General features: G+C 72.5%; 36 protein-coding genes and 3 pseudogenes (1 of these 39 running past the window's edge). 18 read left to right on the forward strand and 21 right to left on the reverse strand.

Features of this window, described 5'->3' with window-relative positions; genetic code table 11:
- Nucleotides 1-1,362, reverse strand: partial view of an acyl-CoA dehydrogenase gene (locus tag ABT288_RS14615; RefSeq protein ID WP_351606886.1) — the 5' portion only. It extends 465 nt beyond the left edge of the window; the window shows 1,362 of its 1,827 coding nt (coding positions 1-1,362); its start codon is at nt 1,360-1,362; its stop codon lies beyond the left edge, outside the window.
- Nucleotides 1,363-1,576: 214 nt separating this feature from the next.
- Between ABT288_RS14615 and ABT288_RS14620 the strand changes: the two genes are divergently transcribed.
- Complete coding sequence (locus ABT288_RS14620) at nt 1,577-2,059, forward strand: SseB family protein (RefSeq protein WP_100827275.1); 483 nt, start codon at nt 1,577-1,579, stop codon at nt 2,057-2,059.
- A 145-nt stretch (nt 2,060-2,204) separates the two neighbouring features.
- Nucleotides 2,205-3,176 (forward strand): pirin family protein, encoded by a 972-nt coding sequence (locus tag ABT288_RS14625; protein WP_351606799.1) that lies wholly within the window; start codon nt 2,205-2,207, stop codon nt 3,174-3,176.
- Between the two features lie 91 nt (nt 3,177-3,267).
- Here the strand turns inward: ABT288_RS14625 and ABT288_RS14630 are convergent, their stop codons facing one another.
- Nucleotides 3,268-3,393, reverse strand: a complete 126-nt coding sequence (locus tag ABT288_RS14630) for a hypothetical protein (protein WP_351606802.1) — start codon at nt 3,391-3,393, stop codon at nt 3,268-3,270.
- Between the two features lie 207 nt (nt 3,394-3,600).
- Between ABT288_RS14630 and ABT288_RS14635 the strand changes: the two are divergent.
- Nucleotides 3,601-4,653, forward strand: a pseudogene (locus ABT288_RS14635) (AI-2E family transporter); the annotation flags it as partial.
- On the opposite strand, the gene ABT288_RS14640 reads toward ABT288_RS14635, so the two are convergent.
- Nucleotides 4,617-6,917 (reverse strand): SpoIIE family protein phosphatase, encoded by a 2,301-nt coding sequence (locus ABT288_RS14640; protein WP_351606805.1) that lies wholly within the window; start codon nt 6,915-6,917, stop codon nt 4,617-4,619. The pseudogene ABT288_RS14635 and the gene ABT288_RS14640 sit on opposite strands and share 37 nt — an antisense overlap.
- A 200-nt stretch (nt 6,918-7,117) precedes the next feature.
- On the opposite strand from ABT288_RS14640, the gene aspS reads away from it, so the two are divergent.
- Nucleotides 7,118-8,881 carry an aspartate--tRNA ligase gene (gene aspS, locus ABT288_RS14645; RefSeq protein ID WP_351606807.1) on the forward strand — a complete coding sequence of 588 codons (1,764 nt, stop codon included), beginning with the start codon at nt 7,118-7,120 and terminating at the stop codon, nt 8,879-8,881.
- A 62-nt stretch (nt 8,882-8,943) separates the two neighbouring features.
- Here the strand turns inward: aspS and ABT288_RS14650 are convergent, their stop codons facing one another.
- Nucleotides 8,944-9,627: a nucleotidyl transferase AbiEii/AbiGii toxin family protein gene (locus ABT288_RS14650; protein ID WP_351606810.1), complete on the reverse strand. Its 684-nt coding sequence runs from the start codon at nt 9,625-9,627 to the stop codon at nt 8,944-8,946.
- Between the two features lie 95 nt (nt 9,628-9,722).
- Here ABT288_RS14650 and ABT288_RS14655 point away from each other — a divergent pair, with 95 nt between their 5' ends.
- Nucleotides 9,723-10,070, forward strand: a complete 348-nt coding sequence (locus tag ABT288_RS14655; RefSeq protein ID WP_351606812.1) for a DoxX family protein — start codon at nt 9,723-9,725, stop codon at nt 10,068-10,070.
- Nucleotides 10,071-10,164: 94 nt separating this feature from the next.
- Nucleotides 10,165-10,534 (forward strand): annotated as a pseudogene (locus ABT288_RS14660) (pectate lyase family protein); the annotation flags it as partial.
- A gap of 18 nt (nt 10,535-10,552) precedes the next feature.
- On the opposite strand, the gene ABT288_RS14665 reads toward ABT288_RS14660, so the two are convergent.
- From ABT288_RS14665 to ABT288_RS14690, 6 genes are all read right to left on the reverse strand, one after another.
- Entirely contained in the window at nt 10,553-10,834 is a 282-nt protein-coding gene (locus ABT288_RS14665) for a hypothetical protein (protein ID WP_351606815.1), read from the reverse strand.
- A gap of 79 nt (nt 10,835-10,913) precedes the next feature.
- The gene (gene metG, locus ABT288_RS14670) at nt 10,914-12,530 is read right to left on the reverse strand and encodes a methionine--tRNA ligase (RefSeq protein ID WP_351606818.1); all 1,617 of its coding nucleotides are present in this window, start codon (nt 12,528-12,530) and stop codon (nt 10,914-10,916) included.
- Between the two features lie 90 nt (nt 12,531-12,620).
- Nucleotides 12,621-14,165 (reverse strand): VWA domain-containing protein, encoded by a 1,545-nt coding sequence (locus ABT288_RS14675; RefSeq protein WP_351606820.1) that lies wholly within the window; start codon nt 14,163-14,165, stop codon nt 12,621-12,623.
- A 73-nt stretch (nt 14,166-14,238) separates the two neighbouring features.
- Nucleotides 14,239-16,182: an FUSC family protein gene (locus tag ABT288_RS14680; RefSeq protein ID WP_351606822.1), complete on the reverse strand. Its 1,944-nt coding sequence runs from the start codon at nt 16,180-16,182 to the stop codon at nt 14,239-14,241.
- A gap of 126 nt (nt 16,183-16,308) precedes the next feature.
- Nucleotides 16,309-17,295: a hypothetical protein gene (locus tag ABT288_RS14685; RefSeq protein ID WP_351606824.1), complete on the reverse strand. Its 987-nt coding sequence runs from the start codon at nt 17,293-17,295 to the stop codon at nt 16,309-16,311.
- Nucleotides 17,296-17,571: 276 nt separating this feature from the next.
- Complete coding sequence (locus ABT288_RS14690; RefSeq protein WP_351606826.1) at nt 17,572-18,054, reverse strand: hypothetical protein; 483 nt, start codon at nt 18,052-18,054, stop codon at nt 17,572-17,574.
- Between the two features lie 162 nt (nt 18,055-18,216).
- On the opposite strand from ABT288_RS14690, the gene ABT288_RS14695 reads away from it, so the two are divergent.
- Both ABT288_RS14695 and ABT288_RS14700 read left to right on the forward strand, forming a co-directional pair.
- A complete protein-coding gene (locus tag ABT288_RS14695) occupies nt 18,217-19,371 on the forward strand; it encodes a PP2C family protein-serine/threonine phosphatase (RefSeq protein WP_351606888.1) in 1,155 nt (384 codons plus the stop codon).
- A 119-nt stretch (nt 19,372-19,490) separates the two neighbouring features.
- Nucleotides 19,491-20,600 (forward strand): hypothetical protein, encoded by a 1,110-nt coding sequence (locus ABT288_RS14700; protein ID WP_351606829.1) that lies wholly within the window; start codon nt 19,491-19,493, stop codon nt 20,598-20,600.
- 6 nt (nt 20,601-20,606) lie between these two features.
- Here the strand turns inward: ABT288_RS14700 and ABT288_RS14705 are convergent, their stop codons facing one another.
- Together ABT288_RS14705 and ABT288_RS14710 are read right to left on the reverse strand one after the other, a co-directional pair.
- On the reverse strand, nt 20,607-21,851 hold the full coding sequence (locus ABT288_RS14705) for an amidohydrolase (RefSeq protein ID WP_351606832.1): 1,245 nt from the start codon (nt 21,849-21,851) through the stop codon (nt 20,607-20,609).
- A 39-nt stretch (nt 21,852-21,890) separates the two neighbouring features.
- A complete protein-coding gene (locus ABT288_RS14710; protein WP_351606835.1) occupies nt 21,891-22,145 on the reverse strand; it encodes a hypothetical protein in 255 nt (84 codons plus the stop codon).
- Nucleotides 22,146-22,258: 113 nt separating this feature from the next.
- On the opposite strand from ABT288_RS14710, the gene ABT288_RS14715 reads away from it, so the two are divergent.
- Nucleotides 22,259-23,602 (forward strand): helix-turn-helix domain-containing protein, encoded by a 1,344-nt coding sequence (locus ABT288_RS14715; protein ID WP_351606891.1) that lies wholly within the window; start codon nt 22,259-22,261, stop codon nt 23,600-23,602.
- A gap of 10 nt (nt 23,603-23,612) precedes the next feature.
- Here ABT288_RS14715 and ABT288_RS14720 read toward each other — a convergent pair whose 3' ends face one another.
- A complete protein-coding gene (locus ABT288_RS14720; protein ID WP_351606838.1) occupies nt 23,613-24,404 on the reverse strand; it encodes a hypothetical protein in 792 nt (263 codons plus the stop codon).
- A 335-nt stretch (nt 24,405-24,739) separates the two neighbouring features.
- On the opposite strand from ABT288_RS14720, the gene thrS reads away from it, so the two are divergent.
- The 3 genes from thrS to ABT288_RS14735 all read left to right on the forward strand — a co-directional run bounded on the left by thrS (nt 24,740) and on the right by ABT288_RS14735 (nt 28,764).
- A complete protein-coding gene (thrS, locus tag ABT288_RS14725; RefSeq protein ID WP_351606840.1) occupies nt 24,740-25,981 on the forward strand; it encodes a threonine--tRNA ligase in 1,242 nt (413 codons plus the stop codon).
- Between the two features lie 57 nt (nt 25,982-26,038).
- A complete protein-coding gene (locus ABT288_RS14730) occupies nt 26,039-27,007 on the forward strand; it encodes a nucleoside hydrolase (RefSeq protein WP_351606842.1) in 969 nt (322 codons plus the stop codon).
- A gap of 101 nt (nt 27,008-27,108) precedes the next feature.
- A complete protein-coding gene (locus tag ABT288_RS14735; protein WP_351606845.1) occupies nt 27,109-28,764 on the forward strand; it encodes a glycoside hydrolase family 13 protein in 1,656 nt (551 codons plus the stop codon).
- Here the strand turns inward: ABT288_RS14735 and ABT288_RS14740 are convergent.
- Nucleotides 28,761-29,501, reverse strand: coding sequence for a DUF4142 domain-containing protein (locus ABT288_RS14740; protein WP_450858667.1), 741 nt, complete (start codon nt 29,499-29,501; stop codon nt 28,761-28,763). The two genes, ABT288_RS14735 and ABT288_RS14740, sit on opposite strands and share 4 nt — an antisense overlap.
- 237 nt (nt 29,502-29,738) lie before the next feature.
- Here ABT288_RS14740 and ABT288_RS14745 point away from each other — a divergent pair, with 237 nt between their 5' ends.
- Nucleotides 29,739-30,425, forward strand: coding sequence for a DUF6445 family protein (locus ABT288_RS14745; protein WP_351606847.1), 687 nt, complete (start codon nt 29,739-29,741; stop codon nt 30,423-30,425).
- A gap of 4 nt (nt 30,426-30,429) precedes the next feature.
- On the opposite strand, the gene ABT288_RS14750 is transcribed toward ABT288_RS14745, so the two are convergent.
- Entirely contained in the window at nt 30,430-30,774 is a 345-nt protein-coding gene (locus ABT288_RS14750; protein ID WP_351606850.1) for a cytochrome C oxidase subunit I, read from the reverse strand.
- On the reverse strand, nt 30,771-32,489 hold the full coding sequence (gene ctaD, locus ABT288_RS14755; protein ID WP_351606852.1) for an aa3-type cytochrome oxidase subunit I: 1,719 nt from the start codon (nt 32,487-32,489) through the stop codon (nt 30,771-30,773). The genes ABT288_RS14750 and ctaD overlap by 4 nt, the downstream gene beginning before the upstream one ends.
- Nucleotides 32,490-32,681: 192 nt before the next feature.
- Between ctaD and ABT288_RS14760 the strand changes: the two genes are divergently transcribed.
- The 3 genes from ABT288_RS14760 (at nt 32,682) to ABT288_RS14770 (ending at nt 35,157) form a co-directional block, all read left to right on the forward strand.
- Nucleotides 32,682-33,380, forward strand: a complete 699-nt coding sequence (locus tag ABT288_RS14760) for a DUF4328 domain-containing protein (protein WP_351606855.1) — start codon at nt 32,682-32,684, stop codon at nt 33,378-33,380.
- Nucleotides 33,381-33,419: 39 nt separating this feature from the next.
- Nucleotides 33,420-34,085, forward strand: a complete 666-nt coding sequence (locus ABT288_RS14765; RefSeq protein WP_351606858.1) for an SDR family NAD(P)-dependent oxidoreductase — start codon at nt 33,420-33,422, stop codon at nt 34,083-34,085.
- A 124-nt stretch (nt 34,086-34,209) separates the two neighbouring features.
- Entirely contained in the window at nt 34,210-35,157 is a 948-nt protein-coding gene (locus tag ABT288_RS14770) for an MIP/aquaporin family protein (RefSeq protein ID WP_351606861.1), read from the forward strand.
- 18 nt (nt 35,158-35,175) lie between these two features.
- Here ABT288_RS14770 and ABT288_RS14775 read toward each other — a convergent pair whose 3' ends face one another.
- From ABT288_RS14775 to ABT288_RS14785, 3 genes are all read right to left on the reverse strand, one after another.
- Nucleotides 35,176-35,532 carry a winged helix-turn-helix domain-containing protein gene (locus ABT288_RS14775; RefSeq protein WP_351606864.1) on the reverse strand — a complete coding sequence of 119 codons (357 nt, stop codon included), beginning with the start codon at nt 35,530-35,532 and terminating at the stop codon, nt 35,176-35,178.
- On the reverse strand, nt 35,529-35,993 hold the full coding sequence (locus tag ABT288_RS14780) for a hypothetical protein (RefSeq protein WP_351606866.1): 465 nt from the start codon (nt 35,991-35,993) through the stop codon (nt 35,529-35,531). The genes ABT288_RS14775 and ABT288_RS14780 overlap by 4 nt, the downstream gene beginning before the upstream one ends.
- A gap of 121 nt (nt 35,994-36,114) precedes the next feature.
- Nucleotides 36,115-37,206 carry a PucR family transcriptional regulator gene (locus ABT288_RS14785; protein WP_351606869.1) on the reverse strand — a complete coding sequence of 364 codons (1,092 nt, stop codon included), beginning with the start codon at nt 37,204-37,206 and terminating at the stop codon, nt 36,115-36,117.
- A gap of 287 nt (nt 37,207-37,493) precedes the next feature.
- On the opposite strand from ABT288_RS14785, the gene ABT288_RS14790 reads away from it, so the two are divergent.
- Together ABT288_RS14790 and ABT288_RS14795 are read left to right on the forward strand one after the other, a co-directional pair.
- A complete protein-coding gene (locus ABT288_RS14790; protein ID WP_351606871.1) occupies nt 37,494-39,683 on the forward strand; it encodes a flotillin family protein in 2,190 nt (729 codons plus the stop codon).
- 79 nt (nt 39,684-39,762) lie between these two features.
- The gene (locus tag ABT288_RS14795) at nt 39,763-44,556 is read left to right on the forward strand and encodes a DNA repair ATPase (protein WP_351606874.1); all 4,794 of its coding nucleotides are present in this window, start codon (nt 39,763-39,765) and stop codon (nt 44,554-44,556) included.
- Between the two features lie 34 nt (nt 44,557-44,590).
- Here ABT288_RS14795 and ABT288_RS14800 read toward each other — a convergent pair whose 3' ends face one another.
- Both ABT288_RS14800 and ABT288_RS14805 read right to left on the reverse strand, forming a co-directional pair.
- Nucleotides 44,591-44,956, reverse strand: coding sequence for a hypothetical protein (locus tag ABT288_RS14800; protein WP_351606877.1), 366 nt, complete (start codon nt 44,954-44,956; stop codon nt 44,591-44,593).
- Between the two features lie 66 nt (nt 44,957-45,022).
- Nucleotides 45,023-45,615, reverse strand: a pseudogene (locus ABT288_RS14805) (SCO2400 family protein); the annotation flags it as partial.

The following is a 45,615-nucleotide window of genomic DNA, read 5'->3' on the forward strand; positions in this document are numbered from 1 at the left end:
GTCCTGGCCCTGGATCGCCGTGGTGCCCTCGTACAGGGTGTCGATCTTGGAGTCCCGGATGTACTGCTCGATCGGGTACTCCTGCAGGAAGCCGGAGCCGCCGAAGGTCTGCAGCGACTGGGCGAGCTGCTCGTAGCCCTTCTCGGAGCCGTAGCCCTTGACGATCGGCAGCAGCAGGTCGTTCAGCGCGTGCTCGGCGGAGGCGTCCTCGCCGGCCGCCTCCTTGACCTGGATCGCGTCCTGGACGGAGGCGGTGTACAGCACCAGGGCGCGCATGCCCTCCGCGTACGCCTTCTGCGTGATCAGCGAGCGGCGCACGTCCGGGTGGTGGGTGATGGTGACCTTGGGCGCGGACTTGTCCATGAAGTTGGCCAGGTCCGGGCCCTGGACGCGCTCCTTGGCGTACTCCAGGGCGTTCAGGTAGCCGGTGGACAGCGTGGAGATCGCCTTCGTGCCGACCATCATGCGGGCGAACTCGATGATGCGGAACATCTGGCGGATGCCGTCGTGCTTGTCGCCGATGAGCCAGCCCTTGGCGGGGTGCCGGTCACCGAAGGTCATCTCGCAGGTGTTGGAGGCCTTCAGGCCCATCTTGTGCTCGACGTTGGTGGCGTAGACGCCGTTGCGCTCGCCCAGCTCGCCGGTCTCGAAGTCGAACTCGTACTTCGGGACGAGGAAGAGGGAGAGGCCCTTGGTGCCGGGGCCGGCACCCTCCGGCCGCGCGAGCACGTAGTGGAGGATGTTCTCGGACATGTCGTGCTCACCGGAGGTGATGAAGCGCTTCACGCCCTCGATGTGCCAGGAGCCGTCCTCCTGCTGGATCGCCCTGGTACGGCCGGCGCCCACGTCGGAGCCCGCGTCGGGCTCGGTGAGCACCATCGTGGAGCCCCACTGCTTCTCCACGGCGATCTTGGCGATGTGCTTCTGGACCTCGTTGCCCTCCTCGAAGAGGATGCCGGCGAACGCCGGGCCCGAGGAGTACATCCACACGGCCGGGTTGGCGCCCAGGATCAGCTCGGCGTAGGCCCAGATCAGGGAGCGCGGCGAGGTGGTGCCGCCGATCTCCTCGGGCAGGCCGAGCCGCCAGTACTCGGAGTCCATGAAGGCCTGGTAGCTCTTCTTGAAGGACGCCGGGACCGGCGCGGTGTTGGTCTCCGGGTCGAAGACCGGCGGGTTGCGGTCGGCGTCGGCGAAGGACTCGGCCAGCTCGTTCTCCGAGAGGCGGGTCAGCTCCTCCAGGACGCTCTTGGCGGTGTCGACGTCCATCTCCTCGAACGGGCCGGTGCCGTACACCTTGTCGCGCCCCAGTACTTCGAAGAGGTTGAACTCGATGTCGCGCAGATTCGACTTGTAGTGCCCCATGACGACGGCTCCGTAGAGGGATCGGCGAGGCACTGACTCCTCGCACCTAGTTCACGTACCAACAAGTAGCTACGATGATGCTACCCGCCGGTAATAAGAAGCAACCCCTGCCGGTGCAAGTGTGAGAAGGGTCTACTCCGGCGTGTCCTCCGCCCGCTCTCCATAAATACGTCCGGCACCCGCTCCGCCCCCGTCCCTCGGTAGTCTTGCGCCCATGTACGGATACGGCCAGCCCATGGACGGTGGCGCCGCCCAGCAGCAGTACGCCCCGCCGCAGCAGCAGATGCCGGGCGGTGTCGGCGGGTACGGCCAGCAGCCGCCGCTCTACCCGGAGCCGTCCCCGCCCTCGCTCGCGGACGCGGTGCGGGCCTTCACCACCGGGCAGATGTCCGCCGAGGACTTCCAGCAGATCTTCGCCACGTCGAAGGTGTACTGCCCGCGCGGCGACACCCCCGGCTTCCTCGCCCTGCACAACACCCAGCAGCCGGTGATCCCGATGTTCACCTCGCTCAAGGAGCTGCGCCGGTACGCGGGCAAGGAGTCCAAGTACTTCGTGATCACGGGCGCGGAGGTCATCGATCTGCTCCCGACCGGCTACGGCTTCGTCCTGGACATGGAGGGCGAGCACCGGATGGTCTTCGACGCGAAGGCGGTCGAGCAGATGGTCGACTTCGCGATGCGCCGTATGTACGGCTAGGTGCCGCCGCTGCGCGGACGGCGCCTGAGTCCCGCGCGCCTCGCACACCCCTGGGCCCGGAGGGAATTCCCTCCGGGCTCGTTCTGTTGGGGGTGGCAGAAAGTTCAACGCTCAACTAAAGTGAGCGCACAAGGAGGTCCGACCCATGCCTGCAGTGACCGTTGAGAACCCGTTGACGCTGCCCCGTGTGACCGCTCCCGCCGACGCCGTGGCGCGTCCGGTGCTGGCCGTCTCGACCGCTCCGAGCGGGTTCGAGGGCGAGGGCTTCCCGGTGCGCCGGGCGTTCGCCGGGATCAACTACCGCCATCTCGACCCGTTCATCATGATGGACCAGATGGGCGAGGTGGAGTACGCGCCGGGCGAGCCCAAGGGCACCCCGTGGCACCCGCACCGCGGCTTCGAGACCGTCACCTACATCATCGACGGCACCTTCGACCACCAGGACAGCCACGGCGGTGGCGGCACCATCACCAACGGCGACACCCAGTGGATGACGGCCGGCTCCGGCCTCCTGCACATCGAGGCGCCGCCGGAGTCGCTGGTCGTGTCCGGCGGTCTCTTCCACGGCCTGCAGCTGTGGGTGAACCTCCCGGCCAAGGACAAGATGATGGCTCCGCGGTACCAGGACATCCGGGGCGGCCAGGTCCAGCTGCTCACCACCCCCGACGGCGGCGCGCTGCTGCGCGTGATCGCCGGTGAGCTCGACGGCCACGAGGGTCCCGGCATCACGCACACCCCGATCACGATGATCCACGCGACCGTCGCCCCGGGCGCCGAGGTCACCCTGCCCTGGCGGGAGGACTTCAACGGCCTCGCCTACGTCCTCGCGGGCCGCGGCAGCGTCGGTGCCGAGCGCCGGCCGATCCACCTGGGCCAGACCGCCGTGTTCGGCGCCGGGTCCGCGCTGACCGTCCGGGCGGACGAGAAGCAGGACTCCCGCACCCCGGACCTGGAGGTCGTCGTGCTCGGCGGGCAGCCCATCCGGGAGCCCATGGCGCACTACGGTCCGTTCGTCATGAACACCAAGGAAGAGCTGATGCAGGCCTTCGAGGACTTCCAGAAGGGCCGACTGGGCACGATCCCCGCGGTGCACGGGATGTCCGCGGGCGGTATGTGACCTCTCCGGCCCATGAGAAGGGGGACAGGCCGTGGATCTGCGGATCCGACGGCCTGTCCCCTTTCACAAAGAGGTCACCCTCGCAAGCAGGTCACCAGCAGAGCGAGCTGATCGTATGGGTGTCGCAGACGTGGGACCCTCCCTCCCCGGCGGAAGCGGCGGGGGCCGCGAGAACCGTGAGGAGCGCGGCGGCGAAGAAGGCGGCAAAGTGTCGCATGTGAGTGATCCTTCCTGGGTCCTCCGGCAAGACGTGTGTCTTGGGGGAATGCCCTCAGGCTTGCCCAGATCGTCACAGCGCGCATCTCGAAGGAGCACGGACGGTGATCAGGCTCCTCCATCGCCCCGCAGGGCCGGGTGAGTCACCGTCACCCGGCCGGGCCGCCCACACAGGACAGCCCCGCCGGGGTCATGGTCCGCTGGACGCGTGCAGCTCCTGCCCGACCCCGTCCGACGTGTCGCCGCCTGGTGTGCCGTGCTTCTGCTCGTCGCCGGGGTGGGGTGGGTCGGGGTGCGGCTGTGCGGGGAGTTCCGTACCGCCGTCACTCCGGTGCTGCTCGCGCTGCTCGGCACCGCGCTGCTCGGGCCGCTGTACCGGCGGCTCGTGCGGACCGGGGTGCAGGCGTCGGTGGCGGCCGGGCTCACCTGTGTCGCCGTCGTGGCCGTCGTCGGCGGTGCCGTGTACATCGTCGTCGCCGCGCTGGTCGACACCGGCGACCAGATCATCGCCTCGCTGCGGGACGCCGCCAAGAGCGTCGCACAGCACTTCGGGGCGGTCGGCACCGGTCTCGACGACCTCGCCGCCAACTCCCGCAAGCTGCTGAGCAGGTTCGGGGGCACGGCCGCGGCCAACGTCATCAGCGGGGTCAGTGTCGTCGGCGAGTCCCTCGCGATGGCCGTGCTCGCCCTGCTGCTCGTCTTCTTCTTCCTGCGCGACTCCCACCGGGCCGTGGAGATCCTGCGGGCGGTCGCGCCCGGCGGCACCGCCGACACCGTGGAGGCCGTCGCCCGGCGTGCCTTCGAGGCGGTCGAGGGCTTCATGCGCGGTACGACCCTCATCGCGCTCATCGACGCCGTGTGCATCACGGTCGGCCTGCTGGTCCTCCAGGTGCCCGGCGCGGTGGGGCTCGGCGCGCTGGTCTTCGTCGGCGCCTACATCCCCTACCTCGGTGCCTTCCTCTCCGGCGCGGTGGCCGTCCTGGTCGCCCTCGCCGACCGCGGCTTCGTCATCGCGCTGTGGGTGGTCGGAGTCGTCGTCGCGGTGCAGGTGCTGGAGGGGCATGTGCTGCAGCCGGTCATCCAGAGCCGGACGGTGCAGATGCACCCGGCCGTGGTGATGGTCGCCATCACCGCCGGGGCGTCCGTCGCCGGCATCCTCGGGATGCTGCTCGCGGTCCCGCTGACCGCGGCCGCCTTCGGGGTCGTACAGGAACTGCGGACCCGTTACGCGGCGCCCTCCGAAGCACCGCCGTCCGGCTCCTCGCCCTCCTCTGCACCGCCTTCCGACCCCTCGCCGCCCGGTGCCTCCCCCGCCGGCGCCCCGCCTCCCGCCACGCGCCCCCCGGATACGCCGCCCTCCGCCACGCGCCCTTCTGACACGACGCCGCCCGCCACGCCCCCCACCGGTACGTCACCGTCCGCCACGCCCCCCGACTCATAGAGCTCGAACCAGATGCTCTTGCCCTCGCCTCGCGGGTCCACCCCCCAGGCGTCCGCGAGGAGTTCGATCAGCATCAGGCCGCGGCCGGAGGAGGCCAGTTCGCCGGGTCGGCGCCGGTGCGGCAGGTCGTCGCCCGCGTCGGTGACCTCCACCCGCAGCCCACGCGCGCCCGCCTCGCCGGTCACCTCGGCGAGCAGCAGCGCGTCGGCGTCGGTGTGGACGAGGACGTTGGTGACCATCTCGGAGACCAGCAGCACCGCCGAGTCGACCTGCTCGGGCGAGGCCCAGTCGTGGAGCAGTTCGCGCAGGTGCCGGCGGGTCTCGGAGATCCGGTCCGGCTCGTCCTGCGCCACCGACAGCAGGGTGCGCCGTACGGCGGGCCGGACGGCCCCGTCCAGCAGCCGGCACAGCAGCACCAGGGCGATGTCGTCCTCACGGCGGTCGGAGAGGGGACCGGTGGTGTGGTGCGAGGACGGGCCGTGCACACCCTGCACCAGCGCGTCGGCCAGCGACTCCAGGTCGGCCTCGTCGTTTTCCGGGTGGGCCTCCAGGATCGCGCGCAGCCGGCGCCAGCCGCTCTCCAGGTCGTGTCCGCCGGTCTCGATCAGGCCGTCCGTGCAGAGCATCAGCGTCTCGCCGGGCTCCAGGGTGAACCGGGTCGTCGGATAGTCCGCGTCCGGGTCCACGCCCAGCGGCAGCCCGCCCGCCGTCGGCCGCATCATCACCGTGCCGTCGGCCATCCGGATCGCCGGGTGCGGGTGCCCGGCACGGGCGATCTCCAGCATCCCGGTCGCCGGGTCGGCCTCCGCGTACACGCAGGTCGCGAAGCGGATGTCGGTCATCTGGTCGTCGTGGGTGATGCCGTGCAGGAACCGGGAGGCGCGGGAGAGCACGGCGTCCGGGCGGTGGCCCTCGGCGGCGTAGGCGCGCAGGGCGATGCGCAGCTGGCCCATGAGGCCCGCGGCGCGTACGTCATGGCCCTGGACGTCCCCCATGGCCAGCGCGAAGCGGCCGGAGGGCAGCGGGATCATGTCGTACCAGTCGCCGCCGACCTGGAGTCCGCCGCCGGTCGGGATGTAGCGGGCGGCCACCTGCATGCCGGGGATCTCCGGGCCGAGCGAGGGCAGCATGGAGCGCTGCAGGCCCTCGGTCAGCTCCCGCTCCGACTCGGCGGCCTCCGCCCGGGACAGCGCCTGGGCGAGCATCCGGGCCACGGTCGCCAGCACGGCCCGTTCGTCCGGTGTGAACGCCACCGGATAGGCGAAGGCCGCCATCCAGGCGCCCATCGTGCGGCCGCCCACCGTCAGCGGCAGGAAGGCCCACGAGCGGCGGCCGAAGCGCCGGGCGAGCGGCCAGGTCGCCGGGTAGCGGGCCTTGTACTCCGCCGGAGAGGACATGTACACCGCGCGGCCCGTGCGGACGACCTCGGCCGCCGGATAGTCGGTGGTCAGCGCCATGTGCGAGAAGGGGCCCATGTCGCCGGGCTGGTGCCCGTGCTGGCCGATGATCGTCAGCCGGTCGCCCTCCACCCCGAACACCACGAGCCCGTCGGGGGAGAAGCCGGGCATCGACAGGCCGCCGGCCACCCGCAGCACCTCGGCAGTGGACCGTGCCTCCGCCAGCGCCCGGCCCGCGTCCAGCAGGAACGCCTCCCTCGAGCGCCGCCAGTCGCCGGTGACCGCGCTGCGGGCCGCCCGGGTGCCCGGCGTCGGCTCGGTGACCTCCTGCAGGGTGCCGATCAGCTCGTACGCCCGCCGCTCGGGGTCGAAGGACGGTTTGGACCGGCTGCGGACGACCCGCAGGATGTTCCCCTGCTCGTCCATGATCCGGATGCGCACCTCGGCGAGCGTGCCCTCGTCGACGGCCAGCGGAACCACCCCGGTGATCTCGTTCCAGTCCTCCGGGTGCAGCCGGGCACGGGTCTGGACCTCCGTGAGGGTCGTCGCCTCCGGGGGCAGCCCGAGCAACCGCGCCGCCTCCGCGTCCACGGTGACCAGTCGGGCGGCCGTGTCCCAGTGCCACAACCCGGTCGCGAGGGCGGCGAGGACGTCCCCGACGGACGGAAGGGGCTCGCCTGTGCGCATTCGCCCACTTTAGGAATATCTGACCGATAGCTGCCACCGTAGGAACAGAGGATCCCGCGCCTTCCCCGCTCGGAGGATCCTCCAGTGCGGGGGCACGGGAAAAGGGTGGGGAGCCGAGCTGGGGGTGCCCGGTACCCTTGGGGTGGCCTAGGCCGTACCCGCCTGGCGACACCCGATCCGCAAAGACTGGATGAACGACGATGCATCGGTACAGGTCCCACACCTGCGGCCAGCTCCGCGCCTCTGACGTCGGCACCGACGTCCGGCTGAGCGGCTGGCTGCACAATCGGCGCGACCTGGGCGGCATCCTCTTCATCGATCTGCGCGACCACTACGGCATCACCCAGCTGGTCGCCCGCCCCGGCACGCCCGCGTACGAGGCCCTGGACACGATCTCCAAGGAGTCCACGGTCCGCGTCGACGGCCGCGTTGTTTCACGTGGAACCGAGAACATCAACCCCGACCTGCCCACCGGTGAGGTCGAGGTCGAGGTGGCCGAGGTCGAGCTGCTGGGCGCCGCCGCGCCGCTGCCGTTCACGATCAACACCGAGGACGGCGTCAACGAGGAACGCCGCCTGGAGTACCGCTTCCTGGACCTGCGCCGCGAGCGCATGCACCGCAACATCATGCTGCGCACCCAGGTCATCTCGGCGATCCGGCACAAGATGGCCGCGATGGGCTTCAACGAGATGGCGACCCCGATCCTGTCCGCCACCTCCCCCGAGGGCGCGCGCGACTTCGTGGTCCCCTCGCGCCTGCACCCCGGCAGGTTCTACGCGCTGCCGCAGGCCCCGCAGCAGTTCAAGCAGCTGCTGATGATCTCCGGCTTCGACCGCTACTTCCAGATCGCGCCCTGCTTCCGCGACGAGGACGCCCGCGCCGACCGCTCGCCCGGCGAGTTCTACCAGCTCGACGTCGAGATGAGCTTCGTCGAGCAGGAGGACGTCTTCCAGCCGATCGAGAAGCTCATGACCGAGCTGTTCGAGGAGTTCGGCGGCGGCCGGCATGTCACCTCCCCCTTCCCGCGGATCCCGTTCCGCGAGGCGATGCTGAAGTACGGCTCCGACAAGCCGGACCTGCGCGCCAAGCTCGAACTGGTCGACATCACCGACGTCTTCGAGGGCTCGGGGTTCAAGGCGTTCGCCGGCAAGCACGTGCGCGCGCTGGCCGTCCCGGCCGTCCAGGACCAGCCGCGCAAGTTCTTCGACCAGCTCGGCGACTTCGCCGTCTCGCTGGGCGCGAAGGGCCTGGCCTGGGTCCGCGTGGGCGAGGACGGTTCCCTCTCCGGCCCGATCGCGAAGTTCCTCACCGAGGACGACGTCGCCGAGCTGACCAAGCGCCTGTCGCTGGCCCCCGGCCACGCCGTCTTCTTCGGCGCGGGCGAGTTCGACGAGGTCTCCAAGATCATGGGCGCGGTCCGCGTCGAGGCCGCCAAGCGCGCCGGCCACTTCGAGGAGGGCGTCTTCCGCTTCTGCTGGATCGTCGACTTCCCGATGTACGAGAAGGACGAGGAGACCGGTGCCATCGACTTCTCGCACAACCCCTTCTCCATGCCGCAGGGCGGCCTGGAGGCCCTCCAGACCCAGGACCCGCTGGACATCCTGGGCTGGCAGTACGACATCGTCTGCAACGGCGTCGAGCTGTCCTCCGGTGCCATCCGAAACCACGAGCCGGAGATCATGCTCAAGGCCTTCGAGATCGCGGGCTACGACCGCGAGACCGTCGAGGAGAAGTTCGCGGGCATGCTCCGCGCGTTCCGCTTCGGCGCCCCGCCGCACGGCGGCATCGCCCCCGGCGTGGACCGCATCGTCATGCTCCTCGCGGACGAGCCCAACATCCGCGAGACGATCGCCTTCCCGCTCAACGGCAACGCCCAGGACCTGATGATGGGCGCCCCGACCGAGCTGGAGGAGGCCCGCCTGCGCGAGCTGCACCTGAACATCAGGAAGCCGCAGCCGAAGTAGTACGGCACAGGAGCCAAGGGCGAGGCCCGGAACCCGGCGTGGGGTTCCGGGCCTCGCCGTCGTCAGTCCCCGTCCTCCGCGTCGGGCGACGCGCCGTCCTCCAGCAGGCGCTCGGCGATGTCGTCGGACCACTGCTGGGCCCAGGCGCGCAGGGCGGTGACCTCGGCCTCCTGCAGGCCGTACCGGAGGAAGTCCACGTCGGCGTAGAAGTCGGTGCCCGTCAGCCGGGACTGCAGCGTGGGCAGGTCGAACGGGTCGTGGGCGTGCCGGCGGCCCAGCTCCTCCAGCTCGGGCAGGGAGAAGCGGCCGGCCGCGGCCCGCGCGTCGATCAGGTCGACGGCCGCGCCCCGGTCGTACAGCGCCCGGATCTTCGTGCCGACGGCGTCCTCCAGGGAGAGCGCCGGGCCGTAGGCGGTGAGGTCCGGCGGCTGCCAGAAGGCCTCCTTGTGCAGCGCGAGGGCGCACGGCTCACCGGTCGGCGGGTCGGTGACGGTCAGCTGCGCGGTGAGCGCGGAGACGGCACCGGCCCGCACCTGCCGGCCTCGGGCCTCCAGGGCGGCGCCGACCGCGGCGGCGATCCGGTCCATGCCCTCGGAACTCTCGGTGGCGAAGTCGAGGTTCGCGTGCGGACGCGCCACCAGACCGTGCGCCTCAAGGGCATATCCACCGGCGAGCACCAGCCCGTACGGACCGCCCGCGGTGACGGCGTCGGCGAGGAGCCGGTGGTGGGGTTCGGGGACGTTCAAGATTTTTTCCGGGTTCCTGTCACACGGGCGCGGGCTCAGGGTTCAGAGAGGTGACCGCACTTCTTCGATCGCTCGATGCTCGATGGGAGCCTCTCATGCGTACCGCTCAGATCGTCGTCACCCTGCTCGCCGCGCTGATGGCCGGTTTCTCCGGTGCCGTGCTGCTGCTGCGGGCCCAGTGGATCGTCAAGGCGCTCACCGACTACCGGGTGCCGCAGTCGTGGTGGACCCTGCTCGGCGTGGCCAAGGCCGCCGGGGCGGTGGGGCTGGTGGCCGGGCTGTTCGTGCCGGTGATCGGGGTGCTGGCCGGGATCGGGCTGGTCCTCTACTTCCTCGGCGCGGCCGTCACCGTGGCCCGCGCCCGCTGGTACTCCCACATCCCCTTCCCGCTCGTGTACGCCGCCCCCGTCGTCGGCGCGCTCGTCCTCGGGTACGCCTCCTGAGCCGGAGATTCTTAACCCGAGGCTCAACTTCCTTGCGGGCGGCGGCCGCTGAGGAGTCGTCAGGCATGTTCAGCACACCCTTGAGGACTCCTCCGTGGCTGCTCCCTCCCACCGCCGGTCTCTCCGCAGGCGGCGCACCCTCGCCGTGTCCGCCGCCGTCGTGGCCGCGGGCGTCGGTGCCGGGGGTGTTCGTGATGAACGCGAACGCGACCGCCCCCGACCTCTACCACCAGACGCTCCCCGCCAAGGACGGCTGGGCCGCCTCCGGCACCGGGACCACCGGCGGCTCGAAGGCCGACTCCGCGCACACCTTTACCGTCTCCACCCGCGCCCAGCTGGTGAAGGCCCTGGGCTCCGCCTCCGACACCACGCCCCGGATCATCAAGGTCAGGGGCACCATCGACGCCGACACCGACGACAGCGGCAGGAAGCTCACCTGCGCCGACTACGCGAAGGGCACGGGCTCATGATCGCACCGCGGGTCAGGCTTCGGCCCGGTCCGCGGTGGTCCCCGCGTCCTCGGCGAAGAGGTCGTCGACGCTCTCCGCGTGGGGCGTCCGGTCCAGCCAGCGGATGAGGAGGCCGGGGTCGGTGCAGCCTGCGATGCGGTCCCGGGCCTCCTTGGGGACGGAGATCCCCTGTGCTTCGAGGAAGCGAAGGATCGCCTTGGCCTCGCCCTTGGCCTGGCCTTCCAGATAGGTCTCCTCCAGTCGGGCCGGAGTGTCTCCCAGGCCGATCTCGGTGAGGAGCTCCGGGCTGTCCACGCCTTCTCGTTGGCGCTTGCGAACGCGCAGAGGCCCGGAAACCTGGCGTTTCCGAGCCTCTGCGCGTTGCGTGGGTGGGTTACGCGGTGGGCTTCTCCTCCAGGCGGGGGAAGAGGACCGCGCCCTTGGTGACGGTGGAGCCCGTCGGGAGCTTGCCCCACTCGCCGGCTTCCTGGACCTTCTGGTCCGCGAGGGCGCCCAGGGACGCCTCGGCGCCGAGGGAGTCCCAGAGCTTCTGCGAGGTCTCCGGCATGACCGGGTTGAGCAGGACGGCGACCGCGCGGAGGGACTCGGCGGCGGTGTAGAGGATGGTCGCGAGGCGGGCCTTGCCCTCCTCGGACTCGTCCTTGGCCACCTTCCACGGCTCCTGCTCCGTGATGTAGCCGTTGACCTGCTTGACGAAGTCGAAGACGGCCAGGATGCCGCCCTGGAAGTCCAGCTCCTCGCCGATCTTCCGGTCGGCCTCGGCGACCGCCTTCGCGAGCCCGTCGTGGACCGCCTTCTCGGCCTCGCCGTCCGCGGTCGCCTCGGGCAGCGTGCCGCCGAAGTACTTGCCGACCATGGCGGCCACGCGGGAGGCGAGGTTGCCGTAGTCGTTCGCCAGCTCGCTCGTGTAGCGGGCGGAGAAGTCCTCCCAGGAGAAGGAGCCGTCCTGGCCGAAGGCGATGGCGCGCAGGAAGTACCAGCGGTAGGCGTCCACGCCGAAGTGCGAGGTGAGGTCCTGCGGCTTGATGCCGGTCAGGTTCGACTTCGACATCTTCTCGCCGCCGACCATCAGCCAGCCGTTCGCGGCGACCTTGTGCGGCAGCGGCAGGCCCTGGGCCATCAGCATGGCCGGCCAGATCACAGCGTGGAAGCGGAGGATGTCCTTGCCGACCAGGTGGACGTCGGCCGGGAAGGTGGTCTCGAACTTCTCCGGGTTCTCGTTGTAGCCGACCGCTGTGGCGTAGTTCAGCAGCGCGTCGACCCACACGTAGATCACGTGCTTGTCGTCCCAGGGGATCGGGATGCCCCAGTCGAACGTCGAGCGGGAGATGGAGAGGTCCTGCAGGCCCTGGCGGACGAAGTTCACGACCTCGTTGCGCGCGGACTCCGGCTGGATGAAGCCGGGGTTCGCCTCGTAGTGGGCGAGGAGCTTGTCGCCGTACTCGCTCAGCCGGAAGAAGTAGTTCTCCTCGCTGAGGATCTCCACGGGCTTCTTGTGGATCGGGCACAGCTTCTGGCCTGCGAATTCACCCTCGCCGTCGAGCAGCTCGCCCGGGAGCTTGTACTCCTCGCAGCCGACGCAGTACGGGCCTTCGTAGCCGCCCTTGTAGATCTCGCCCCTGTCGTACAGGTCCTGCACGAACTCCTGGACGCGGTCGGTGTGCCGCTTCTGCGTGGTGCGGATGAAATCGTCGTTCGCGATCTCCAGGTGCTCCCAGAGAGGCTTCCAGGCCTCGGTGACGAGCTTGTCCGCCCACTGCTGGGGCGTCACCCCGTTCGCCTCGGCCGTGCGCATGATCTTCTGACCGTGCTCGTCCGTGCCGGTGAGGTACCACACCTTCTCACCACGCTGGCGGTGCCAGCGGGTGAGCACGTCGCCTGCGACGGTCGTATAGGCGTGGCCCAGGTGAGGAGCGTCGTTGACGTAGTAGATGGGCGTGGAGACGTAGAACGCCTTACCCGCCTGCTTCTCGGATCCAGTGGCCGCCATAAACCGGAATCCTACTGGGCTCGCGGTGATCGACTCACACGCGTTTCGGGGGGTGGACGGGGTGGCCCACCCCCCGGGGGGGTGCGGAGCCTACGGCCGCCAGGCGGCGAGTACGCCCTCGTACAGCTCGGTGTCCGTCAGCTCGCGGGGGGTGGGGCCCGCGTGGAAGAAGGACGCGTTGGCGGTCTTCAGCTTGCGGAGGTAGTCGAAGGCCTTGTTGTCGTGCTCTCCGAAGGCGACGAAGGAGAAGAAGACGGCGGGGTGGGTCTTCGCGGCTTCGGTGAGGGACTGGGTGGCGGGGGTCTTCGCGTCGGGTGCGCCGTCCGTCTGGAAGATCACCAGGGCGGGGGTGGTGTCCGTGGTCTTCTCGTAGTGGGTGAGTACGGCCTCCACGGCGGCGTGGTAGCTGGTACGGCCCATGCGGCCGAGGCCGGCGTGCGCGTCGTCGATCTTCGATTCGTGGTCCGGGGTGAGGGTGAGGTCGGTGGTGCCGTCGATCTCCGTGGAGAAGAAGACGGTGTGGACCGTGGCCTCGGGGTCCAGGTGGGCGGCGAGGGCGAGGGTCTGGTCGGCGAGAGCCTGGGCGGAGCCGTCCTTGTAGTACGGCCGCATGCTCGCGGAGCGGTCGAGGACGAGGTAGACCTTGGCGCGGGTGCCGGTGAGGTCCTTCGCCTTCAGGGTGGCCGTGGCGGCCTTGTAGGCGGTGGCGAGCGACGGGGTGCGGGACCTGACCTTGGCGAGGGAGGTGGCGGGGGTCTTCGGCGTGGGGGCGGTTGCCTCCGGCGTGGGGGCGGTTGCCTCCGGCGTGGGGGCCGGGGCGTCCTCGCCGTCGGCGGCCTGCGGGGCCGCCGTCTCGTCGGACGCCGTCTGCTCCTCGGCTTCAGCTGCTTCCGCGGCCTGCGGCTCGGTCTGCTCCGCTTCAGCTTCCTGCGCGACCTCGGGCTTGGCCTGCTCCTCGACGGCAGCGGTCTCTACGGCCTGCGGCTCGGTCTGCTCCGCTTCAGCTTCCTGCGCGACGTCGGGCTTGGCCTGTTCCTCGACGGCAGCGGTCTCTGCGGCCTGTGGCTCGGTCTGCTCCGCTTCAGCTTCCTGCGCGACCTCGGGCTTGGCCTGTTCCTCGACGGCAGCGGTCTCCGCGGCCTGCGGCTCGGCCTGTTCCTCGGCTTCAGCTGCCTGGGCGAGCTCCGGCTCGGCCTCCGGCGTGGTGCCCGCCTCGGCCGTCTCCTCGGGCTCGGCCTTCTCGGTGACCGGCTGCTCGGGCTCGGCGTTCGCGGTGACCGGCTGCTCGGGCTCGGCGTTGTTCTCCGGCTCCGGCTCCGGCTCCGGCTCCGGCTCCGGCTCCGGCTCCGGCTCCGGGGTGGTGGTGTTCTCGGGGTGCTCCTCGGGCTCCGGGTTCGGCTCGGTCTTCGGTGGAGCTGCCGGGTGGGGGACCTTCACGTTGTCGAAGGCCGCTGACACGAGGTCGTGTTCCGCGGAGGAGGAACGGCGGGGTTCAGGGACCGTGGGGTCGGCCGCAGTGGGCGTGGGCTGGGGGGTTTCCGGCTGCGCCGGCAGGCGGTCCGCACCCTCTGCCTCGATGGCGCGTCCCTTGCGGGAGCGGCTGAATGCGTTCCGCAGGAGAGTGAGAATGCCCATGAGTGCAACCCTTCGCGTGAGTTGATCCACGTCGATCCCTGGCCAGGACGGACACGTAAGGTTAGCGAAGCACTCAGTGGGGGGAAGCGATCGACCGGGCCGCAGCGACCTCCTGGCGCAGGGGCTCCAGGACGCTGCCCGCGGGACCGGTGAGGTCCGTGCGGACCGGGGTGAGGATTTCCGCGTCCCGTACGCCCTCCGACAGCTCCCGGAGCTGCAGCACCACCTGGGCGATCTCGGCCGGGGCCGGGGGCGGTGCCCCGTGCCGTACGCGTACGCGCGCGGCTGTGGTCGCGTCGACGATCCGTTCCACCGCTACGACCAGCGGCCACCACGCGGCGGCGCGGCGGCCGGTCGGCGGTGGTTCGGTCAGGGCCCGCTGGAACTCCGTACGGATCACCGACAGGTCGCGGTAGAGGCGACGGCGCATGCGGGCCCGGGCGGCGGGGTCCCCGTCGGTGGCGAACGCCGTCTCCACGTACCGCGCCGTGTCCGCCACCGCGTCGGCCAGGCGGTCGCCGACCCTGGTGCGCCAGCTCTCCGGCCACAGGAGGTAGCCGGCCGTCAGTGCGATCGCGCAGCCCAGGAGGGAGTCCGCCAGGCGGGGCAGCAGCAACGCCGTGCCCTGGTGGTTCAGGATGTCCGAGAGGAGGAGGATCACCGGGGTGATCGCGGCCGTCTGGTAGCCGTAGCCCCGCGGGGTCAGGGCCGGGATGAGGGGGGCCAGGACCAGCATCGCCACCACGTCCCACCAGCCCAGCGGGACCTCCGCCAGGACCACCGCCGCGATCAGCAGGCCCGCCACCGTGCCGAGGGCGCGCAGCAGGGCGCGGGAGAAGACCGAGCCGAAGTCGGGCTTGAGGACGAAGGTGATCGTCAGGGCCACCCAGTAGGAGCGGGGAACGGGGATCAGCGACACCAGGGCCTGGGCGATGCCGATGCAGACCGCGAGGCGCAGGCCGTAGCGCCAGGAGTTGGCCGAGAGGACGACGTTGCGGGCCGCTCTGGCTGTGCGGATGCCCAGTGCTGCCGGGCGGCCCAGGCGGTCGTCGATGCCCCGGGGGTCCACGTCGGGGGCAGTCACCACCTCGGCCGTGTGGCGCAGGGCGTGGTCCACCGCCCGGGCGGTCTCCGTCGCCGGTTCCGGGAGGTCGAGGGCCATCGGGCCGGTCCGGCCCGCCTCGACCGCCTGGGCCAGGTGGCGGACCGTCTCCGGGATCCGGGCCGGCAGGGGGCGGGCCGCCAGGTGGGCCGCGGGGGCCGCCTCCACCACCGGGATGACGGCGTTCAACTGGGCCAGCAGGCGGGTGAGTTCGCGGCTGCGGCCGTGGTGGCGGGCGCGCCGGGCCAGGATCAGGTCGTAGGACTGGTTGAGGGACTGGGTGACGGACCGGCGGGCCTCGTCGTACTCCTCGGTGCGGTCCGTGCCGGAGACGGTGAGGAGCGTGGCGACGGAGCGGTAGGCGTCCGCCACCGCCGCGCGTTCGGGCACGCCCGAGCGGAACGGCCAGGCCAGCAGGGCGAGGAGGAGGACCAGCAGGCCGCCGCCCGTCATCAGGGCCGGGGCCAGCCACCAGGGGTGGGGGAGCGGGAGACCGGCGCCGATCACGCAGTTCAGCAGGAGGAGCAGGCCGGAGACCGAGGCCACCGCGCCGATCGTCGAGATCATGCCGGAGAGCAGGGCGACCCCGGTCACCACGGCCACCGCGTACCAGCCGTGGCCGTACACCAGCGTGCCCAGCGTCACGCCGACCGCGCCGAAGAGCTGCGGGACGGCGATGTTGAGGATGCGCATGCGGTAGGCGTCGGCGGTGTCGCCGATGACGCCGGACAGGGCGCCCATGGAGGCGAGGGCGCCGTACGCCGGGTGGCCGGTGGCGAGGCCGGCCGCCAGGGGGAGGGCCATCGCGACGGCGGCGCGGGCCATGGCGGCCTTGTTGACGGGGGCCTGCTGCGGGCGGAGGTTCCGGACCAGCCAGTCGGGAGGGGTGAGGCCGATGGGGAACTCTCGCGACATGCGGCCATTATCGTCGGTTCGTTCCCGACCGGCCGGAGTCGTCCCAGGTCCGCGCCCCTGGCCGGAACTCCGCGCGTGTATCCACAGGCTGGGGACAAGTGCGCGCCGGGACGTGTGCCCGGGTCGTCAGGCCTGGGCCCGGGTCGCTGTCCGGGCCGGGGCGGGGGGTGGGGGCGATACCGGTGGGGCGGAGGGGTGGGGGGTGGGTGCGGGGCGGAGCAGCCGCGGACGGCCGGTCGGGCTCGAACGGCGGGGCAGGTGCGGACGGCGGGTCAGCCAGGCGGTCAGCGCCACCGTGAGGCCCAGGCCGAGCAGCAGCCAGGCCGTCGCGCGCAGGGTGCCGGTGAGGGCGTCGTAGACCGCGCCGGCCGCCGGATGGGGCACGTCGGCGGGCAGGCCGGCGAGGGTGAGGCCGCGGCCGGCGGCGAGGGCCAGGGCGAGCAGTGCGCCGCCCAGGGCCGTGCCCAGCGCGGTCGCGGCGACGGCGCGGCGGCGGTGGACGGCGAGGGCGATCCCGGTGGCGGCGAAGGCTACGGCCGCCACCGGCAGCCAGAAACCGGCGACTTCGAGCACGTGGAAACCCTTCCGGAAGGAGGCCAGTTCGCCCGCCGGGAGCACGGAGACCGCGGTGTGCTCCACCGGGATCCGCGCGGCGAGCGGCACATGGTCCCGGGTCAGCTGACGCTTGACCTGGTCGGTGACGGCGGCGAGGTCGACGGTGACCGGCCGCCCGGCCGCCCCGCCGTCCTCCTCGTCGCGCAGGGCGCGCAGGATCGCGTCGTGGGTGACCCGGTTGCCGGTGTCCCAGGCCAGCCGGAACGCCTCGGTCTGGGTGAAGGAGCGCACCGCGTCCCGCACGAACGGGCGGACGGAGTCCCCCGCCGGGCGGACGTCCAGATGCTGGCCCACCGCGCGCAGGATGCCGTCACCGACCGTGTCCACGACGGCCTCCCGCACGTTCGGGTCGGCGGCCAGCGGCGCCATCGTGGTGACGTACCGGCCCGTGTCGACGAGCCCGTACGCCGCCCAGGCCGCCAGCGCGCCGAAGGGCACGAGGAGGCAGGCGAGGGCGAGCAGTACGGCCGACAGGGCGCTCCTGAGACGTGGGGGCACGCTTTCAGACAACGGCCCCGCGGGCGCGGGCGCGAGCGGGACGCGTCCGTTCGGGCGAGGACCTGCGCCCCTTGGCGGAACCGGCCCGCACCGGCCGAGCGGACCCGCGCCCCTTGGCGGAGCCGGGGACTCCGATCTCCGGTGGAGGGTTCACCCGAACGGGTGTTTCCTGGTGTTGGGGGGAGGAGACCGGTGCAAGGCCGGGACGAGGGAAGTGGGGAACACGGGGGAGGCGTGGGTCCCGTCCCACCGGGACCCACGCCCACATCCTCGCGGCTAGCGGACCCGCCGCCCGAACGCGTCCTCGCGCGTGTAGTAGCGGTAGAAGAACGAGCCGAAGGTGCACCCCGCGACGAGCAGCGACATCATCACGGACCGCCAGACCGAGTGCGGCGTCTGGATGTACAGGAAGCCGAACGCGATACCGGTGAACGCCGACCACAGCAGCGCGTGCACCTCCCGCGTCATCCGCGGGGCCAGCCTCAGCAGCGCGATCGACACCACCGCGAACACCAGCGCGCTGAGCCAACCGAGCAGCAGGTTCCCGCCGGTGATGGGGCCGCCCTGGCGGGCGTCGGCCGCTACCCAGTAGCCGTAGACCAGGCCCAGTACGACCGGGACGGCGAAGTGGGCGATGCGGTGGGTGCGCGCGCCGAAGACGTCGGGCGGACGGGTGCGCCGTCCGCCGGGAAGCCGTTCCCCGATCTCCCTGCGGCCGGGGCGGGACATGCCGCCGGGCACGGGTGCCGCTTGAGCCATGAGAGCACTCCTCTCTCCTCGCCCCCGCCTTCCAGAGCACACCGGGGGACGGGGCCTGGCAAGTCGGCCAGGAGAGTGACGGGTGCCCGGATGCGGCGGGTTGTCTCGCGTGTTTCGCTGGGAGACGCCGAGAGACATGGAGGGCTGCCCGCCGTGACGGAGATGGAGTACGGGCGGCGGCGCCAGCTGCTGCGCGTGCGCGGCCGGAACGTCGCCTGGGTGCCGCCCCTGTTGCTGCTCGTCGGCATCGTGCTGCTGGACTTCAACACCACCGAGCGGTTCCGGATCGTCTCCTGGATCGTGCTGGTCCCCGGTACGGCCGCCGCGATCTGCGGGGTGTGGACGACGTGTGCCTTCGCCGTGCTCGCGGTGGTGACGTACGTGGCCGTCGACAGCGCCTGGCCCGACCAGTACCGGGCCGGTCTCGGCGACTTCGTCCTGGTGGCCCTCGGCGGCATGCTGGCCGTGGTGGCCTGTGCCGTGCGCCTGCGCAAGGAGCGGCAGACCCTGCACATCCAGGACATCGCCGAGACCACCCGCCGTACCGTGCTGCGGCCGCTGCCGCCGCGCTGGGGCGGGCTGGAGCACGCCGGGGTGTATCTGGCGGCCGACGTCGAGGCCCGGGTCGGCGGCGACTTCTACGACATCCAGCCCGGCCCGCACGGCACCCGCCTGCTCGTCGGCGATGTGCAGGGCAAGGGGCTCGGCGCGGTGGAGACCGCCGCCGCGCTGCTCGGCACGTTCCGCGAGGCCGGCTACCACGAGAAGGACCTCGCGACCGTCGCCGAGCGCCTGGAGATCCGGATGCTGCGGCACCGCCGGCACACCACCGCGCTCGGCCGCGCGGACGGCGACCGGTTCGCCACCGCCGTGCTGATCGGCTTCCCCGAGGACGCCCCGGAGACCATCGAGGTCGTCAACTTCGGCCACGAGGCCCCGCTCGCCGTCGGCCCGGGCGGAGTGCGCGAGCTGCCCAGCGGCGACGGGCTGCCGCTCGGCCTGGCCGACCTGGTGGGCGGTCTGCCGCCCGTGCACCGGGTGCCGCTCGCCGCCGACGAGACCCTGCTGCTGGTCACCGACGGGGTGACCGAGGCCCGCGACCGGCGGGGCACCTTCTATCCGCTGGACCGGGAGCTCGCGTCCGCGGTCGCCGCCGGGGCGGGCCGCCCGGACCCCGGGCTGCTGGTCCGGCTGGTCCGCGACGGCGTGCTGCGGCACTGCGGCGGCCGGCTGGTCGACGACACCACGGTGTTCGCCGTGCGGCGGATGCGGGAGGCGGCGGGCGAAGACGGCGAAGGGGGACGTTTGCGGTCCTGAGGCGTTCCCGGGGCGCGCGTGTGCGGCCGCAGCGGTTACGGTGCTGGCTGGAGAGCGTGCGGAGCCGACCAGGCTCGGCAGGGTCGCCAGGGCCGACAGGGGCTACAGGGGGAGGACCGATGCCCGGAACCGTGCTGCTGCTCGCGGCCTCGCCGCTCGGCCGGGGGCGCCTGGTGGACGCGGCCGGTGTGCTGCCGGTGCTGGCCGCCGTCGCCCCCGCCGTGCTGTCCGGCACCGACACCGCCAACGTCGTCGAACTCGCCGATCCGCTGGAGCCGCAGGCCGTACTGACCCGGCTGCGTGCCGCCGCGGCCGCGCCCGGGCCGCTGACCGTGTACATCGCCGGGCAGCTGCAGCTGGACCGCCGGCAGCGGCTGCCGCATCTGGCGCTGGCGCGCACCACCGCGGCGACCGTCCGCTACACCGCGCTGCCCTGGCACTGGATACGGGAGGAGCTGCGGTTGCGCTCCGCCGCGGACACCGCGCTGGTCGTGGACCTGCACGCGGATGCGGAGGCGTGGAGTTACGTCGCCGAGCGCGGCCTGGACTGCGGTGCCAGTGCCGCCGTTCACGGTCGTGTGGCGCCGGGGTCCGGGCGGCGCGGGGTGGCCGAGCCGGCGTACATGAAGGCGGTGGCCACGTTGCTGCGCAGTGGGCACCGGCCGCCGCTTCCCCGGTTGCACGAGCAGGCGTTGGGGCGGATCGCGGAGTCGAGTGCCGGGCGTGACCTGGTGCTGGCCGTCCCCGGGGGCCCCGCCCCCAGACCCCCGTTCGCCGTCGAGCCGGACCCCCGCGCCACCGGAGGGGACCCCCACGCCGCCATCAGCGCGGCCGTGCGGGACGGCCGGCACGGTGAGGCCGATGCGCTTGCCGCCCGGCATGAGCAGCTCGCCGTGCGTGCTCATGGCGCGGCCTCCGACGAGGCGCTGCACTGGGCCGAAGTCCGGGCGGACCTCGCGATGTTCGCGGGGGACGCGGTGCGCAGTTGCCGGGCCTGGCTCGCGGTGGCCGGGGTGCGGCTGGCCGCCGGGCAGGCGGTGGACGCGCCCGCCGTGGAGGCGGCCGTGGACCGGGCGCACCATCAGTGGGGCCGGATCACGGACGCGGCGGCTGCCCGTGAACTCGGGCCCGCGCTCGCGCAGTTGCGGCTGCGGGTGCCGGGTCGCCGGCAGGGCGCGCTGGAGAACGTGCGGCGGCAGCTGCACCAGCTCCAGGCGGCGGCCCGGTAGGTCCCGTCACGCCACCGGCAACAGCGCCAGCGCCCCGGAGACCAGCGTGCGCACGCCGGGGCCGATCACGGACAGGTCGGGCGCGAAGTGCGGGCTGTGGTTGCTCGGTACGGCCGCGAACTTCTCCGGGAAGGTGTCGCCGGGGGCCTGGTCCCACACCTGGGCCGGGGTGGTGGTCACGAACCAGTACGAGTACGGGATGGCGCCGTCGAGCGCCAGCGCGGGGAAGTCCTCGCTGCCCATCGCCGGGCCCGGGTCGAACACGGTGCCCGCGCCGAAGACCTCGCCGTGCACGGCGGCCACCGTGCTGTCGGTGGGCGCGTCGTTCACGGTCAGCGGGAAGGTGTTGCCGATGGTGATGTCGGGCTCGCGCGGGCAGCCGGCGGCCAGGCACTCGCCGTGCGCGATGCGCCGGATCGCGGCCAGCATCCGCTGCCGTACCTCCTCGGACTGGCTGCGCAGGTTCAGCGAGATCCGGGCCTCGGACGGGATGATGTTGTGCCGGGTGCCGGCCTCGATCCGGCCCACGGTCAGCACGGCGGACTCGCCGGCCGCGAGCTCCCGGGAGACGACCGTCTGCAGGCGGGTGACCAGGTAGGCGGCGGTCACCACCGGATCCACGGTCGCCTCCGGCCGCGAACCGTGCCCGCCCCGGCCGTGCACCACGATGTCCACGTCCGTCGCCGCCGACATGATCAGGCCCGGCGCGTGCGGGTACAGGCCCGCCGGGCCGGGAGCGGCATGCTGCCCGAGCAGCACGTCCGGCCGGCCGAACCGCTCGTACAGTCCGTCCGCGACCATCCGGGCCGCGCCCTGCCCGGTCTCCTCGGCGGGCTGGCCCACCACCAGCAGGGTGCCCTGCCAGGTGTCCCGCCCGGCGGCCAGTGCCTCGGCGGCGCCGGTCAGCCAGGTGACGTGCAGGTCGTGCCCGCACGCGTGCATCACCCCGTCCGCCTCCGAGGCGTACGGCAGCCCGGTGGCCTCCTCGACCGGCAGCGCGTCCATGTCGGCCCGCAGCAGCACCGTCGGCCCGTCGCCGTTGGCCAGCCGGCCCACGACCCCGGTGCCGCCGACGCCCTCGACGGTCTCGAACCCGGCGCCCTTCAGCCGCCCGGCCAGCGTCCCGGCGGTGCGGTGCTCGCGCAGGGACAGCTCGGGGTGGCGGTGCAGGTCGCGGTAGAAGTCCTCCCACCGCGCCACCGGCAGGTCGGAGGTCAGGTCCAGGGCGGTGCGGGCGGCGGCAGAGGTCATGGTCGGCAGCGTAGGCCTCCGGCGGTGCGGCGAACAGTGTCACCTGTGCGCAGTCGAGCCGTTGCTCTCGGCCATGCCGTGGGAGGCAGTCCGGACCTGACCCGCGCCCAGTGGCGTACGGGCTGCCTTCGTCCGTGCTTCCATGTGCTGGGCCTGGGCCGTCGGCCGGGGTTCCGCCGCCCGGGCCGGGCCCGCGTTCGCCGCGAGGATCAGGGCCGTCGCGGCGATCACCGCGGCGGCGACGGCCCTGCGTGCGGTGGTGTTTCCGTAGGGTTCGGATGTGCGTCCGGGCACGGTGACCTCGCAACACAACAGCGACGTATTAAGCACACTTAATCCGCCGTTTAACCTAGGGGTTGAACGGGCCCAACGGCAAGGGGCTCCAGGGGAGTTGGGGGTTCGGCGCGATGCGGGAACGGGACGACCCTGCGGTCATCGGACGGCGCGTACAGCAACTGCGCAACCAGCGCGGGCTGACCCAGCGGCAGTTGGCGGAGCCCGCCTACACCCCCGCGTACATCTCCACCCTGGAGGCGGGCCGGGTGCGGGCCTCCGACGAGGCGCTGCGGCACATCGCCGGCCGGCTCGGCGTCGCCTTCGAGGAGCTGGCCGTCGGCCGCCCCGCCCACCTCGCCACCGACCTGCGCCTGCGCCTCACCGAGGCCCAGCGGGTCCTCGCCGACGGCAGGGCCGAGGAGGCCGCCGGCGCGTACGCGGCGCTGCTCGCGGAGGCCGAGACCCACGGACTGGGCTCCGAGCAGGCCACCGCGCTGCTCGGCCAGGGCGAATGCGCCCTGGAGACAGGTGAGCTGGAGAAGGCGCGGGAGTCCTTCGAGCGCGCCGAGGCACACCTCGCGGACGAGTCCCTGCCGGTGCGCGTCCCGGCGGTCCGGGGCCGTGCGGTGGCGCACTACCTGGCCGGCGAACTCCGCTACGCCGTCTACCTGCTGGAATCGACGCTGGACGAACTCAACCGCGGCGGACTGCACGACCCCGACGCCCTGCTCCTGCTCTACGCCAGCGTGATCGGCCCGTACATGGACATGGGCGCGCACGCCCGGGCCGCCCAGGCCGCCGAGCTCGCCCTCGCGCTCGCGCCGCAGGCCGGCGACCCCGCGCTGATCGCCCGGATGCACCGGTCGGTGGCCCGCACCCTGATCGCCGAGGGCCGGGTCACCGAGGCCGACGCCTCCCTCGCCAAGGCGGCCGAGCTGTACCGCCGGCTGCGCCTGCGCACCGAGCTGGCCAACTGCCACTGGATGCGCGGCTACGTCTGCGCCCAGAACGGCGACCTGGAGCGGGCCGAGGCCGAGTTGCGCCAGGCGCATGCCATGCTCGCCGAGTCCCGGGCCGCCCTGTACCGCAGCCAGGCCGCCGTGGAACTGGCCGACGTGCTGCACCGCCGGGGCAAGTCGGAGGAGTCCGCCGTACTCCTGGAGGGCGTCCTCGGCGACTTCTCCTCCGAGCGCGGCGCGGTCCACGCCGCCGCTGCCCACCGCCTGCTCGGCATCATCGCCGAGGACGCCCGGGACACCGAGGCCGCCGAGGAGCACTACGTCCGCGCCCTCAGCATCCTGGAACGCGCGGGCGCCGTCGGCGACCTGGCCGACCTGTGCCGCCTCCTGGGCGACCTGCTGCGCCGCACCGGCCGTGTCGAGGCCGCCCTGGACGCCTACCGCACCGGCCTCGGCCACCGTACGACCCCGGGGACGACGACCCTGGGCCCGGCGCCGGCGCAGCCGCCGCTGTAGACGTCGAGGGTCACACCTGTGCCCTTCCCTGCTTGCGGATGTCCGTCAGGCGCAGGGCGCCGATCTGGACGGCGGCCTGGGTCGCGTCGTTCGGGACGTCGCCGAGTCCGCCGTTGGTGAGGGCGAACGCGTCCGGGCCGACCCGGACGGCGGCCACGTCCAGCGTGAGCACGGCGTGCCGGTTGTCGGAATCGGTGGCGGCGAGGCTGACCCGCAGGCCCTGGCGCGCGTCCCCGACCTGCGGCAGCGGGGCGTCGGTGACCTGGACGTCCTCCGTGATCCCGGTCCCCGTGGTGGCCGTGAAGCGCGCGCACTGCGCCGGCATCGACTTCAGCCAGGCGAGGGCCGCGTCCACGTCGGCGGGGCGGCGGGCGGCTATCTGGTAGCGCAGCTGGGCGTTGGTGTCGGGGTCGTCCAGGCCTACGGCGACGCGGGCGGGGCCGCCGAGGAGTTCGTCGGTGTAGAGGGCGTCCAGCAGCCGCTGGCACGCGCCGGCCGAGGTGGACGCCTTCAGCAGCTGGTCCCGCCAGGTGGCCGCCCCGCGGGTCGCCGTCCAGGGGGCGCCCAGGTCGTTCTCGTTGAGGAGGGCGGCCTGCGCCTGCTCGTCGGTGAGGGTGGAACCGTCGGGCCGCGTGGACGTCTTCGACGACGGCGACGGCTTGTCGATCGTCGGCAGGGGCGGGGTCGCGGTCTCCGGCTGGTTCAGAGCGAGGGCCGCGCAGCCGCCCATGGCGAGGAGACCGGCGAGAGTGACCCAGAGCGGGAGGCCGCGGGGGCGTAGCGCGTCGTGCAGAGAGGTCATCGAGGTGCCTCCGGGGCTGCGGCCGGTGGGTTCCTGCTGATGTGGTGCCTGATCTCACGGCACCACCGCCCCGACCGGGCCACCAGCGCTCCCGGGCCGTCCGGGTGAGTGGTCCGCGGAATCCGGGTGGGCGGTCGCGGAAATGGAGGCGACCTGTCGCTCGCGCGCCTGTTACGGTTGGCCCATGCAGCGCGCCCAGCAGTGCCCGAAGAGCACGACGACGCCGGAGACCGTCCCGGCGCGCTGACACCTGACCAGCATCGAAGCCCCGGGGCGAACGCCCCGGGGCTTCGGCGTTCCGTGGGCGTTCGCCTCCCGCAGCGAGGAGACCCCCCGTGAACGCCAACGCCCCACTCCCCGACCACCGCCGCCTCGGCCGCGAGCTCGGTCTGTTCGACACCGACCCGCTGATGGGCGCGGGCCTGCCGTACTGGCTGCCGGACGGCGCGGTCGTACGGCACACCCTGGAGGAGTACATCCGCGAGGCCGAACGCCTGGCCGGGTACCGGCACGTGTACTCGCCCGCGCTCGGCAAACGGGAGCTGTACGAGATCTCCGGGCACTGGGACCACTACAGCGACGACATGTATCCGCCGATGAAGCTGGGCCCCCACGGGTCCGAGGAGGTCGTGCTGCGGCCCAGCCTGTGCCCCCACCACGCCCTGATCTACCGCTCCCGCTCCCACAGCTACCGGGAACTTCCGCTGCGCATCGCCGAGTTGGGCAGCATGCACCGCGCCGAGCTGTCCGGCGTCCTCGGCGGCCTGACCCGCGTCCGCGCCATCCAGCTCAACGACGCCCATATCTTCTGCACCCTGGACCAGGCGGTTCAGGAGGCCCGCGCCGCGCTGGAGCTGATCGCCCGCGCCTACGCCGACCTCGGCATCGAGGCGGTACGGCACCGGCTGTCGCTGCCCGGGGAGGGCGGGAAGTACGTCGCCGATCCGGAGCTGTGGCGCCGGGCCACCGAGCTGCTGCGGGAGGTCCTGGACGCGTCCGGCGTGGCGTACGAGGAGGCGGAGGGCGAGGCCGCCTTCTACGGCCCGAAGATCGACGTGCAGATCGCCGACCCGGCCGGCCGCGAGTCCACCCTGTCCACCGTGCAGATCGACTTCCACCAGCCGGCCCGCTTCGACCTGCACTACATCGGCGCGGACGGCGCCCGGCACCGCCCGGTCATGGTGCACCGCAGCATCATCGGCAGCGTCGAGCGGGCCGTCGCCCATCTGATCGAGGCGCACGCCGGCGCCTTCCCGGCCTGGCTGGCCCCGGTGCAGCTGGCCGTCCTGCCGGTCGGCGAGGAGCAGCTGGAGCAGGCGGCGCAGGTCGTGCGCCAGGCCGTGGAGATGGGGCTGCGGGCCGAACTCGCGGGTCCGGAGCAGGGCAGTCTCGGCGCCCGGATCCGCGCCGCGCGCCTGGTGCCGTACCAGGCGGTGATCGGCGCCCGTGAGGCCGCGGCGGGCCTGGCCGCCCTACGGCTGCGGGACGGCCGCCGGCCCGGCGGGCTGCCGGTGCCGGAGCTGCTGTCCCGGATCGCCGGACGGGTGGCCGCGCGCGGCACCGCCCTGTGGGAGTGACCGGCCTGTGGGAGTGGCCGTACTGATCTAAGGTCGGCTTGACGGAAGGAGTCCGCCGTGACAGGTCAGCCCATCCCCGTGATCATCGACTGCGACACCGGTGTCGACGACGCCCTCGCCCTGCTGCTGGCCGTGCGCCACCCGGGTCTCGATCTGCGGGCGGTGACCTGCGTGGCCGGGAACACGGACGTCGACGGCGTGGTCCGCAACACCCTGACCGTGCTGGAGCAGGCGGGCGCCCCGGACATCCCGGTGGGCCGGGGCGCCGAACGCCCGCTGATCGAGCCGGCCCGCCCGGCGAAGCACGTGCACGGCTCCGACGGCATGGGCGACCTGGGCCTGCCCGCGCCGAGACGCAGCGCGTCCGGGCTGGACGCCGTATCCCTCCTCCACCGCGAGATCCTGGCCTCGCCGCGCCCGGTCACCCTGATCCCCACCGCGCCCCTGACCAACATCGCCCTGCTCCTGCGCACCCATCCGGAGGTGACCCGCAACATCGAGCGGATCGTCTTCATGGGCGGCGCGGTGGCGGTCGGGAACGCCACGCCGGTCGCCGAGTTCAACGTCTGGCACGACCCGGAGGCGGCGGCGATCCTGCTCACCGCCGGCGTGCCGATCACGATGTACGGCCTCGACGTCTTCATGCAGGTCGTCGTGGACGCGGCGGACGTCCACCGGATGCGCGCGAGCAGCGACCCCGGCACCCGGCTGGCCGGTGAACTCCTCGCCCACCGGCCGACCACCCAGGGCGAGGCCCCCGAGGCCGAGGAGGCGGGCGGCCTCGGCGACGCGGGCGCGGTGTGCGCGGTCGCCGACCCGCAGGGCATCACCACCCGCCTGCTGCCGGTCGAGGTCGCCCTCGCCCCCGGCCCGGCCCGGGGGCAGACGATCGTCGACCGCCGTCCCCGCCCCGGCGAGTCCGAGATCCACGAGGGCAGACGTGAACAGGCCCTGGTGGACGTGGCGTTGGAGGTCGACGTGGACCGTTACGTGAAGCTGTACCTGCAGACGGTGGAACGGCCTTAGGCCGCGTCGCGCCCCAGCGGGGTGGCACTCGCTCGTAAGGTTCCTTTCCGGGCAATGTGGACAGATTCCCTGTATCGTCCTCCTTCCCGAAGGGATCCCGTATGGCAGAGCGCTCCCCCGACCTCTCCTCCAAGAACCCCGACTGGTGGCGGCAGGCCGTCATCTACCAGGTCTATCCCCGCAGCTTCGCCGACGCAGACGGCGACGGACTCGGCGATCTGCGCGGCATCATCCAGCGCCTGGGCCACCTCGCCGGGCTCGGCGTCGACGCCCTGTGGCTGAGCCCCTTCTACCCCTCGGAACTCGCCGACGGCGGCTACGACGTCGCCGACCACCGGGACGTGGACCCCCGCCTCGGCACCCTGGACGACTTCGACGCCCTGGTCGGCGAGGCCCACCGGCTCGGTCTGAAGGTCGTCGTCGACATCGTCCCGAACCACACCTCGCACCAGCACCCCTGGTTCCAGGAGGCCCTGCGCGCCGCCCCCGGCTCCCGGGCCCGCGAGCGCTACGTCTTCCGCCCCGGCCGGGGCGCACACGGTGAACTCCCGCCCACCGACTGGCAGTCCGTCTTCGGTGGCAGCGCCTGGAAGCGGACCCCGGACGGAGAGTGGTACCTGCACCTCTTCGCCCCCGAACAGCCCGACCTGAACTGGGACGACGACGACGTCCGCGCCGACCTCCGCACCACGCTGCGCTTCTGGTCCGACCGGGGCGTCGACGGCTTCCGTGTCGACGTCGCCCACGGCCTCGCCAAGGACCTCGCCGAGCCGCTGCGGGACATCGGGAACATCGGCGCGACCGGCGAGGAGTCCCTGCCGCTCGTCGCGCCGGGCAGCCACCCGTACTGGGACCGCGACGAGGTCCACGAGATCTACCGGGACTGGCGCAAGGTCTTCGACGCCTACAGCCCGCCGCGCACCGCCGTCGCCGAGGCCTGGGTCCCGGGCCCCCGCCGCGCGCTGTACGCCCGCCCCGACGAACTCGGCCAGGCCTTCAACTTCGAGTACCTGGAGACCCGTTGGGACGCCGGGGAACTCCGCCGGGTCATCACCGACGAGCTGGCCACCGCCCGGGTCGCCGGCACCACCGCCACCTGGGTGCTGTCCAACCACGACGTCGTACGCCACGTCTCCCGGCTGATGCTGCCGCCCGGCACCGACCCGGCCGCCTGGCTGCTGTCCGGCGGCACCGCGCCCGCGATCGACCCCGGGGCCGGGCTGCGCCGGGCCCGCGCCGCGACCCTGCTGATGCTCGCGCTGCCCGGATCGTCGTACCTCTACCAGGGCGAGGAACTCGGCCTGCCCGAGGTCGCCGACCTGCCCACCGAGGTGCTGCAGGACCCGATCTGGGAACAGACCGGCCATGTCCGCAAGGGCCGCGACGGCTGCCGGGTGCCCCTGCCGTGGACGGCGGACGGACCGTCGTACGGCTTCGGGCCGGGCGGCGCCTGGCTGCCGCAGCCGTCGTCCTTCGCCGCGTACGCCGTCGAGGCGCAGACCGAGGCCGAGGACTCGACCCTGGAGCTGTACCGCACCGCCCTGCGGCTGCGCCGCAAGCTGCTGGAGGGCGAGACGCTGACCTGGATGCCGGACGCCCCCGCCGGCGTGCTGGACTTCACCCGCTGCGAGGGCTGGCGCTGCGTGACCAACCTCGGCGACGGGCCGGTACGGCTGCCGCCGGGCGAGGTGCTGCTGACCAGCTCCCCGCTCGGCGGCAGGACCCTCCCGCCGGACACGACCGTGTGGCTGGCCTAACCCGCCGTCGGGGCGGGGCTGGCCCCCGGACTCGGGCTCGTGCCGCCGCTGCCGCCGGTCAGCCCGCTGAGGTCGGCGGGCGTCGACGTGGGGTTCGGCGGCGGGGTGAGCACCACCTCCGGCTGACCGGCGGCCGGGGGTGGCGGGGTCAGGTCGGAGTCGGGCAGCTTGGGCGGGGTGGTCTGCTGGAAGAGGGTCTGGTCGAAGTCGACCAGACCGGTCTTCTCCATCACCGTCATATGGTCCAGCACGGTGTTGTTGGCCTGGTCGGCGAGGGCGCGCACCAGCGAGTTCTTGGTGGTGGAGCGGATCTTCGAGATCGTGTTGAAGATCGCGCCGTGCGTCATCCGCAGGATGTTGGCGAAGTCGCTGTCGAACTTCTTCCCGCTGTCCGCCTTCAACTGGCTGACGAAACCCTGCTGCTGGGGGCTGGGCAGGTTGGGCAGCGTGATGTTCAGCATCGGCGCGATCTTGCGGCAGGTGGTGTCCAGGGCCGCGTGCCCGTCGACCAGGTGCTTGCTGGCCGTGATGACCGCCGGTGCGGTGCCCTTCTGCAGACCCATCTGCCCCACCGGGTACTCCCACAGACCGGCGGCCCGCACCTTCACCACGAAGTCCCGGTCCTGCTCGGTGAGCGGCCCCCACTGGGTGTTGGCGATGACGCGGTCCTGCGCGGTGGTCACCTTGGTCAAGCCGAGCATGCTCGGGTAGGCGAGTGCCGCGAGGGTCACGGCCATCGCACCACCCACGAAGAGCGTTCCCGTCGCGTTCCGCGAAAAGCGCACCGTTCCTCCTGCCCGGTCGTGGATCCCGCCCACGGTGACGGCGCGGGGCGGTTCGGACGCACAGCAGTACGGATGCGGACGCCGAACGTATCGGTGCGGCAGGTAAAGATTTGTATCTGTGCGGCGGGTAAAGAAGAGTTGACCATTCCTCGGGAGAGGCGAGACGAAACCCCGGCATAGATTCGCCGCATGCCCCCACAGCCACCGCCCCGCATGCCCGCCGCCCTTCCCGTCCTGCCCTACCGCAAGCCCACCAAGGGCCGCGACTACTGGGTCTTCGACGACGTCCTGCCCGGCGCGGACGCCGTACGGGAGCGGTGCCTGGCCAAGGACGACTGGGTCGAGGGCTACCCGTACACCTCCGAGACCTGGCCCGGTCTGCGCGCCATGCCCGGTCTGGAGCCCGGTGAACTCGCCCGTGTCGAGGACCTGGTGAAGAAGGCCACCGGCGCGAAGAAGCTGTGGGTGCAGCAGGCGCCCGGCGGCGGCACCCTCAACCACAACTGCGTCCAGGTGGTCGGCGAGGGCGAGAGCGAGCCCCGCCCGCACACCGACTCCCGCGCCCTGTGCCGGTACGCCGCCGTGCTGTACCTGAACCCCGGTGTCCCCAAGGACTGCGGCACCGCCTTCTACCGCCAGTCGCTGCCCGGCGGCCGGCTCGGCGGCAACATCGTCCAGGCCCCGCACAACAACCTCGTCGAGGCCCTCGGCACGAGGTTCGTCCCGGCCGACCACTTCGAGGAGGACGTCCGCGTCCCCCACAAGTACAACCGCCTCCTCCTCTACAACGCCAACCTCGTGCACAGCGCGACGGGTTACTGCGGCAAGGAGCTGGCGGAGAAGCGGATGACGGCGGTGTTCTTCTGGATGGCCTGACGGCTCACAGGAGCAGCAGCAGCGTCGCCAGGGCCGTGCAGCCCGCGCACACGGCGAGGGTCAGGGCCACACAGCGGCGTTTCAGCTCCTGGTAGCGGTGTTCGTACTCGGCGCGCAGCGATGTGCAGCGGGCCGCGATGCGTTCCAGGTCGGCCCGGGAGCGGGCCAGGCAGTCGGCGGTGTAGCGGTGTTCGATCTCCTCGCGCTGCGCCGTCGTCAGCCACTCCAGGGGGCCGGTGAACTCCCGGGCGCGCCGCTCGGCCTCGGCGATGCGGGCCTGCCAGAGCAGGTATCCCTCCACCTCGTTGGCGAGCGCGTCGTCGGCGCCCTGCCTCGGCGGACCGCTCACCCCTGTCCCCGGTCGGGCCGCGCCGGGACCGGGTGCTCGTGCTCCTGCATCGCGATGTCGGGGTGGTGCAGGTCGAACGCCGGGGACTCGCTGCGGATGCGGGGCAGCGTGACGAAGTTGTGCCGCGGGGGCGGGCAGGAGGTCGCCCACTCCAGGGAGCGGCCGTAGCCCCAGGGGTCGTCCACGGCGACCGGCTTGCCGTACTTGGCCGTCTTCCAGACGTTGTAGAGGAACGGCAGCATCGACAGGCCGAGCAGGAACGAGCCGATGGTGGAGACGGTGTTGAGGGTGGTGAAGCCGTCGGCGGCCAGGTAGTCGGCGTAGCGGCGCGGCATGCCCTCGGCGCCCAGCCAGTGCTGGACCAGGAAGGTGGTGTGGAAGCCGACGAAGAGCGTCCAGAAGGTGATCTTGCCGAGGCGCTCGTCCAGCATCTTGCCGGTCATCTTCGGCCACCAGAAGTGGAAGCCGGCGAACATGGCGAACACGACCGTGCCGAAGACCACGTAGTGGAAGTGGGCCACCACGAAGTACGAGTCGGACACGTGGAAGTCCATCGGCGGGGAGGCCAGGATCACCCCCGTCAGGCCGCCGAAGAGGAACGTGACGAGGAAGCCCGCCGCCCAGAGCATCGGGGTCTCGAAGGACAGGCTGCCCTTCCACATCGTGCCGATCCAGTTGAAGAACTTCACACCGGTCGGCACGGCGATCAGGAAGGTCATGAAGGAGAAGAAGGGCAGCAGGACCCCGCCGGTGACGTACATGTGGTGGGCCCACACGGTCACGGACAGGGCGGCGATGGAGATGGTCGCGGCGATCAGGCCCATGTAGCCGAACATCGGCTTGCGGGAGAACACCGGGATGATCTCGCTGATGATGCCGAAGAACGGCAGCGCGATGATGTACACCTCCGGGTGTCCGAAGAACCAGAAGAGGTGTTGCCACAGCAGTGCTCCGCCGTTGGTGGCGTCGAAGACGTGGGCGCCGAACTTGCGGTCCGCCTCCAGGGCGAACAGCGCGGCCGCCAGGATGGGGAAGGCCAGCAGGACCAGTACGGCGGTCAGCAGCACGTTCCACACGAAGATCGGCATGCGGAACATGGTCAGACCGGGTGCGCGCATGCAGATGATCGTGGTGATGAAGTTGACCGAGCCGAGGATGGTGCCGAAACCGGAGAAGGCCAGACCCATGATCCACAGGTCGCCGCCGACTTCCGGCGAGCGGACCGCGTCCGTCAGCGGGGAGTAGGCGAACCAGCCGAAGGAGGCCGCTCCCTGCGGGGTGAGGAAGCCGCCCACCGCGATGAGCGAGCCGAACAGGTAGAGCCAGTAGGCGAACATGTTCAGCCGGGGGAACGCCACGTCGGGCGCGCCGATCTGCAGTGGCATGATCCAGTTGGTGAAGCCGGCGAACAGCGGTGTCGCGAACATCAGCAGCATCACGGTGCCGTGCATCGTGAACAGCTGGTTGAACTGCTCGTTCGAGACGATCTGCAGGCCGGGCCGGGCCAGTTCGGCGCGCATGATCAGTGCCATCACGCCACCGATCAGGAAGAACGCGAAGGACGTCACCAGATACAGCGTGCCGATCGTCTTGTGGTCGGTGGTCGTCAGCCACTTCACCACGACGTTGCCGGGCTGCCTGCCCCGGACCGGCACCTCGCTCTCGTAGGCGTCCTCGGCCGTGGCGGCACCATGGGGTTCGTTGAGGATGCTCACAAGTCGTCTGTCTCCTGCTGCTCGCGGTCCGCGCACGCCATACGTCGGCTACTGGCCATCCTTTGCCGTGGGACCGGGCACGCGTCGCCCGACGCGCGGCCAACCGCGTGACGGATACACCCGGACGGCGTAGCGGCCCCCTTCGCCCGAGGCCCCTGGTGGCCTGCGGCTTTCGTACGACAGGATGGCGGGGTGACCGAGAAGGAAGATCAGTTCGCCGCCCACCGGCCGGCGTACCGTCCGGTGCGGGTGGCCGGGCAGCTGGCTGTCGGGGGATTGCTGCTCGCCGGGCTCGCCTGGCTCGTGCGCGGGGTGTGGGAGGTGCGGCTCGCCGTCGCGGGGGAGCCGGGCGACGGGCCGCCGGACCAGGGGAACGGGGTGCACCGGCCGCTCAACTCCCTGGAGGACTCGTACCACTGGGTGACCTCGGCGGGGGCCTGGGCCGGCCTGGTCTGTGCCCTGCTGTTCCTGTCCTGGCTGTGGCGGCTGCGGGACAACGCGCGGGCGCTGTCGGGGGAAACGCCGAAGTACCTGGGGTTCTGGGTGTATCTCGGGTGGATCCTGCCCGTGTTCAATCTGTGGATACCGCGCGGGATCGTCGTCGACGCCTTCCGCTGCAGCGCTCCCGGACGGCGGCTGCCCGGATCCGTCAACGTGTGGTGGGCGCTGTGGCTGCTCGGGACGCTCGGCGGGGTGGGGGTCGTGTACCGCGACTCCACGGACGAGATCATCGGGCGTGCCTACAGTGAGGTGTGGCCGCTGCTCGTGTGCGACGCCGCCGTGGTGGGCGCCGCGATCGCCGGTGCCCTCGCCGTACGGGCCGTCACGGCCGTACAGGTGGAGCGGATCCGCGGACCCCACGCTCAGGCGGTCGAGCTCGAGGCCGTCTAGCGGTGTGGGGTGGTGCCCGGTGCGGTACGGATGGTGGGCATGAGCAGTATCGCCATTGTGGGCGCCGGGCCCGGGCTCGGGGCGGCCGTCGCGCGGCGGTTCGGGCGGGAGGGGTTCGCGGTGGCCCTCTTCGCCCGGGAACTCGACCGGCTCGACCCGCTGGTGCGGGACCTCGAGGGCAGTGGGGTGACGGCCCGGGCGTTCGTCGCCGACGTGCGCAGGCCCGAGGAGCTGGCCGCGGCTCTGCGGCGGGCGGCGGACGAGGTCGGCCCCGTCGAGGTGCTGCAGTACAGCCCGGTGCCGCACCGGGACTTCATGCGGCCCGTGCTGGAGACCCGGTACCGGGATCTGATCGGCCCCATCGAGTTCTCCGTGTACGGCCCCGTCGCCGCCGTGCAGCAGGTGCTGCCGGGGATGCGCCGGCTGGGGCGCGGCACGATCCTGCTCGTCAACGGCGGGACCGCCGTCGTACCGCACACCGACCGGGCCGGGACGTCCATCGCGTTCGCCGCGGAGAGCGCGTACGGCCATCTGCTGCACGAGCGGCTCGCCGGCGAGGGCATCCATGTCGCGCAGCTGGTGATCCCGGGGGCGATCACTCCGGGGCACGCGCGCAAGGACCCGGCCGTGCTGGCGGAGACGCTGTGGGGCATGCACCGGGACCGGCACGGGTTCCGGCACTTCGCCGACGACCTCGACAGCTGACCGGGGACCCTGAGGGCTGACGGGGCACGGTCATCCTGCGGGGAGGGGTTTCATGGGCCAATATCGTGATATTGGTCGTATTGCTCTCTTCATTGGCCGTACCGCTCTCCGCAAGGGGGCCTCCGTGGCTGTCGAAATCCCCGCGATCATCAAGCCGTCCCGGCTCAGACGCCGGGGCGGACTGCTGGGCGAGTGTCTCGCCGAGTTCCTCGGGACCTTCGTGCTCATCTCCTTCGGCTGCGGCGTGGTCGCGACGGCGGTCGCCGCGCTGCCCGGTTCCGGCCGTGCGGCGACCCCCACCACGATCTTCCTGGCGGCCGGCGACTGGCTGCTGATCGCCTGGGGCTGGGCGTTCGCCGTCGTCTTCGGCGTGTACGTGGCCGGCGGCGTCAGCGGTGCCCACATCAACCCGGCGGTGACCCTGGCCATGGCGGTGCGCCGCGGATTCTCCTGGGCGAAGGTCCTGCCGTACTGGTTCTCGCAGGTGGCCGGCGCGCTCACCGGCGCCGCGCTGGTCTATCTCGTGTACCACCAGGCGATCAACGCGTATGACGCCATCTCGCCCGCGCCGAAGGTGAACGGGCACACGAACGCCACCTTCTCGATCTTCGCCACCTTCCCGGCGGCGTACTACCACGGCGGGATCTGGGGGCCGCTGATCGACCAGATCGTCGGTACGGCGTTCCTGCTGATGCTCATCGCCGCCGTCCTCGACCTGCGCAACCAGGCCGTGAAAGCCAACCTCGCCCCGCTGATCGTGGGCTTCGTCGTCGCCGCCATCGGCCTGTCCTACGGCGCCAACGCGGGCTATGCCATCAACCCGGCCCGTGACTTCGGGCCGCGCCTGTTCACCTATGCGGCGGGCTGGGGCAGCCTCGCCTTCCCGGGCAGTGTGTCCGGCGTGTACAGCGGCTACTGGTGGATCCCCATCGTCGGGCCGCTGGTCGGCGGTGTGATCGGGATCGTCGTGTACGACCTCTTCGTCGGGGACGTCCTGCTGGTCCGGGCGGAGCTGGCCGAGCTGCCGGAGCCGGGGCGGGCGACGCCGGTGCGCACCACCGACGAGGAGTAGGCCTCCGGCCGCGGTCCCTCAGCCGCCGGGGGTCTCCTCCGCGCCGGCACCGGCACCCGCGGCCCGGCGGGCCGTCGCCGCGATCTCCTCCAGCGCCGCCAGATGGCGGGCGAGCGCCCTGCGGCCGGTGAACGTCAGCGCGGCCCAGGTGCGCGGGCGCTTGCCGAGGTAGCCCTTGCGGATGCTGACGTAGCCGGTCTTCTCCAGCGCGGAGAGGGTCTTGCTCAGGGTGGAGTCGGAGACCTGGCAGTAGTCCCGCAGGACGGCGAACTCCGCCTCGCCGCAGGCGGAGAGGTAGGCGGCGAGGGCCAGCCGGGTCGGGTGGTGCAGTTCGCGGTCGAGAGCGGGGGGCGTACCGCCTGCGGGGCCGGTCATGCGGTGCCCTCCTTCCAGGTCGCGCGCAGGATGTAGTCCGCGCCGGAGGCCAGACCGAAGGCGACGAGCCAGCCGGTCGTGCCGTACACCATCGCGGCCGGGATGCTGATCGCCAGGGGGATGAACGGCACCACCCAGGCATGCCAGGCGGGGCGGCCGGGCCCGCAGTCCCGGCGGATCCAGCGCGTCACTCCGCCGTGGTGCGCGCCGAGCCAGATCAGTACGAAGAAGGCGATCAGGCTCGCGAGGCCGGCGAGCAGGAGCCAGATTCCCCACTGCGGCTCCCGGTCGGCCACGCCCAGTGCAGTGAAGCCGGCCGCGAAGGTCAGGCCCTGGCCGATGGCGTAACCGCGCGGCCTGTTGCGTTCGCTCTCCTTGCGTGCCGCGGTCCGTGCGGCGCAGGCGGCGGCGAGCGCCTCCCGCGCCTGCCGGGCGTCCATCGGTTCCCCCGTGCTGTTCATGCGTGCCTCCATGCGGGCGGTTGTCCTGGAGGGCGGGTGGTCGCGCCGCCCCGGTGGATACCGCAAGCATGGACAGTACTTTCCTTAAATGCAAGTACTTTCATCGCACCGAAGCCGCCGTTCACAGCGGTTGGTTCGGCCAGTCCAGCAGGCGCGCGCCGATCACGGCCGTCTGGAGCATGTAGCGGTGCGCCGGGTCGGCGGGATCGGCACCGGTGAGCGTGTGGATGCGTTCCAGGCGGTAGGTGAGCGCGCGGACGCTGAGGGAGAGCCGGCGGGCGGCCTCGGCGGCGACGCAGCCGGAGTCGAAGTACGCGCCGAGCGTGTCCAGGAGCGGTACGACCCCGCCGCGGGCCTTGGTGAGCGGGGCGAGGGTGTGGGTCACCAGGTCGACCAGCGCCTGCCGGTCCCGCGCCAGCACCGGGTAGACGAGGAGGTCGGCGGCGCGCAGCACCGGCCCGGGCAGGTTGAGCCGGGCGGCCATCTCCAGCGCGGCCAGAGCCTCCTCGTACGACTGCACGACCCCGCCGGCGCCGTGCTGCGGGCGGCCGATGGCGACCCGCAGCGCCGCGCCGTCGCCGCCCGTCGCCGCGTACGCCTGCTTGGCGAAGTGCAGGAGGATCTCGTCCTCGTCGCCGGGCGCGATGCACAGCAGCCGGCCGTTCTTGGTGGTGAGCAGGATGCTGCGCGAGTCGAAGCGGGCCAGCACGGCGGCCTCGACCCGGCGGGCGACCGGCCCGCTCTCGACGTAGGCGGACGGTCCCTCGGCGACGGCCACCGCGTGCGCCCGGGACAGGTGCAGGCCGAAGCGTTCGGCGCGCTCGACGAGGCGGCCCAGGTCGCTGCGGCCGTAGAGCAGGTCGTCGATGAACTCCCGGCGCGCGGCCTCCTCGCGGCGCACCGAGAGCCGCTGCGCGCGTTCGTAGCCCTCGGCGAACGCGTCGATCGCCTGCTCCACGGCGGCCAGCGTGGCCAGGCTGCTCTCGGCCGAGCCGGGCACGGCCGGCCAGGTGGCGCGGGTGGCGGCCAGGTGGGCCACGATCAGCGCGCGCAGTCCGTGCCCCGCCTCGGCCGCCTGCTCGCCCAGGGTCCGACGGGTCTTCAGTTCCTCTCTGGTCAGCCGCCGCCCGGTGGCCGATACCTCGGACAACGTCCGGGCGAAACCGTCCAGATAGTGCTCGGACGCGTCGCGTATGCCGTGCTTGTCCCCCATGCCGGTCCCGGCCCCCGTCCCCCGTGTCCCGCGAATCTTGACGCGCCGGTGACGTTTTCTTAGCGCCGGTCCGGCATCAAGACCCTAGTGAACACTGCCGGAGACCGGCAATGCGCTGGTGTACGCCCTGGCCGCACCATCGTCGGCGGGGAGCACTACGGAGGATCGCGGTGCCGGACACCGGCGGACGACCGGTGGTCAAGGACCGGTACGGGGGTCCGGTACATGGTCCGGCACCGCGATCCCGGGGGCTCCGTACTTCATCGTCTGACGCAAGGACGTATGCCATGGAAGCCCTCGGCGTGCTCGTCGCCGTCTGTCTCGTCGCCGTGGTGCTCGCGGTGTTCGCGTTCTCCCGGCTGTACCGCAAGGTGGACCAGAGCCAGGCCCTGATCGTGTCGAAGACGCGCCAGGTGGACGTGTCCTTCACCGGCCAGGTCGTGCTGCCGATCCTGCACAAGGCCGAGGTCATGGACATCTCGGTGAAGACCATCGAGATCAGCCGCTCGGGGCGGGACGGACTGATCTGCCGGGACAACATCCGCGCCGACATCCGGATCCTGTTCTTCGTGAAGGTCAACAAGACCGTCCCGGACGTCATCAAGGTCGCCCAGACCGTCGGCACCGAGCGCGCCAGCCACCAGGACACGCTCCAGGAGCTGTTCCACGCGAAGTTCTCCGAGGCGCTCAAGACCGTCGGCAAGCAGATGGACTTCACCGACCTCTACACCAAGCGCGAGGAACTCCGGTACCACATCATCGAGTTGATCGGCATCGACCTCAACGGCTACCACCTCGAGGACGCGGCGATCGACTACCTGGAGCAGACCCCGCTCTCCCAGATGGACCCGGCCAACGTCCTCGACGCCGAGGGCATCCGCAAGATCACCGAGCTGACGGCGATCGAGCACGTGCGCACCAACGAGGCCAAGCGCAACGAGCAGAAGGAGATCACCCGCCAGGACGTCGACGCCCGCGAGGCCATCCTGGAGCTGGAGCGGCGCCAGGCGGACGCCGAGATCAAGCAGAAGCGGGAGATCGAGACCTCCCGGGCCCGCGAGGAGGCCGAGACCGCCCGCGTGGTGGAGGAGGAACGGCTGCGCGCCCAGGGCGCCTTCCTGCGCACCGAGGAACAGCTCGGCGTGCAGCGCGAGAACCAGGCCCGTGAGATCGCCGTCGCCGCGAAGAACCGCGAGCGGGTCCTCGCCGTCGAGAACGAGCGCATCGAGAAGGACCGCCTGCTGGAGGTCATCGCCCGGGAACGGGAGACCCAGCTGACGAAGATCGCCGCCGAGAAGGAGGTCGAGGCGGAGAAGCGGGAGATCGCCGAGGTCGTTCGGGAACGGGTCGCGGTGGACCGTACGGTCGCCGAGCAGGAGGAGTCCATCAAGAAGCTGCGTGTGGTCGAGGAGGCGGAGCGCGAGCGGCAGGCGCTCGTCATCGCCGCCGAGGCGGAGGCGCAGGAGAAGCTGGTCAAGGACATCAAGGCCGCCGAGGCCGCGGAACAGGCGGCCACGCACCGCGCCGCCGAGGAACTCACCCTCGCCGAGGCCCGGTTGAAGACCGCCGACCTCGACGCCCGGGCCAAGCTGCGGCTCGCCGAGGGCGTCCAGGCCGAGGCCGCCGCCGAGGGTCTGGCCGCCGTGCAGGTCCGCGACAAGGAGGCCGAGGTCACCGTGAAGGCCGGGCGCGCGGCGGCGGAGGCCACCGGGGCACGGCTGAAGGCCGAGGCCGAGGGCACCCAGGCCAAGGCGCTCGCGGAGGCCGAGGGCGCGCGGGCGAAGGGGCTCGCGGAGGCCGAGGGCGCGCGGGCGGCCGCGGAGGCCACCGAGGCGCGGCTGAAGGCCGAGGCGGAGGGCGCGCGGGCCAAGGGCCTGGCCGAGGCCGAGGGGACCAGGGCGAAGGCGCTCGCGGAAGCCACCGCCATCGGCGAGAAGCTGAAGGCCGAGGCCGCCGGTCTCACCGAGAAGGCCGCCGCGATGGCCGCGCTGGACGAGGCCTCGCGCGGGCACGAGGAGTACCGGCTGCGGCTGCAGGCGGAGAAGGAGATCCGGCTGGCCGGCCTGGAGACCCAGCGGCAGGTGGCCGAGGCGCAGGCGACGGTGCTGGCGACCGGCCTGGAGAACGCCGACATCGACATCGTCGGCGGGGAGTCCGTCTTCTTCGACCGCCTGGTGTCCTCCATCTCCCTCGGCAAGGGCGTGGACGGCTTCGTCGCCAACTCCCGTACCGCGCAGGCCCTGGCGAAGCCCTGGCTGGACGGCTCGGGCAGCTTCACCGACGACCTCTCCCACATCCTCGGCTCGCTCGGCTCGGCGGACGTGCGGAACCTGACGGTGTCGGCGCTGCTGGCGAAGCAGATCAAGAACGGCGGCCCGCAGGCGGGACAGCTCCAGAAGCTCCTCGACCGGGCGAGCGAACTGGGCCTGTCGGACACACCGGTGACGGCCCTGAACGGGAGCGGCACGGGGAGCTGAGACGGGACAGGGGCGGGGCGGACGACCCCGTGGCCCCGAGCCGGTAGCCGCACAGTCCACGAAGGGAAACCCATCCGTCATGGCAACCGATGGTGCCGTTGACGCCGGCACCTACGAGGTGCTCCGCGACCGGCTCGCCGGGCATGCCGCCGAGCTCGCCCGGCGGGCCGAGGACCTCAACGCGCGCCGGGCCGAGGAGTTCGGCTCGGCGCGGCTGGACCTCGCGCGCACCGCTCGCCTCCACACCGAGCACGCGTGCACGCCGAGCGACATCGTGGCCGTGGGGGACGCGCTCCTCTTCGGCGTGACCGGCGGAGCCGCGGACGTCCTCGCGCTGTACGGCCGCGACGGCGAGCGGCTGGCTGAGGACGCCGTACCCGGTCTGCTGGACGACCCTGCTTTCGTGCGGGAGTTCGGCGCGCTGCACCGTTACTACCGCGGAGCGAGCCTGCTGCGGCTGCGCCGGGTCGACGGCCGGCTGCTGGCGGTGTTCCGCACCGGCGAGAAGGCCGAGGACGTCCGCGTCCTGCGCTGGGGCCTCGCCGAGGACGGCCGCGTGGCGTTCCTGGACGCGCGCGGCGACCGCGACGACGTCTTCCCGCCGGCCCAGGACGTCACCTGGACGGAGACCACCCGGGAGGACCACGTCCTCGGCCGGGACCAGTACGTCGCCGTCCCCGGGGGACTGGGGGTGTCCACCGTCGGCGGATCGCTCACCGTGCGCACCACCGACGGTGAGGAGCTGCACGCCGAGCCCGTGCAGGAGCCGCTGCAGGCACTCGCGGACGCGGCGGTCGGGCATGCGCGGGTCGGTGCGCTGGTGCTGCTGCGGGTGCGGCCGTACAAGGAGGAGGACGACCGGTACCTCGTGTTCGACACGCTGTCCCGCACCGTCGTCCGGCTCGACGGGATCGGGCAGGCGTGCCGGCGGCTGCCCGAGGAGCAGGGGATCGTCTTCCCGGGCGGGTACTGCCTGGCGGGCGGAACCCACAAGACGTACGAACTCGACGTCTCGGGGCTGGAGTTCGAGCGGGAGGTGCGCGCGCCGAACGGGGAGGACGTGCTGTACGCCTTCCGGTCCCGGGCCGGCGGGCGCACGCTGCTGCTGTCGTACAACACCCTGCGCAAGGAGGTCGCGAACCCGCTGCCGTGCCGGGGCTGGGCGCTGTTCGAGGACGGCGCGCTCGCCGTGCTGCGCGACGGGGGCGAGGAGCCCGCGCACACGCATCCGGTGCAGTGGTGGACCTCGCCGTACGTCTCCGACACGCACGCCGCCGCGCTGCGCACCGGCACCGGCGCGTTCGCCCGGGTCGGCAACGCGGATCTCGTGCGCGGGCTCGCCGACTGCCTGTCCGTGGCCGGGCTGGTGGCCGACGGCATCGAGACCAGCGAGGGGTACCGGGCGCTGGTGGCGGCCTGTGTGCGGGCCGCCGACGCCCATCACTGGCTGGCCGACCCCGAACTTGGCCAGCTGGCAGGCCCGTTGGGGGAGGTCCGTACGGCCGCCGAGCAGGTGCTGGGCGAGTTCGAGACCGTGCGGGAGCTGACCCGGCACGCCGCGGACGCCCTCGACGAGGCCGACGCGCGGATCGCCGCCGTGGTGCGCCGGCTGCGCGGGGAGGCGCCGCGCGAGGCCGCCGCCTGGGTGCGCGGGCTGACCGAGCTCCGGCACGCGCACGGGCACCTGCTGACGCTGCGGGAGCTGCGGTACGTGGATGCCGCCCGGCTGGCGGAACTGGCGGCCGCGGCCGAGGACGACCTCGCCTCCTTCGGGCGGCGCGCGGTGCAGTTCCTGGCCCGCGATGACGCCTTCGCGGGGCAGCAGGCGGAGGTCGAGCGGCTGGTCCAGGAGGCGGCGGCCGTCGGGACCGTGGCCCAGGGCGGGCCGGTGGCCGCCCGGCTCGACGAGCTCTCCGACGGGCTGCGCACGGTCACCGAGGTCGTGACCGGCCTCGACATCGCCGACGCCACCGTCCGTACCGCCGTCCTCGAGCGGATCGCCGAGGTGCTGGGCGGCGTCAACCGGGCCCGGGCGACCCTGGACGCCCGGCGCCGCAGCCTCCAGGACAGCGAGGGGCGGGCCGAGTTCGCCGCCGAGACCGCGCTGCTCGCCCAGGCCGTCACCGCGGCGCTCGCCGCGTCCGGAACGCCCGAGGAGTGCGACGACCAACTCGCCTCCGTCCTGGCCCGGTTGGAGGACCTGGACGGCCGGTTCGCCGAGTTCGACGACTTCCTCACGGAACTCGCCGACCGGCGCACCGAGCTCTACGAGACGTTCGCCGCCCGCAAGCAGTCCCTCGCCGACGCCCGCGCCCGCCGCGCCGAGCAGCTCGCGCTCTCGGCGGGGCGCATGCTGGAGTCGGTCGCCCGTCGCGCCGCCACGCTGCCCGATGCCGACGCGGTCACCACGTACTTCGCCTCCGACCCGCTGGTCGCCAAGGTCCGCCGTACCGCCGGCGAACTGCGCGCCCTCGGCGACAGCGTGCGCGCCGAGGAGCTCGACGGCCGGCTGAAGTCCGCCCGCCAGGAGGCCGCCCGCGCCCTGCGCGACCGCGCCGACCTGTACGCCGAGGACGGCCGCACCCTGCTGCTCGGCGGCCATCGCTTCGCCGTCAACACCCAGCCGCTCGACCTCACCCTCGTCCCGCACGGCGACACCCTCGCCTTCGCGGTGACCGGCACGGACTACCGCGCCCCGGTCGCCGACCCGGACTTCGCGGCGTACCGCCCCTACTGGGACCGCCACCTGCCGTCCGAGTCGCCGGAGGTCTACCGCGCCGAGCACCTCGCCGCCCGCCTGCTCGCCGAGCACGGCCCGGCCGCCCTCGCCGCCGCCGACGACCTGCCGGACCTGGTCCGCCGGGCGGCGCAGGAGTCGTACGACGAGGGCTACGAGCGGGGCGTCCACGACCACGACGCGACCGTCGTGCTCCGGGCCCTGCTGCCCCTGTACGAGGGCGCCGGCACCCTGCGCCACGAGCCCGCCGCCCGCGCCGCCGCCCAGCTGTTCTGGGCGCACGGCACGACGGACGAGGCCCGGACGGCCTGGTCCCGGCGGGCGGTGTCGCTGGCTCGGGCCCGGGACGCCTTCGGCGCCGTACCGGCCATCGGGGAGCTTCAGCGGGAGCTGGCCGGGGCGATCGAGGCCTGGGACGCGTCGGTGGCGGGCGGGCCGGCCGCCGCGTACCTCTTCGAGGAGCTGACCTGCGGTCCTGCGGGCTTCGTCCTCGGCCTCACGGCGCGCACCCTGCTGGAGAAGTTCCGGCACGCGGAGGGCGGTTACCGCACGGACCTGGAGGGGCTGACCGAGCTGGCCGCGCGCCGGCAGGTGGTGCACGCCTGGCTCGCCGCGTACGCCGCCGCCACCGGCACCGAGGCCGGGCCCGGCGAGCTGGCCGAGGCGGTCGCCGCCGAGCTCTGCCCGGACCTGCCCCGCTACGACGGCGAGGCCCCGCTGACGGCGACCGCCGAGGGCCTGCTGGGCACGCACCCTCGGGTGGCCGGCGGTCAACTGCCCGTTCGCCTGGACGAGTTCCTCTCCCGGACGGCCCGGTTCGCGGCCGAGGAGGTCCCCGCCTTCCGCGCCTACCAGCGCCGCCGTACGGCCCTGGTGGCCGCCGAGCGCGACCGGCTCCGGCTGGACGACCACCGCCCGCGGGTGATGCCGGCGTTCGTCCGGGGCCGCCTCGTCGACGAGGTGTACCTGCCGCTGATCGGCGACAGCCTGGCCCGGCAGCTGGGCACCACCGGCGAGTCCAGGCGCACCGACACCGGCGGTCTGCTCCTGCTGGTCTCCCCGCCCGGCTACGGCAAGACGACGCTGATGGAGTACGTCGCCGACCGGCTCGGCCTGATGCTGGTCAGGGTCAGCGGCCCGGCGCTCGGCCACACCGTCACCTCGCTGGACCCGGCCGACGCCCCGAACGCCACCGCCCGCCGCGAGATCGAGAAGATCAACTTCGCGCTGGCGGCCGGCAACAACACGCTCCTGTACCTCGACGACATCCAGCACACCTCGCCCGAGCTGCTGCAGAAGTTCATCCCGCTGTGCGACGCCACCCGGCGGGTGGACGGCGTGTGGGACGGCGAGCCGCGCACCTACGACCTGCGCGGCAAGCGCTTCGCGGTGTGCATGGCCGGCAACCCCTACACCGAGTCCGGCGAGCGCTTCCGTGTCCCCGACATGCTCGCCAACCGCGCCGACGTGTGGAACCTCGGCGACGTCCTCACCGGCAAGGAGGACGTCTTCGCGCTCAGCTTCGTCGAGAACGCCCTCACCGCCAACCCGGTGCTGGCCCCGCTGGCCGCCCGCGACCGCGCCGACCTGGACCTGCTGGTCCGGCTGGCCGGCGCCGACCCGACGGCCCGCGCCGACCGCCTGACCCGCCCGGTGCCGCCGGCCGAACTGGCGGCCGTCGTGGCCGTGCTGCGCCATGTGCTGGCGGTCCGCGAGACGGTGCTGAAGGTGAACGAGGCCTACATCGCCTCCGCCGCCCGGTCGGAGGCCGCCCGCACGGAGCCCGCCTTCCGCCTCCAGGGCTCCTACCGCGACATGAACCGGATCGCCGGGCGCCTGCGCCCGGTCATGAACGACACCGAACGCGAGGCCGTCGTCGACGACCACTACACGGCCGAGGCCCAGACCCTCACCACGGGCGCCGAGGCCAACCTGCTGAAACTCGCCGAACTGCGCGGCACGCTGAGCCCGGCGCAGGCCGCCCGCTGGGCCGAGGTGAAGAGCGCCGATACGCGCGCCCGCGCCCTCGGCGGGCACGGGGAGGATCCCGTGAGCCGGGCGGTGGCCGCACTGGGACTGCTCGCGGACCGGATCGCGGCGGTGGAGTCGGCCATCGAGCGCGGGCGGGAGCGGTGAAGGAGCGGGAGCGTCTGCGGGGTGGGCGAGCCGGTCAGAAGTCGATGTTCGAGTGCTGGAACCCCTCGCCCAGGGCGTGGACCGCGACGACCCACATCACCAGCGTGCCGAGGAGCGCACCGGCCGCCGCCCACACCGCGGCCCGGCGCCGGAGCAGCCCGCCGATGACGCCGAGGAGCACGGCACCGCCCACCGGGCCGCCGACGAGCACCAGCCCCCAGTGCACCGCCGACATCACCGGCTCGCGCTGCCCCCGGCAACCGGCCGGGCCGCCGAAACAGGCGAGCACGTCATGGCTGAAGCGGTACCACCCGTAGAGCAGGGGCAGCAGCAGGAGCGCGGTCGGCACCAGCAGCGCGACGACCGGGCCACGGTCCGGCGCGGAAGGAGAAGAGGTCACCGCCCCATCCTGGTGAGCCGCCGGTGCCCGGCACATCCGTGCTCGTACTCATCTGCCCATCTGCCGTCAGCCGAGGCAGACCACGACCAGGCAGAGCTGGTTGGAGGACGTGGACGACGGGGACGTCGGGGACGACGGAGACGACGGCGAGGTGGAGGTGCTGCTGCCGCTGCCGGTGGAGTTGGTCGGCTGGGAGGTCGTACCGGAGGAACCCGTGCTCGTGCCGGTGCCGGTGCCGGCGCTCGTGTTCGTGCTCGTACCGGAGGACGACGGCGCGGTGCTCCGTGGCTGCGGAGCGGCCGGGTGCGCGGCCGCCGCGGTGGTGAGCGGCCGGCCGGCGGACTGTGCCGTGCGGGCCGCGGGGGCGAGGGACTGCTGCCGGGGGGCGTTCACGGCGGGCGTCTGTGCCGTCGGCGTGCCGGAGGCGCGCCGGTGCGTGGCGGCGGGCGGGGCCGGTGTGGACGGCGGGCTGCTGGGCGCGGCCGACGGGTCCTCGGTGAGGCCCATGCTCCGGTGGTCCGGTGCGGTGGCCGCCTGGGCCTTGTCGCCGTTGCCGCGGTCCAGCGAGGCGAGCGTCAGGCCGCCGCCGACGAGCGCGACGGCGGTCGCCACCACGGCCCGGCGCTGGTTCTTCTTCCAGCGCGCCAGCTGCCGGCGCC

Origin of the sequence: Streptomyces sp. NPDC001093 (assembly GCF_040298985.1) — a bacterium.
Lineage (GTDB): Bacteria > Actinomycetota > Actinomycetes > Streptomycetales > Streptomycetaceae > Streptomyces.

Excerpts from the sequence above, each read along its gene's own strand:
- ABT288_RS14795 (WP_351606874.1), top strand. The coding sequence starts at position 39,763 with ATGGCAACCGATGGTGCCGTTGACGCCGGCACCTACGAGGTGCTCCGC.
- ABT288_RS14775 (WP_351606864.1), bottom strand. The coding sequence starts at position 35,532 with ATGACCGGCCCCGCAGGCGGTACGCCCCCCGCTCTCGACCGCGAACTG.
- ABT288_RS14655 (WP_351606812.1), top strand. The coding sequence starts at position 9,723 with ATGCGTACCGCTCAGATCGTCGTCACCCTGCTCGCCGCGCTGATGGCC.
- ABT288_RS14690 (WP_351606826.1), bottom strand. The coding sequence starts at position 18,054 with ATGGCTCAAGCGGCACCCGTGCCCGGCGGCATGTCCCGCCCCGGCCGC.
- ABT288_RS14715 (WP_351606891.1), top strand. The coding sequence starts at position 22,259 with ATGCGGGAACGGGACGACCCTGCGGTCATCGGACGGCGCGTACAGCAA.
- ABT288_RS14630 (WP_351606802.1), bottom strand. The coding sequence starts at position 3,393 with ATGCGACACTTTGCCGCCTTCTTCGCCGCCGCGCTCCTCACGGTTCTC.
- ABT288_RS14780 (WP_351606866.1), bottom strand. The coding sequence starts at position 35,993 with ATGAACAGCACGGGGGAACCGATGGACGCCCGGCAGGCGCGGGAGGCG.
- metG (WP_351606818.1), bottom strand. The coding sequence starts at position 12,530 with ATGGCGGCCACTGGATCCGAGAAGCAGGCGGGTAAGGCGTTCTACGTC.
- ABT288_RS14700 (WP_351606829.1), top strand. The coding sequence starts at position 19,491 with ATGCCCGGAACCGTGCTGCTGCTCGCGGCCTCGCCGCTCGGCCGGGGG.
- aspS (WP_351606807.1), top strand. The coding sequence starts at position 7,118 with ATGCATCGGTACAGGTCCCACACCTGCGGCCAGCTCCGCGCCTCTGAC.
- ABT288_RS14640 (WP_351606805.1), bottom strand. The coding sequence starts at position 6,917 with ATGCGCACAGGCGAGCCCCTTCCGTCCGTCGGGGACGTCCTCGCCGCC.
- ABT288_RS14735 (WP_351606845.1), top strand. The coding sequence starts at position 27,109 with ATGGCAGAGCGCTCCCCCGACCTCTCCTCCAAGAACCCCGACTGGTGG.
- ABT288_RS14785 (WP_351606869.1), bottom strand. The coding sequence starts at position 37,206 with ATGGGGGACAAGCACGGCATACGCGACGCGTCCGAGCACTATCTGGAC.
- ABT288_RS14625 (WP_351606799.1), top strand. The coding sequence starts at position 2,205 with ATGCCTGCAGTGACCGTTGAGAACCCGTTGACGCTGCCCCGTGTGACC.
- ABT288_RS14740 (WP_450858667.1), bottom strand. The coding sequence starts at position 29,501 with ATGGCCGTGACCCTCGCGGCACTCGCCTACCCGAGCATGCTCGGCTTG.
- ABT288_RS14620 (WP_100827275.1), top strand. The coding sequence starts at position 1,577 with ATGTACGGATACGGCCAGCCCATGGACGGTGGCGCCGCCCAGCAGCAG.
- ABT288_RS14790 (WP_351606871.1), top strand. The coding sequence starts at position 37,494 with ATGGAAGCCCTCGGCGTGCTCGTCGCCGTCTGTCTCGTCGCCGTGGTG.
- ABT288_RS14720 (WP_351606838.1), bottom strand. The coding sequence starts at position 24,404 with ATGACCTCTCTGCACGACGCGCTACGCCCCCGCGGCCTCCCGCTCTGG.
- ABT288_RS14765 (WP_351606858.1), top strand. The coding sequence starts at position 33,420 with ATGAGCAGTATCGCCATTGTGGGCGCCGGGCCCGGGCTCGGGGCGGCC.
- ABT288_RS14695 (WP_351606888.1), top strand. The coding sequence starts at position 18,217 with ATGGAGTACGGGCGGCGGCGCCAGCTGCTGCGCGTGCGCGGCCGGAAC.
- ABT288_RS14745 (WP_351606847.1), top strand. The coding sequence starts at position 29,739 with ATGCCCCCACAGCCACCGCCCCGCATGCCCGCCGCCCTTCCCGTCCTG.
- ABT288_RS14705 (WP_351606832.1), bottom strand. The coding sequence starts at position 21,851 with ATGACCTCTGCCGCCGCCCGCACCGCCCTGGACCTGACCTCCGACCTG.
- ABT288_RS14675 (WP_351606820.1), bottom strand. The coding sequence starts at position 14,165 with ATGGGCATTCTCACTCTCCTGCGGAACGCATTCAGCCGCTCCCGCAAG.
- ABT288_RS14680 (WP_351606822.1), bottom strand. The coding sequence starts at position 16,182 with ATGTCGCGAGAGTTCCCCATCGGCCTCACCCCTCCCGACTGGCTGGTC.